Source organism: Mycobacterium tilburgii, from assembly GCF_902168065.1.
GTDB classification, from domain to species: domain Bacteria; phylum Actinomycetota; class Actinomycetes; order Mycobacteriales; family Mycobacteriaceae; genus Mycobacterium; species Mycobacterium tilburgii.
Genome location: NZ_LR655716.1, coordinates 1 through 46,362, shown reverse-complemented (window position 1 = coordinate 46,362; position 46,362 = coordinate 1). Strand labels below are relative to the sequence as shown.

The window sequence follows — 46,362 nt, the reverse complement described above, 5'->3', positions numbered from 1 at the left end:
GGTAGCCGCAGCTCGGCGGCGTAGCCCAGCGCCTGGTTGACGGTCAGCTGGCGGTGCACCACGTCATCCTGCGGGACCATCCCGATCCTGCTACGCAGCGACGCGTACTCGGTGTGGATATTGTGGCCCTCGAAGGTAACCGAGCCGGAGCTCGGCGTGGTGTAGCCGGCGATCAGCCGCGACAGCGTGGTCTTGCCGGCGCCCGACCCGCCGATGATGGCCGTCAGCGTGCCGGGACGGGCCGTCAGCGAAATGTGGTCGAGCAGCTGCTTGCCGTGGTCGACGACGTAGCAGACCGAGTTCACTTCCAGGCCGCCGGTGCGCGTCGCGGCTTCGGTGCGCCGGACCAGGGTGTCCCGGCTGAAGACCAGGTCGACGTTGCCGATGGTGACCACGTCGCCCTCGGTCAGCACCGCCGAGCCGACCCGGACGCCGTTGACGAAGGTTCCGTTGACGCTGTGTGCGTCGCGGATCTCGATGCCGGCGGGTGTGGACTCCAGGAACGCGTGCCGGCGCGACGCCAACACGTCCTGGATGACGACGTCGTTGTCGGTGGCGCGGCCGATCGTTTGCGCCCCGGCCGGCTTCTGAACCGTCCCGGAGCGCGACGGCAGCAGCGACTGGAACATCTTGGTCGCGAGGTTGCTCACCTCGGGTGCTTTGGCTTCCGCGACGGCTGGTGACATTTGGGTCTGCGGGACGGCCGGCTGGGGCCGGGGCGGCGGGGCGGCCGGTCGCGCCACCGACGTCGGATACGCGGGTTGACCGGGCGCCGGGCGCGCGCTGGGCGGGGCCACGCGCGGCGCGGGTCCACCCCAGGCGGGTTGCCAACCGGGCGGCGGCGCGGCGATCGGCGGGACCGGCTGCCCGGACGCCTGTGACGACGGCCAGGCCGCGTGCTGGGCGGCAACCGGGATGCCCATCGATTCGGTCCGTGGCGGCCGTCCGGCCATGCCCTGGTGCCGGCCGACCTCGAAGGTCAGCAGCGGCCCGTCCGGGTTTCCGATGTTGATGCTCTGCCCGTCATGGATGCCCACCACTGGCACCCGCCTGCCATTGGCGAAGGTGCCGTTGAGCGAACCGTTGTCGATAGCCAGCCACCGCCCCTGGTCGAACCGCAGCAGCAGGTGTGCGCGCGAGATCAGAGGATGCGTGATGCGCATGTCGGCGCGCAGATCGCGGCCCACCACCACGTCGTGACCTGCTGCGAAAGTACGTTCCGACCCGTCATACCGAACCGTCAACGTCGGCGGGGTTGGTGCATTCATTGCCACAATTGTAGCCCGTGGACCTGTTTCGCCCTTTGCGCGATCGCAGCACGTCGAGCGGGTCAGGCCCGCACACCCATCACTTTGTCGGGGGCCCCGGTGACCACGCAGTGCGTCCGGCTGTAGATCGTTGGCATGCACCGATTGCAGTGCGTACACGCCGAATGCACGGTGTGTTGCGCGCCGTCGGCCGCGAGGCGATTGATCAGATCCGGCTTGGCGAGCTGCGCCCGGGCCATCGCGACGAATTTCGAATCCCTCGGTCATCGCGAGGTCCATCGTCTCGTGGTTGGTGATGCCGCCGAGTAAAATCAACGGCATCGTGAGTTTGGCCCGGAACAGCTTGGCCTCGCGGAGCAGATACGCCTCGCGGTAAGGTATTGGCGCAGGAACTTGGTGCCCGTCATGCGCATACCCCAGTTCAGCGGCGGCTTAAGGCGCCGGCGAATTCCTTGAGCGGGGCGTCGCCGTGGAACAGATACATTGGGTTGACCAGCGAGCTGCCCGCGGTCAGTTCGATCGCGTCGAGGCCGCCGTCTTCCTCCAGCCATTTCGCGGTGATCAGCGACTCGTCGGTGGTGATGGCGCCGCGCACGCCGTCGGCCATGTTGAGTTTGGCGGTGACCGCGATCGGTGTTCCTTCTTTGTCCACCGTGCGGCGCACGAACCATCACAATGCCGCGCGCGACCTTGGCCCGGTTCTCCAGCGAGCCGCCGAACTCGTCGTCACGACGGTTGATCAGTGGGGACAGGAATGAACTCGCCAAATAGTTGTGGCCTAAATGGATTTCGACGGCGTCGAAGCCGGCTTCCATGGCGAAGCGGGCCGCGTCGGCGTGAGCGGCGATGACCTCGTTGATGTCGTCGCGAGTCGCCTTGCGCGCGAAGCGCATTCCGATCGTGTTGAAAAACCGCACCGGCGCCAGGGCCTTGGCCTTGTTGGACTTGGCGTTGGCCACCGGGTCGGCGTGGCCGATCTGTGCGCTCACCGCCGCACCTTCGTGCGTGCACGACGTCGGCGTGCCGACGCAACCCGGGCACCGCCTCGGGCCGCATCCACAGTCCGCTGCCCTCGGTGCGGCTGCCGGGAGAGACCGCGCAGACGACGATTGTCATGCCGACCCCGCCGGCGGCGGGCAGCCGGTGGTATTCGATCAGGTCATCGCTCACCAGGGCGCCGGGGGCACGTACCTCGAATGTCGCCGACTTGATGACGCGGTTGCGCAGCGTGATCGGGCCGAGCTGGGCCGGACTGAACACGTCGGGCGGAGTGGGCTGGTCAGAGGGGATGTCAGCAGACTAAACCCCGGACAGGGGACACTGTCACACGTGGGCGCAATCACTCTGGACGGCAAGGCCACCCGCGACGAGATCTTCGTCGATCTGAAGGAACGAGTGGCGGCGCTAACCGCGGCGGGTCGTACTCCCGGGCTGGGCACGATCCTGGTCGGCGACGATCCCGGCTCGCAGGCCTACGTTCGCGGGAAGCACGCCGACTGCGCGAAGGTGGGCATCACCTCGATACGCCGAGACCTGCCCGCCGACATCTCGACGGCCAAGCTCAACGAGACGATCGACGAGCTCAACGTCAACCCGGAGTGCACGGGTTACATCGTGCAGTTGCCGCTGCCGAAGCATCTCGATGAGAACGCCGCGCTGGAACGGATCGACCCCGGCAAGGACGCCGACGGGCTGCATCCCACCAACCTGGGCCGGCTGGTGCTCAACAACCCGGCGCCGCTGCCGTGCACCCCGCGCGGCGTCGTGCACCTGCTGCGCCGCTACGACGTCAATATCGCCGGTGCGCACGTGGTGGTCATCGGCCGCGGCGTCACCGTCGGTCGGCCGTTGGGCCTGTTGCTGACGTGCCGCTCCGAGAACGCGACGGTGACGTTGTGCCACACCGGAACTCTTGATTTGCCGGCGTTGACCAGGCAGGCCGATATCATCGTCGCGGCCGTGGGTGTGCCGCACATGCTGACCGCGGACATGGTGCGACCGGGTGCCGCGGTGCTCGACGTTGGTGTCAGCCGGGTGGACGGCAAGCTCGCCGGCGACGTGCATCCGGACGTGTGGGAGGTCGCGGCGCATGTGTCGCCGAACCCCGGCGGGGTCGGCCCGCTGACCCGCGCCTTTCTGCTGACGAACGTGGTCGAGTTGGCCGGGCGGGAATGAGTTCGGCGAAGGGTGCCGCCAAAGCGCAGTGGCCGATCCTGTTGGTCGGGCTGATCTTCGTCATGGCGTTCGTCTTGGTCGAGGCCAACTTCTGGCGTCGTGGCTCGCTCTTGATCGGCATTGCGGTCGGTGTCGCCGCCGTCCTGCGGCTGGTGCTACCGGAGGATCGCGCCGGCCTGTTGTCGGTGCGCAGCAAGGGGATTGACTTCATCACCACCGCGACGGTGGTGGCGGCAATGGTTTACATCGCCTGGACCATCGATCCGCTGGGTACCGGTTAGATCCCCGGGCCGGTAATCTGCGGCAATCCAGCGGCGTTGCCGCCCACCATGTTCGGCATACCCGGCATTGGGGCACCTGGTATGCCGCCGAGCATGTTGCCGTTGGTCAAGTTTGCGATCATGTCCGGGCAGTAGGTCTGGATCGCGATTGTGGTGAATACCTGGGCCATCTGTGGTGATATGCCCTGCCGTCTGATGTTCGCCACCGCCCCGTCGAAGCTGCCACCCGGCTGGGTCAGCATCGGGCAGACGGACTCGCCGACGGCCATCGCGTTGCCCGGTTGGCCGAAGTCGACGCCGGCGTGGTTCAGCGCATCGATGAAGTTTTCGTCGGTGTTGGCGTCCGCGTCGGCCGGAGCCCCCAACGTCGCCGCCGCTGTCAATAGGCCCGCCACCGCGATCAACATTCGAACGGTCAACGGTTGGTGGCGAAACACCCAGACCCACCCATGCGCAGCAGCAACTGTTTTCATGACAGCTTCCCCATCTGTCGCGGAGTGCTCATCATGGCACTCGAATCGCTTAGGAAAGACTGATTGATGGCGGTCACGTTTACGACACGGACGGGTCAAGGTTCGCACACTTTGCGTTTCGTGGGCGTGAGAGATCGGTTAATGCGCGTAAACTGTTATGGATATTGGCCGATCGTATTTCGGTCAATCGAGTCCACACTGTGATCTGACACAGCCCTCGGTGCCGGACTTTTCAGTGAGGAATGGTTAAGAATCCCGCCCATGGATCAATGGCATCTCGCGTCAGACGTTTCTCCGCGGTGCCGTTTCAGCGCTGGGGCGGGCGCGGTGTTCGGCACGTCACGGGCCGGCGCCGACCCGGGGGCTGCCGTCGCGACGTGGAATGGTCTGGCATCCACCATCGGCGGCAGTGTCCTGCTGCCCAGCAGTGGTGCCCAATTCTCTTCGCGCAAACAGGTATTCAACTCCTTCTACAACAACGCCACGCTCGCGGCGATCGTCGCGGTTTCGTCGCAGGCCGATGTCCAGAAGGCGTTCGCGTCGGCCAACAAGCTCAAGTTGCCCCGCGCGGCGGAGGCCACTCCTACATCGGCGCATCGAGCGCGAACGGAGTGATGGTGCTCGACACGCGCGGTCCGACGCTGGAAGGGGGCAACGTCACGGTGACACCCGCGACCACTCTGTGGGCGATACACCAGACGTGTGCCGGCGCCGGTCGCGGGGTTCCGACCGGCAGTTGCCCAACGGTCGGTATCGGCGGGCTGACGCTCGGGTGCGGCATCGTCGGCGATTCGCTACATGCCGGGCTTGCCTGTGACGCACTGCAATCGGCTACGGTGGTGCTGCCCAGTGGTGACGTCGTCACCGCGTCGGCCAGCGATCATCCCGACCTGTTCTGGGCGTTACTCGGCGGCGGTGGTGGCATTGTGGGCGTGACGACGTCGATGACCCTGGCGACTTTCCCGACCGGTGACACGGACATCGTCCGGCTCGACTTCGCGTCGTCCTCGGCCGTACAGGCGCTGGTGGGCTGGCAGAACTGGCTCAATGGCGCCGACCGAAATGCTTGGGCCATGGTCGATCTCGCGGTCGGCGGCACCCAGCCCGATTGCCGTATTCTGGCGACCTGTCCGGCCGGGATGGACGACGCGATCAAGACCAACAAGACGATGAACCGGATAGACCTGGTGACATATCTGTCCGGCGGCAGCTCGACGTCCCCGCCCCGCGACTTCGCGGCTGGGTCCGATGTGATCACGACGGTGAATTCCAATGTGGAGAACGCGATTTCTTTCGCGATCGGGCAGTGGCCAGCCTCCGCCCGGCAGGCCTCGCTGCTGGTGGATCCGCTGGGCGGTGCAATCGCCGACGTGGGCCCCGGCGACTCCGCCTTTCCCTGGCGCAAGCAGTCCGTGGTACTACAGTGGTACGTCGAACCCGCCGCAAATCAGGTGTCCGAGGCCACGCAGTGGCTGAGTTACGCGCATCAAGCGGTACAACAGTTTTCAGTCGGCGGATATGTCAACTACCTGGAGTCCAACACCGCGGCGTCCCGCTACTTCGGACCGAATCTGTCCCAATTGAACAGCGTGCGGCAGAATTACGACCCCAACCAGATCATGTACTCCGGGCTGAAGTTCTGAGGTCGCGGGCAATCCTGGGCCCAACAATCGCCGTGGTTGCACACTGGTGAGATTTCCTGTGTCACTTGTGTTTCTGTAGTCACATCGGTGGGGTGGGTGTGGTTAGCGTCGGGGGATGGGTTCAGCGTTGGTCGACGGACGAGGAGGTGGCGGCGTTCGAGGCGCTTAATGCCGCGGTGGACACGGAGTTGGGGCTGGACGCCACCACACTCGGTACGCGTGGGCGGCTGGAGCGGTTACGTGGTGCGGCGGCGTCTGGACGCCGGGGAGCACCCGCTGATCAATCAACTGGCCCGCGAGGCCACCTCGGCCGAGCGGGGCGCGACGTTGTCGCATGTGATCGCCGACTGGACCCAGATCTCCCGCGCCGAAGCCGACCGCCGCATCCGGGAAGCCGCAGACTTGGGTGAGCGGTGCGCGTTGACCGGTGAGCCGTTGGCGCCGGTGCTGGCGGCGACGGCCGCGGCGCAGCACGCCGGGGTGCTGGGGCGGGAGCAGGTGGCGGTGATCCGCGGCTTCTAACACCGCTGCCCGGCTGGATCGACCCCGACACCCGTGTACAGGCCGAAGCCCATTTAGCGCAGCTGGCTACCCAGTACCGGCCCGACCAACTGTCCCGGTTGGCCGACAAACTGGCCGACTGCCTCAACCCCGACAGCACCTTCAGCGACGACGACCGCGCGCATCGCTGCGGCCTCACTCTCAGGAAACAGCAACCCGACGGCATGTCGGCGTTAAGTGGCTGGCTGACACCGGAGTTACGCGCCACCCTCGAGGCGGTGTTGGCGAAGTTGGCCGCGCCCGGCATGTGCAACCCCGTCGACAAGCAGCCCACCACCGATGGGGCGCCGTCCCAGGACGCCATCGACCGAGACGTGAGCTCACCCGCCCAGCGCCAGCACGACGTGCTGACCGCCGCGCTGCGCGTAGTCCTGGCGAGTGGCAGCCTCGGCCAGCACAATGGGCTGCCCGCCACCATCATCGTCTCCACCACGCTGGCGGAGTTGGACGCGGTCGCCGGGAGCGGGATCACCGGCGGCGGCACCCGGCTACCAGTCAGCGCCGTCATCCGGCTGGCCCGCCACGCCCACCACTACCTCGCCGTCTTCGACAACGCGAAACCGCTCGCGCTGTACCACACCAAACGCATCGACAACCTCACCCTGGCCTGCGGACCGCACCACCGCATGCTCAGGCGGGGCTGGGCGGCGACTGGCTGCGCGCCAATCAGCCGACCATCGACTTGGTGTTGTGCTCCCCGGTGACCCGCGCCCGGCAGACGCTGGCCATGCGGGCGTCGACGCACCCGTGCAGTACCGCGACCTTCTCTACGACACCACTCCGGGAACGGTGATCGAGGAAATCAACGCGGTCACCGACGCGGTCAATACTCTGCTCGTCGTCGGGCATGAACAGACCATGTCCGCTCTGGCGCTGAGACTTGCTGCCGACGAAGCAGTGGATAGCGCTGCGATGCAGCACATTTCGGAGAAGTACCCGACGTCGGGCATCGCGATACTGAGACTCACCGGCCAATGGCGCGACCTGCAACTAGGCCGGTCCGCTCTCACCGGCTTCCACGTTCCGCGCTGAACCCGCTACGAGTTCGTCGACAGCGTCAGCTCCATCAACTTGATGGCCTGACCGCACGCATTGATGCCGGGCGCCTGAGGGTTGACCCACCAGCCGACCACCCCGGCCGCGTCGCTGGCCACGCCGCACGCGCCGTTCGGATCGTCCGGACGCATCACGATCGAATTGACACCCGCGATCGTGCGGCTTTCCACCTTGTACTTGAGGAACTCGGCCACCTTGCGCTCTTCGCTCAGGCTGCCTTGCTCGAACCAGAACCGGGTGATGTCGATCAGGCCGGCGGGGTTGGCCGCCTGCCAACGGCAGATCGCGCCGACGAACGTGCTCTGGATGTCGAGCGGGTCCGCGCCCACGGTCTTGGCCAGGATGTCACTGGTCAGGACCTCGCACTCCTTCAGTAGGTTCGGGTACTGCTGTTGCGAATTGTTGTTGCGCGGGACACCGCCCGAACCCGCCTTGACGGCATTGCCCGCGATCGACCTCGAGCAACCGGTCAGCACGATCAGCGCGGCAAGGCAAACGACCACCGCCCGTCGGATGCGTCTTGTCATCATTTCGAGTTCGCAATCGATTGCCGAGTCAGTTCGCGGGCGATGTCACACGGCGGCGGGAACGGCTTTTGACTGAAGCTGATTGACCACTCGATGAAGTCATCCTGGAACTGGATCCCGACCTCGCACAGCGAATCGCCCAGGTTCGGCTCATTTCCGATCGCGATGAAACCGCTGTGGCCGTTGATGGTGATGTCGTCGACGGTGGCGCGGGACAGCTCCTCGGTCTTGCGTTCACGCCCGATTGGGCTGCCGCGATACCAGGAGAACGAGAAGTGCGGGCCGAGGATGCCGCCACCGGCCAGCCACTGGCAGCCCACGGAATTGCGGGCGGTGTTGATCAGCCCGCCCACCTTGGTCAGCTCCGCCACCGTCTGATCGCTGACGCCACCGCACTGCGGAAACATCGGCCCGTGCCGGCCGTCGGCGTCACTCGGCGCCGACGATGTCGTGCTTCCCGGCTTGTTGTCGCCAGAACCGGAGCAGCCCGCCACCGACGGGATCAGGACCGTTACGGCCGCCAGGGCCAGCGCCGCGAGGTTACGTCGCACCGCTACCCCGCTTCCGCTCAGCTTGCTGCTGGTCCACACGATGCACTGTAGCGGCCACCCCGAGGGTCAACCACCGGCGCGCCATCTGATCAAGCATTTCGGCGCGTGTGCCGTCGGCCGCGTCCGCACGCAACCGCCCGGCGGTGCACCCGGCCACCCCGGACGCCGTATGCGACAGTTACCAAATGCTTCTGGCATTGCTGCGCCAGTACATCCGGCCGTACCGCCGGCTGGTGGCAGCGCTGCTGGTGCTCCAAACGATCAGCACCCTGGCAACGCTGTACCTGCCGACGATCAATGCCGCGATCATCGATGACGGTGTCGCCAAGAGTGACACCGCGACGATCGTTCGGCTCGGCCTCGTCATGCTGGCAGTCACCGGGGGGCTGCAAGTGTTGTGTTCGGTCGGCGCCACTTATTTCGGGTCACGGACCGGCATGGGGTTCGGCCGCGATCTGCGCCGGGCAATATTCGAACACGTCACCACATTCTCCGAACCCGAGACCGCCCGATTCGGCGCGCCGACCCTGCTCACCCGCAGCACCAACGACGTCCGGCAGATCCAGTACCTGGTGCAGATGGCGGGCACGGTGCTGGTGACCGCGCCGATCATGTGCGTTGGCGGCATCGTCATGGCCATCTACCAGGAGGCCGCGCTGACCTGGCTGCTGCTGGTCAGCGTCCCGATCCTGGCCGTCGGCAACTACTGGATCATGTCGCACATGCTGCCGCTGTTCCGAAGTATGCAGGCCCTGATCGACGGCATCAACAGGGTGATGCGCGACCAGCTGTCCGGGGTGCGGGTGGTGCGGGCGTTCACCCGCGAAGACTTTGAGCGTGACCGGTATTCTCGCGCCAACGCCGCCCTGTCCAACGCCGCCCTGACGGCCGGTAACTGGCAAGCGCTGATGCTGCCGGTGACGACGCTGACCATCAACGTGTCCAGCGTCGCGCTGATCTGGTTCGGCGGGCTGCGCATCGATCGCGGTCAGATCCAGATCGGTTCGCTGACGGCGTTCCTGGCGTACTTCACCCAGATTTTGATGGCCGTGCTGGTGGCGACGATGACGCTGGTGGCTTTGCCGCGCGCATCCGTATGCGCCGAGCGAATCACCGAAGTGATGTCGACCCGGGCCGCCGTCGTCAGCCCGCAGCAGCCGAAGCTGCCGGCACACGGAATCACCGGCGTGGTGCGCTTGGACGCCACTACATTCACCTATCCGGGAGCCGAACGCCCAGTGCTGCAGGATGTTTCGCTGACCGCTCGGCCCGGCACCAGTACCGCGATCGTCGGCAGCACCGGCTCGGGCAAATCGACGCTGGTGTCGCTGATCTGCCGACTCTACGACGTAACCGACGGCGCGGTGCTGCTCGACGACCTCAACGTCCGCGACTACGACACCGAACGGCTTTGGTCGGCAATCGGATTGGTGCCGCAGCGCGGTTATCTCTTTTCCGGGACACTGGCAGAGAATCTGCGAATGGGCGCGGCCCCCGGCCAGGTGGTGACCGACGACGACATGTGGGACGCGTTGCGAGTGGGCGCGGCCGACAATTTCGTCCGCGCCCACCCCGACGGACTGCGTCTGCGCGTCGCCCAGGCCGGCATGAACTTCTCGGGCGGGCAACGGCAGCGGCTGGCGATCGCCCGAGCGGTGATCCGCCGCCCGGCGATCTATCTGTTCGACGACGCGTTCTCCGCACTAGACGTGCATACCGAGGCGCGGGTCCGTGCCGCCTTACGTGAAGTATCCGGCGAAGCCACCACCATAGTTGTGACACAGCGTATTTTGACAGCCGCGCAGGCGGACCAGATCGTCGTCATCGACGCCGGAAAACTGGTGGGGTCGGGCACGCACGAATCGCTGCTCGGCTCCTGCCCCACCTACGCGGAATTCGCCGACTCGCAGTCGGTGGACGCGGTGCGATCTGACCACGTCGGGGGTGCGCCGTGAGCACCAGGACCACCCGATCCACCCCGGCCACCCGGTCGCACGACTTCTGGGGTACCGCAGCACGACTGGTGCATCGGCTTGCGACACAACAAAACCTGTGCATCGCGGTGATCGCGCTGGGTCTCACCAGCACGGCGATCGGGGTCGTCGTACCACGAATCCTCGGTCACGCCACCGATTTGCTCTTCAACGGCGTGATCGGACGCGGCCTCCCGGTGGGAATCACCAAGGCGCAGGCCGTCGCCCAGGCCCGGTCCCGCGGTGAGAACACCTTCGCCGACCTGCTGTCCGGGATGAACGTGGTGCCCGGACGAGAAGTGGACTTAGGCGCCGTGGCGCAGACGCTGGCGATCGCCCTGACCCTGTACCTAGTTGCCGCACTGCTGATTTGGGTCCAATCGCGACTGCTCAACGTGACGTTGCAGCGCACCATGATGGCGCTGCGCAACGATGTCGAAAACAAGGTGCATCGGCTGCCGTTGTCCTACTTCGACGGGCGGCCGCGCGGCGAGCTGCTGAGCCGGATGACCAACGACATCGACAACGTCCAATCGTCGCTATCGATCACGGTCAGCCAGCTGCTGACCGCGATACTTACCGTGCTGGCGGTGCTGGCGATGATGCTGTCGATCTCGTCGCTGCTGACCCTGACCACGCTGCTGACCGTGCCGCTCTCGCTGCTGGCGACCCGGGCGATCACGCGCCGGTCGCATCGGCTGTTCATCGCACAGTGGACCAACATCGGACGCCTCAACGCCCACATCGAAGAGACCTACAGCGGATTCACCGTCGTCAAGACCCTCGGCCACCAGGCCGCCGCGCGCGAAAGATTCCACGCCCTCAACGACGACGTCTACGATGCCAGCTTCGGCTCCCAGTTCTTCTCCGGCCTGGTCGCCCCGGCTACGGCGTTCATCGGCAATCTGGGATACGTCGCGGTCGCGGTGCTCGGCGGGCTGCAGGTGGCGACCGGACAGCTCACCCTCGGCAGCATCCAGGCATTCATTCAGTACGTCCGCCAGTTCAACACGCCGTTGAGCCAGGTGGCCGGAATGTACAACACCCTGCAGTCCGGCGTGGCCAGCGCGGAGCGGGTGTTCGCCGTGCTCGACGAGCCCGAGGAAACACCGGACCCACCGAACGCCGGCCGGCCGGAGTGGCCCAACTGTCAGGCGTCCCGCGGGCGGGTCGAGTTTCAGCACGTCAGCTTCGCCTACCGACCGGGCACCCCGGTCATCGAAGACGTGTCGATGACGGCCGAGCCGGGCAGTACCGTGGCGATCGTCGGGCCGACCGGCGCCGGGAAAACCACCCTGGTGAACCTGCTGATGCGCTTCTACGATCCCGATTCCGGACGTATCCTCGTCGACGGCGTCGACATCACCACGGTGCGCAGGCAGGCCCTGCGCTCCCGCATCGGCATGGTGCTACAGGACACCTGGTTGTTCGACGGCACCATCGCCGAGAACATCGCCTACGGACGGCCCGATGCCAGCCCTGACGAGGTGATCGAGGCGGCCACCGCGGCGAACGTGGACCGCTTTGTGCACACGCTGCCGAACGGCTACCAGACCCGGGTCAGCGGCGGCGGAGACAACATCAGCGCCGGCGAGAAGCAGCTGATCACGATCGCGCGCGCGTTCCTGGCCCGCCCGCAATTGTTGATCCTGGACGAAGCCACCAGCTCGGTGGACACCCGCACCGAGGCGCTGATTCAACGAGCCATGCTCGAACTTCGCCGGGACCGCACCAGTTTCGTTATCGCACATCGCCTTTCGACGATTCGCGATGCCGACCTCATCGTGGTGCTCGAGGCGGGACGTATCGTCGAGCAAGGCAATCACGCCGAACTGATGGCGCGGCGGGGCGCCTACTATGCGATGAGCCAAGCCTAGTTCGGCCAGGCTGAGACGTTACTGAAACGACGCCAAGAAGTTATTGAGGATCCCCTTAGGCGCGGCGCTGACCCTAGTCGCATCAGCACCCCAACCGCACCTGAAAACGATCACTGCAATGTTCACTCACCGCATCAAGACTGTTGCCGGGACCATGATCGGGGCCGCCGCCATCGGGATGGTCGCACTGGGCACCGCCGGCACCGCCGCGGCCACCACTGCCGACGACGCGTTCCTCTCCCAGATGGACAAACTCGGCATCTCCTTCACCTCGCTCGCCAAAGCGGTCCGGAAAGGCCACCAGGTGTGCCGAGAGCTGGCCGCCGGCAAGACCGGGACCGACACATCGCCACCGAGATCCTCAAGCAAACGGATGACCAGTCACCAGGCGGCCTACTTCGTCGTCGACGCGACCAAGGCCTACTGCCCACAGTACGCGTCACAACTCACCTAAGTACTCACCAACCCGAATGAGGGATCTCGGTAACCGGGATCCCCTCCCCATTCATCATGTTTCGGAACTTTCATCCGCATGAGTGAAAATCCGCCTCAATCAGAGGAATGCGTTTGTCAGCTGTTGCTTTGCCGCGCCGGGGTTTGCTATTCAAGAAGCAGCTCTGGCCGATTACCCCAAGGAGATGTCGATGAAGCTCTCGCCTCGCACCGTCACCGCCGCCGCACTCGCTCGTTTTCATTGTCGGTGGCTGTTCCAGCAATTCCAACAGCGGCAGACCGCCCGGGACCACGGTCACCACATCGAGCAATGAGGCCGCCACGTTGCTCAAGCAGGCCACCGATGCAATGGCCAAAGTCGCCAGGATACACGTCACCGTGACCGTACAAGGCGACGTGCCGAACCTGCGGGTGACCAAGCTCGAGGGCGACATCTCCAACACCCCGCAGACCATGGCCACCGGCAATGCATCGCGGATCGTCGGCAAAACGCCCCAGGACGCGAAGTTCGTCTACGTCGACGGTCAACTGTACTCCGATTTGGGATAACCCGGCACCTTCACCGACTTCGGCAACGGCGCCTCGATCTACAACGTCTCGGTGCTGTTCGATCCGAACAAAGGGCTGGCCAACCTGCTGGCCAAACTCCAAGGCGGCGCGGTGGCGGGCACCGAACAGGTCAACGGCGTGGCAACCACCAAGATCACCGGCAACTCCTCCGCCGGACGATATCGCCACGCTTGCCGGGTCCATGCTGACCGCTCAGAGCGTCACGACGGTGCCCACCATGGTCTGGATCGCCTCCGACGGGTCCGCCCATATCGTGCAGCTTCAGATTCGCCCGACGAATGACACCTCGGTGACGCTGACCATGTCCGACTGGGAAAGACCGTCACCGCGACCAAGCCCGGCTGACGCCCGGCCGCCGTGCACCACCGTGAATCTTGCCGACATCCCCACCCTGCTTGAAGCTATACAAGATCCACGCCGAGATCTCCAACAAGGAGCATGCCGCGCAGGACGGCTTCCTCGCGGGCATCTAGGGGATCGAGCAGCAGCTGAGTGAGGGCCACAAGGTGATCGTTCAGCGTCAACGCCGAGTTGATCTGGCGCCAGCCCGTCGAAACCAAAGACGAAAACGGTAATCCGCGTGGTGGTCACGCCGTAGTGGTGACCGGCGTGGACACCGCCGACGACATCGTGCACCTCAACTACAGCGGTACACCCCAGGGCCGCGACGAGCAGATCCCAATGGCGCTGTTACTGCAGGCGTAGGACTCCAGCAAGCAGCTGCTGGTGTTCACCACCTAGCGTTGGGTTCCCCTGCCGGGAAAGACATTTTGGTGCCTGTGTGCCGCAGCGGGGTCGCCGCGCCGCGGCACACAGGCCGTTCGCGTTTTCACCGAATCGGCCGGGTTGGTATCACAATGAGTAGCACACTGACAGGCAATGACACGGTATTGGCAGGTAACGCCGCGCAGCGAACCCGGAAGGGCTGGTAGGTGACGCTATAACCCTAACTCACTGCCGCACAACCAGTTTCACTCTGATCGCCGCCTCGGCCGCCCAGTACCCCTGGGCGCCAACGGCATTACCAGGCCGCCCAACGCATTTCGATCCTCGAATTGCCCTGCCGGCCGGTCGGCCACGGCTTACCGTGATGGTTGCTGATCACGGTGGTTACGGGACGGGGATCTGCCGAAAATTGTTGATATGGTCGGCGGGTCCGCCGTTGGTCTGGAGGGTCAACGATGAGCGAGGAGCAGGACTCGCGGGTCGGGTCGACGTTCGGGCCCTACCACCTGAAGCGGCTGCTCGGACGCGGTGGAATGGGCGAGGTCTACGAGGCCGAACACAACCCAACTCGGACCGCGGTGGGCACCTGTAAATACATGGTGTAAATACATGGCGCCCGAGCGGTTCCCCAACGGCGAGGTGACCTACCGCGCCGATGTGTACGCGTTGGCGTACGTCTTGTACGAATGCCTGACAGGCACGCCACCGTATCGTGCGAGCACCGCCGGCGAGTTGGTCCGGGCGTACACCAGCGACCCCATCCCGCGGGCCAGCAACGTGCGGTCCGGCATTTCCAAGGCCTTTGACGCGGTGATCGCGCGCGGCATGGACAAAACCCGAGGAGCGCTACGCCAGCGCCGGCGATCTTGCGCTAGCCGCCCACGAGGCCCTCAGCGCCCCCGACCAAGACCACGCCGACAACATCCTGCGCCGCAGCCAGGAAGCCACCTTGCCCGGCGGCCCGAATCTCGTGCAACCGCCGACGATCGCGGCCACCGAGGCGGCTCCGCCGGCACCGCCGAGCACACCGGTGCCGCCCGCTCCGACCCCGAGCCAGCCCGTCCCCAGCCCGGCGTATTTCCAAGGCAGCGGCGGCAACTGGGGTGGCCCGCCACCGGGCAACCTGCCGCCCGTTCAGCCGGTCGGCCACGCGCCATGAGCCCCGGGACAGCCGCAGAAACCGAAACGCAATTCGTGGCCGACCATCGCGGCGGCTGTGGTGGTGGTCAGCGCCGTGGCCATCTGGCTGATCATCCCCGACCCGAAGCCGCCGCCCGACCCGATCGCGGCCACCCGGCTGAACTCCTTACTGCTGAGCCCCTCGGAGATCAAAACGATCATGGGTGCGACGAACATTCAGCCCAGCAAGCCGATCACGTCGATGGGCACCTCCTTCCTCGATGACGGTGTCGATACCCGACTGTCAGGGAGCGCTGTACACCACCCAGGACCGTATACGCCGGGAGCCGCTACACGGGCATCAACGGCATGGTGTCGTCCGAACCAGGCGACAACAACGACCACTGGGTCAACCAGGCGGTGGTGGCCTATCCGACCGCCGACAAGGCCAACGCGTTTCTGCAAAGCGAAGCCGGCAAATGGAAGAGCTGCGCCGGACAGACGGCGACGATGACGAACTCGAGCAACAAGACCTATCGGTGGACATTCGCCAAATCCAGGGCAGTCCACCGAAAATCTCGGTGCTGCAGCCTCAGGAAGACACGGCTCGAAATGTGAGCACGCGATGAGCGTGGCGAACAACATCGTCGTCGACATCAACGCGTGTGGATACCACATCAGCAATCAAGCCGGCCAGATCGTCGACGAAGTCAACAGCATCTAGCGACCGTCAGCGAAGCGGAAACGCTGGCGAACCATTCCGCCGCACCGCTGGCGTCGGGTTGCTGCGTCTGCTGCCAGCCCCCGGGGCGACCGTACCGCCGCCCATGCGAATGGTATGATGATATTATTATAATTATTGCATCACGGTGTACCAGCCGTTCGCCCAGGGCGAACGATGAACGGCCTCCGACAGGTTCCCCGGATCGGAAGGCCGTTGATATGGCCCACTCAACGGCGTATTTTTGACAGCGAAGCAGGCCCGGAAGCGGCCGTTCAATGTGTCGGCAGCGGGGAAGGAGCCGACCGCGTCGGACCGTGTCAGACGCCCCAGCGCCGCCTGGGCCTGCCCACGTGACCAGGGCAAATCAGCCTCCGTCGCCGTCGGTGCCGCGGCGAATCCGGAACGGCTTGACCTCGTTCTTCACTCCCTTAAGCCGGCACGCCCCGGCGAACGACACGGCGTAGTTCCCCGCGTCGCTGATCGCCTCCCACACCGATTCCGACACCAGAACGGTGCCGGGGCGCGCCGCCCCGGTGACCCGGCTGGCCATTGACCGGGCTACCGAACCAGTCGCCGGCCCGGCTCACCGCCATCCCAGCGGCCACCCCCGCCCGCAACCGCGGGAAGTCGTTGTCGGTGTCGACGGCCTCGACAAGCTTGAGCACGACATCGAGCAGCGGCTCGGGCTCGGGGCAGACTAACATCACCGCGTCCCCGATCGTCTTGATGAACCGCACCGGCGGCACCGTCACGTCGCGAGCCAGGCTGGCCAACCGGCCGGCGAGCTGACCCAGCGTTCGGGATCGAGGCCCAGCTTCACGAAACGTTGCGCGAACGCGGCCGCCTCGCCGTCGGCGCGCATGTGGATCGCCGCGTCGGGGTCGTCCACCCGGGCCAGGCCGATCGCCCGCTGCACGCGCTGCAACAGCACCAGGTCGACGTCGTGCTGCTCGCTGATCTCGCGCGCCGACACGTAGGTGCCGTCGTCGCCGATCAGTTGCCGGGTAGCCAGCAGCGGCGGCGGGTTGGTGGCCCGGATCTCCTCGGCGGTGATACCCTGGTCCAGCAGCCAGCCCACCAGCTCGGCGTTCGCTGCGGATCGAGCCCTCGAGCCCGTCGAGCGGGTCGTCGATGTTCCGGTAGACCACCTCGTCCACGTGGCCAACGTGTATCGCCGACGCGCGATGATGGGAGGTGATGACCTCCCGCTACTGCACGGGCTGCCGCCCGCGGTCGACGACCGAGCCAGGGTGTTAATCCTGGGCTCGTTCCCGAGCGCCCAGTCGCTGGCGGCCGGCCAGTACTACGCCAATCCAGCGAAATGCGTTCTGGTACATCACTGGTGAGCTGCTCGACTTCGACCCGGCCGCGCCGTACCAGCAGGCCCGCCTGACCGCACTGCGTGCAGACGGCGTTGCGCTGTGGGGCGTGCTACGCAGCTGCTGCCGCGTCGGTAGCGCCGATTCTGCATCGATCCTAAAAGCTTGGTGGTCAACGACTTTGCCGACTTCTACGCCAGCTACCCGGCCATAACCCGGGTCTACTTCAACGGCGCCAAGGCGGCCGAGGTGTATCACCGAAGGGTGCCTGCGCACCCGCGGCGCGGTTACAGGCGGCTGCCGTCGACTAGTCCCGCGCACGACACCAAACCCGAACGTCAAGCTGGCGGCGTGGCGCGCATCCAGACCGGAAAGTAAAGTACGGAACCTGTTGTGCCACAGACAGCAGCGTCGACACCCAGCCCCGGCGGCGATACGCGCCGATGCGCGACGGACCGGTCGCGGTGCCCGGCGTGAGAACGACGTCGACGTCATCAAAGATCGACTGGATCCTGGCGGCGACCCGCTCCTCGGCGCCGCGCAGGGCCGCGATGCGCCGGTCGGAGAAAAACGAGCCCGCGCGCCATGTTGCGGGTTCGGGGCTCGAGCCGCTCCGGGTGGGCCTGCGCGTCTGCGTCATCGCTGATGCCCCGCAGATAACGGGGCACGAAGTTCCCGAAGATCTGAGCCACAGGATAGTCCGGGTCGCCGGTAATGACCTCGTGGCCCAGCTCGCGCAGCAACGCACCGGCCTGCTCGACCGCGGCCAACTGCTGGAACCCGACGCGCACCGGAAGCGTAGGAACCTTGGTGCTCAACGCAATTCGCAACTTGCCCGGCGCTCGGGTGGCCGCTGCGATGAGTTCGCCGTCCGGGCCGGGCACCTTCGAGGTGGGGTCCAGAAATATCGCCGCGTCCAGCACCGACCGGGTGATCGGTCCGTTGGCGCTCAGCCCGTGCCAGGCGTTGTCGTGCGGCTCCAGGGAAACCCGATCACGTTGCGGCTTCACGCCGAACAGGCCGCACCACGACGACGGGATGCGAATCGAACCGCCACCGTCGGAACCCAGCGCCAGCGGGGCCAGGCCGGCGGCGAACGCCGCCGCGCTACTGCCGCTACTACCGCCCAGCGTGCGGCCGAGATTCTCGCCGGCGACGTCAACATCGTCCTTGATCGCAATCGGAACACCGAGCAGCGGAAACCGCTCGCCCGCGTCGAGGAGCTCCTGGGCGGCCTCGGCATCCTCGCGGGCGCTGTCGGCCAGCACCACGCGATAGCAGCGCAGCTCGCTGTCCAACCGGGCGATCCAGTCCAGGTACACCTTGAGCAGGTCCGGGGCGCTGACCTCCCCGTAGGCGAGCATTCGTGCCAGTGCACCCGCGCCGGTGAAGGCAAGTTCGCGAGCATCCACTGCGGCAGCGTAACTCCCGGCTCACGGCAACCAGTACCGTGGCGACATGTCCTGCGTGTTCTGTGCGGTCATCGCCGGCGAAGCCCCGGCCATCCAGATTTGCGAAGATGATGACTACCTGGCGATCCTCGACATTCGGCCGTTCACGCGCGGACACACGCCGGTGATCCCGAAGCGGCACAGCGTCGACCTGACCGACACCCGCCGGAGACGCTGGCCGGTATGATCGCCACGGGCCAACGGATCGCGCGGGCCGCCCGGGCCACCGAGCTGGCCGACGCCACCAATATCGCGATCAACGACGGCGGCGCGGCCTTCCAGACGGTCTTCCACATCCCACCTGCACGTGTTGCCGCGCCGCCACGGCGACAAGCTGTCGGTGGCCAAAGGAATGTTGCTCCGACGCGACCCCGACCAGGAGACCACCGGGCAGATCCGGCGCGACGCGCTGGCACGCATCGATGCCAGTCAGTAGAACGGACGACATGAGCGACCTCACTGCGCTGGAGCGACTATTCCTGGCCCCGCTACTGCGCATCCACGACACGTTGTACCGCAAGACCGACGGCCGGATCGGTCACCACGTACCCGGAATCCCGGACAGTTTGCTGTTGCGCACCATCGGCGCCAAGACCGGTCAGCAGCGCTCCTCCACCCTGACCTACGCCAAGGACGGCGACTCATACCTGATCGTCGCGTCCTACGGCGGCAGCGACACCGCCCCCGGCTGGTACTACAACCTGCGTAAACGCCCGGAATGCGAGATCAACGTGGGCCCGCGGCGATTCCCGGTCACCGCACGCGTGATCACCGCGGATGACCCCGATTACGCGCGGGTGTGGGGCATCGTGAACAAGAACAACGCGAACCGGTACAACGGCTATCAGAGCCGGACGTCGCGACCGATCCCGGTCGTCGCGCTGACGCCCACGTAATGGCACCAACCTGCACAAAAGCACGAGATAACCCGGCGGGGCCGTTTTACTGCTAGCAGTGGTGGGGCTTCCATGCGTTCACCTCGGGGGCAGATCGGCTGGAGCAGCAATGAAGCGCTGGGCGGGGAATGCGTGGCAGCGCTTCGTGCTGTCCGCTCACGTGGGCTGGCTCGTGGTCGCCGGCTACCTTATTGGCCGGGCTGCTGATCATCATCTCCTCGGTGCGGGACTGGGAGAGCGCCTACGCGACCCGGCCGGTCGACGAGTCGCGCTGGCCGGCAGCCTGCTGATCGGTGCGGTGTGCGGGCTCCGCGCCGCCCGCTACGCGCAAGGCCGTCGCCGATACGGCTGGCTGGCGATGGTCACGGCCCAACTGGGGTGGGCCGTCGGCGAGATCATCTAGGCGTTCTACGACGTGCGTTCCCAGCTCGATCACGCCATCCACACGGCCGCCGCCGAAATCGTGCTGCTGTTGTGGCCCTTCGGGGCCATGACGTCATTGGTGCTGTTGTCCAACCTGTCTCGGGCACAGTTCACGGCGGTTGGTGCTGGAAGGACTCATCCTGATCAGCTCGCTGCTGGTGATTTCGTGGGTGTTCGTGCTGGACAAGCAGGTGCATCACGACAACGGCTCGCGGGTCGCGACGGTCGCGCAGGTTGACAACGACGGCATCCTGATGACGACAGCGATCCTGATGCTGTCGCGGGCCCGGCCCGGCGAGCGGCCGAGCCGGGCCCTGGTGGCCGCCGGCATCGCGACGATCAGCATCGCCGACATCACCATGGTGTTCGACACCGGCATCGGCAGCTACCACGTCAACGACCTGGGCGACCTGGGCCGGGTGGCCGGACTCGGGATGATCGCGCTGGCCGCCTTGGCCAGCGTCAGGGGACCTCCCGCCACCGACACGGTTTCGTGAAATGAGGTGCTGTCGCGTGCGCTGCTGTGGTTGCCCTACATTCCGCTCTTGCTGGCCGCGATCGTCGGTTGGAGCGCGGTCGCCCGGGCCGAGCACGGAGTGCTGACGGCGCTGCTGGGCATACTCGTCGCCGCGGTGCTGGTCCGGCAGTTCATCGCGCTCGCCGAGAACCAGGACCTGCTGGCCGTCGTGGCGCGGGAAGCACTCCGGGACAGCCTGACCCCGGGCTGGCGAACCGTGCGCATTTCCTGCATCGACTGGAAGAGGCCGTTGCCGCTCGGCAGGACGACAGCTATCCGATCGCGGTGTTGTGCCTCGATCTCGACAACTGCAAAGCGGTCAACGGCGACCTGGGACATCCGGCGGGCGACGAACTTCTCATCCCGGTCGCCGGACGGCTCCACCGGACACTACACGACCGTTGCCTCATCGCGCGCCTCGGCGGCGACGAATTCGCGGTACTGCTCGAAGGTTCCGTCGAGGACTCCCAAGTGGCCGCGCACGACGTGCTCGAGGCTTTCCGCGCCGATCGTGATCGATGGAGTCCCCGTCGCCGTCCGTCCGAGCATCGGCTTCACCGTCGCGCCGGCATCAACGCCCAACACGACACCCCCTTCCCCAAGGGGCTTTATGCCACTCTGAACCTGGTCGCCGCCGGGTTGATTCTGGTGCGTGCGCACCGCATCATGACCGACCGGTAGGCCTGGGCCCTGATCGCGGCCGACATGACATGTTCCGGAATCGGTGACGTCGTCTACGCCCTGCAGGTACCTACCGGGCACTCACCGTCCGTCACCGACGCGGAATACCTTGCGTTCTACCCGTTTATCTACGCCGGTGTGCTGCTACTGCTGCGCCCGCGCCTGGCCGCGGTGCCGATCCCGATCCGGCTCGATCCGTTGATCTGCGGCCTGGCCATCGCGGCGGTGGCTGTCCACTCGATGCGGGCGCGTCGCCCGGGCCGGACACCGTCTTGGTCGGCCTGCTGTATCTATGGGGCGACCTCGCGCTGCTGCGCTGTCCGGCGGCATCTTGCCATTAGTGGTTTTGCGCAACAAATTTCGCTGACTGATGGTTGTCGCGTGACTGGCCGGATTCGCCATCGCCGACGTCGTCCGTCTCGGCGGAGCGCAGCCGGCGCCGATCGGGTCGGCACCACGCTCGATGCCGCGTGGCCCGCTGCGGCGCTGCTGCTCGCGCTGGCAAGCTGGGTGCCCACGCCCGTGCCGGCACCCAAGCTGCAGCGCGGATTTGGCTCCTACGCGATCCCAGTGGCGTGCACCGTGGTGGCGCTCTGCGTTGCGCTGATTGACGAAAATTCGTATTTGGCGACGGCATTCGCGACCCTTAACTTGATCGCCGCGGCGGTGCGCTTCTCGCTGACGCTGCGCGACGCCAGTATGATCGGAAAAACTACAGGCACGCCATGACTGACGAGCTGACGACGCTGCCCAACCACCGTTCGTTGGCGACGGCGTTGACCTCCCTGTCCGACGGCACGTCGCCGAACGATCCCGATTCGGCACTGCGGACGTCGTCACGCAAAGCATTGCTGTTGGTCAAGCTCTACGAGATTCAAGAGATCAGCGACTTACTCGGCCGTCGTTTCGGCGATGAGTTGTTGCGTAACATCGCGGAACGCCTTGCCGCCAGCGTGCGTCAAGACGACCTGCTCGCACGGGTGGGCGACGACGAGTTCGCCATCCTGCTGACCGAGGGTTCCGACCTCATCGGCGCCCACGCTCAGGCGAGGCGCCTGCTCGAAGCACTGGACGAACCGTTCGCGATGGATCCGTTGACCTTGCGCGTCGATACGCGAATCGCGATTGCGCTGTGCCCCGACCATTGCGAGCACCCGCAAGAGCTACTCAGCCGCGACGAGGCAGCAATGTCGCACGCCAAATCCGCGATGAGCAAGATCGCGGTGTATGACTCGATGTTCGAGGCGTACCGCGAAACCGATCCCAACCTCATCGAGGAGCTGCGCGCTGCGCTCTTCGAAGGTGACCAGCCAACGCTGTAACTAACAGCCCAAGATCAAAGCCAACGCAGAGACACACGACTGCCACAACGCTTCCGGGCCGGGGAAACGTTCCCGCTCAGTAAGTGCCGAGCGTGAACGAGTTCACGATGGTCTCAAACTGTATCCTGCGAAATCGCGCGCCACCGGGGAATGTTGTCGGTGGCCAGGAATTGTGGTGCGCTCGGCGTAGTCGTGGAAGTGCTTGAAATAGCTTGCGAACACCACGCCGTGGTCGACCCAGTCGCCCACCCGCGCGCGTTTGAGTTCGCCGGCCAGAATGTAGGCACCCAACAGCGCGACACCGGTGCCCTGGCCGGACAGCGGCGAACAGCAGTACGCGGCGTCACCGACCAGCGCCACCTGGCCGATCGACCAGTGGTCCATCACGATCTGCGCCATCTCGTCGAAGTAGAAATCCGGCGCGCAGCGCATGAAGTTCAGCAGCTGCGGCAGCACTCAGCCCTCGTCGGTCATCCGCCGCTCGATCTCGTCGTACTGACACTTCGATGTCGCCGGTAGTCGATTCGCAGTTCGGTGTCCATGAAGCCCAACATGGCGCGCGCCTTGGCGTTGTGCCTGGCGCTGTACACCCCGGCCATCGTGGTGTCGCCGTAGTGCCACATCTGCCAGAAGTTGAGGTCCAGAAAATTGGGGACCGTAAAGATCGCGGCGTAGGCGCCGAGCCTCTTGATGAACCGCTCTTCCGGACCGAAAATCAGTTGGCGCACGTTGGAGTGCAAACCGTCGGCGCCGATCACCAGATCGAAGCTGCGCGCCGGCGAACGTTTGTAGGGTCACGTCGACGGCCGGCCCACGGTTGTCCAGCGCGTCGATAGTGTTGTCGAAGAGGTACTCCGTGTCGGGCTGCGTTGCGCCGTAAAGCAACTAGGCCAGGTCGTCGCAGAGCAACTCGATGTCGGGACTGTCGATGGGACCGCCGGTGGGTGTCGACTCGGTGTCGCGGGACAGCTCGTTGCCGTCGCGGTCGACGACGGACGACCCAACAAATGCCCGTCTTTCGGTCTGCGACGGCACTAAGCAATCCCTCCGGTCCAGCACCGTCAGTGCCGGGCCGCGCACGTCGATCGCCTTCCCGCCGGGGCACAGCCCGGGATGCCGTTCCACCACGGTGACCGAAAAGCCGTGCTGTCCAAGCCAATATGCCACTGTTGTACCGGCGATGCTGGCCCCGGAAATCAATATTTCGGTCACTTGATTCCTGCTAGCTTCTTCGCCTCAATGAAGATGTCGTCGAGCATTACGGGCGTAAGCCTACCGGTGAACATGTTCTGCTGGCTCGGGTGGTAGCAACCCAGCAACCGCACACCGGACGGCAGCGTAGCAACAACGCCGTGGCCGAACCGCGGCTTGGGTGTAGCGGTGGAACCGGGCAGACGCAGCGCGATCTGCCAGCCGAACCCGCCCAGGGCGACTACCACGCGGACATGCTCACGGAGCAGCCGCCATTCGGATTCCAGCCACGGCCAGCAGGTGTCGCGCTCGACCGGGGTCGGTACGTTGGCCGGCGGCACGCACCGGACCGGCGCGGTGGTGCGGATCTGCTTGGTTGCCAAACCGTCTGCGGCGTCCACGCTAGTCGGTTGGTTCACCAGTCCGGCCCGGTACAGCGCGGCGTACAGCTGGTCGCCGGACCGGTCACCGGTGAACATCCGCCCAGTTCGATTGGCGCCGTGGGCCGCCGGCGCCAGTCCCACGATCAAAATGCGCGGGCGCTGCGATCCCCAACCCGGGACCGGTCGGCCCCAATACGGTTGATCGGCAAACGCGCGCCGCTTCGTGACGGCAACATCCTTACGCCAGGTGACTAAGCGCGGGCAAGCTTGGCATACGCTGACCAGGGCGTCCAGTTCCGGCACCGAACCGGCGGCCCAGGCCAGCGCCCGAACCTGTGCGGCATCGACGGCTGCGGGGGTGAGCCGGGTGGCCGGATCACCGGGCCACCCGCTACCCGGTGGCACCGGCGAATCGAACGCCACCCCGGTGTTCGGATGAGCAAGCACGTAGATATCCTGCATTCGCGTGGCGGGACCACGAAATTCGGCGTTCGCCGCGTCCGGTTTCGGGGTTAGATTGCCCCGGCGATAGTCATGACACGTTTTAGCCGCGGACCGGCCCTTCTGATTCTGTTCGCCACGCTGGTGGCGACCGCGGGTACCGGCATTTCGTTGGTCGCCTTCCCCTGGCTGGCATTGCAGCAGCACGACAGCGCACGCGACGCCTCGATCGTGGCCGCCGCAATGACGCTGCCACTAGTGGGATCCACCCTGGTCGCGGGCACCGCCGTCGACTTTTTCGGGCGACGCCGCGTCTCGCTGGTCTCCGATTTGCTGTCCGGCAGCGCGGTGGCCGCCGTCCCCGTGCTCACCGGGTCCGTCGGCGCGGACGCGATCAACAGCGTCGCCGCGCTCGCCGCGCTGGCCTTCTGCTCGGCGGCCTTCGACCCGGCCGGAACCACCGCGCGCCAATCGATGCTGCCCGAGGCGGCCGCCCGCGCCGGCTGGTCGCTGGATCGCACCAACAGCGTCTACGAAGCCATCCTGGACCTGGCCCACATCGTGGGCCCGGGGATCGGTGGTCTGATGATCTCCGTCGTCGGCGGCGCCAACACGATGTGGCTCACCGCCGGCTGCTTCGGCTTGGCGTTCCTGGCGATCGGCGCGCTGCGACTGGAGGGCACCGGCAGGCCACACGCCACCACCCGGCCCGAAGGGCTGGTGTCCGGCGTCGCCGAAGGCCTGCGTTTCGTGTGGAACCTGCGGGTGCTGCGCACGCTCGGGCTGATCGACCTGGTCGTGACGGCCCTGTATCTGCCGATGGAGAGCGTGCTGTTTCCCAAGTACTTCAGCGACCATCGCCAGCCCACGCAATTGGGCTGGGCGCTGATGGCGCTGGGGACCGGCGGTGTGGTTGGCGCGCTGGGCTACGCCGGGTTGTCGAAGTACACCCGGCGGCGCATGGCCGTGCTGACCGCGACCCTGACCTTCGGTGCCGTGTCCGTCGCGATCGCGTTCCTTCCGCCGCTGCCGGTGATTCTGGGGCTGTGCGCGGTGACCGGGCTGGTCTACGGGCCGATCCAGCCCATCTACAACTACGTGATGCAGACCCGGGCACCGCAGCATCTGCGCGGGCGGGTCGTCGGGGTGATGACCGGACTCACGTTCGCCGCCGGCCCGCTGGGGTTGCTGGTGGCCGGCCCGCTCGCCGGCACCGCCGGGCTGCGGACGACGTTTCTGGCACTGGCGGTGCCGATCCTGCTGGTCGGGCTGGTCGCGTGCGGGCTGCCGTCACTGCGCGAGCTCGACCGCGACGCCGCGTTGCTGAGGGCTCCGCCACGTAAAATCGGCCCGTGAGTATCACAGTCAATGCAGACATCATGGCCAACCTGATCGCCAGCCTGCCCGAGGGGACGGTGGTCACCGATCCGGCCATCACCGAAGGCTACCGGCAGGATCGCGCCTTCAACCCCTCCGCAGGCACACCACTGGCCGTGGTGCGGCCGCGCCGCACCGAAGAAGTGAAGGCGGTGATGCGCTGGGCCACCGCCCACAAGGTTGCCGGTCGTGCCCCGCGGTGCCGGCACCGGCCTGTCCGGCGGCGCGACGGCACTGGCGAACGGGATCGTGTTGTCGACGGAGAAAATGCGCGACATCACCGTCGACCCCGTTACGCGTACCGCGGTGTGCCAGCCCGGGCTGCTCAACGCGGAAGTTAAAAAGGCGGTCGCCCAATACGGCCTGTGGTATACGCCCGATCCGTCGTCGTACGAGATCTGCAGCATCGGCGGCAACATCGCGACCAACGCGGGCGGCATCTGCTGCGTGAAGTACGGCGTCACCACCGATTACGTGCTGGGCATGCAGGTGGTGCTTGCCGACGGCACCGCGGTTCGGCTGGGCGGCGCACGCCTGAAGGATGTTGCCGAACTGAGCCTGACCAAGCTCTTCGTCGGCAGCGAGGGCACGCTGGGCATCGTAACCGAGGTGACGCTGCGGCTGCTGCCCGCCCAGAGCACCTCGAGCGTCGTGGTGGCCAGCTTCGCGACACTGGAATCGGCGACCGACGCGGTGCTCGCGGTCACCGGGAAGCTGCGGCCCTCGATGCTCGAGTTCATGGACCAGGCGTCGATCAATGCCGTCGAAGACACCCTGCGGATGGACCTCGACCGCAACGCGGCCGCCATGCTGGTGGCCGGCTCCGACGAGCGGGGCCGAACCGGCAACAAGGACGCCGAGCTGATCTCGGCGGTGTTCGCTGAGCACAAGGCGACGGACGTTTTCAGCACCAGCGATCCGGATGGGGGCAAGGCATTCGTCGCCGCCCGGCGGTTCTGCATTCCCGCGGTCGAGGCCAAGGGTTCGCTGTTGCTCGAAGACGTCGGGGTGCCGCTGCCGGCCCTGGGCAGCCTGGTCACCGGAATTGCCGACATCGCCAAGGAGCACGACCTGACGATCACCGGTGAGCATGGGGTCGGTCGGCTGAAGCGGCCGTGGCTGGACGGCTACCTGGGACCCGACGTGATGTCACTGAACCAGCGCATCAAGCAGGCCCTCGACCCGCTCGGCATCCTCAACCCCGGGTCGGCGATCTAGCTTCATCGACGGTCGGCGGCTGGCCCGGTGGCGATCGGCAGTTGACATCGTACGACTAGTGTCGTACCAATGAGACATGACGCCGGTTATGTCTCACAATGTGCCGGTCATGGTCTAGGCTGGTCACCGCTGACACCTGGCCCAAACCCTGGCCGACGTACAGGGCACTGCGCGACTACGACCCGATGCATCACGTGCTGCCCCCAAAGCATCCCGAGCACGACTACTGCGTGCTGTCCCGGCATGTCGACGTATGGTCCGCGGCCCGGGACCACGACACGTTTTCTCCTCCACGCAGGGGCTGACGGTCAATTACGTCGACGTGGATATGATTGGGCTGCAAGACAATCCTCCATTCGTCATGCAGGACCCGCCGTCCCACACCGAGTTTCGCAAGTTGGTCTCGCGAGGGTTCACTCCTCGCCAGGTCGAGGCGGTCGAGCCCAAGGTTTCTGAATTCGTCGTGCAGCGCATCGAGAAGCCGCGCGCCGACGGCGGCGGCGATATAGTCACCGAGCTGTTCAAGCCACTGCGCTCGCTGGTCGTCGCACATTATCTCGGTGTACCCGAAGAGGATTGGGCCCAGAAATATCAAGGGCCGCAGGATGTTCCCGCGCTACGCTGTACCGCTACTTCGACAATCGCAAGGCGCTGCGCATCGCGTACATCCACCGGGAAACTAGGCCGGGAGATCGCGGCGCGCACCGCCGCCGTCGAGGACCCGCGGGAAAGACTGATCGAAAGCATCCTGGTCACGTTGGCGATGGTACGGGAAAGCCCCGCGCTGTCGTCCTGGTTCGCCACCACTCGCCCACCCGTCGCCGGTGAGCTGGCCGGAGAATCCGACGTGATCGCGGCCCTGGCAACCGCGTTTCTGCATTCGCTAGGCCGCGACGATCCCGCCGCCGTACAGCGCCGGGCCCGCTGGACGGTTCGGGTGATCATCTCGCTGCTGATGTATCCGGACGCGACGCCGACCAGGAAAACGAGCGATGATCGAAGAATTCGTCGTCCCGATCATGGTACCCGGCCGAGGTCTGCGGTTAGCCGGCAGGGATTTCCTGGCCATGGCTCAGGCCACCCAATAGGCTTGCGCCTTGATAGATTTGTGTGGAATGCCGAAATCTTACCGAAATGCTTTGGCCACCGAGCAGGTGGTGCGACTGTCGCAAGCCACCCAGCCGAAGTGGTCACCCGCGTCGAACGCCGCCGACCGTACCGCGTCCAGCAGCCCTCCTCCGCCGTTCGTGCGCGGCACCCAGGTGATGTCGGCGCCCGGCGTCACCGGCAGGTCCCGGTTCTCGTCGCGACCGGCCTATAAGAACACTTGCGCCGAAACGTCGCCCGATCGAAGCGAGCAGCGAATTGATCGCCGGCAGCGAGGCACAGTCCCCGACGATGACTTAGCCGGCCGGAGCCGGATCCGGTATCGCGAACTTGCTGCCCAGCACCGTCGCCTCGATGGTGTCCCCGGGTTCGGCCACGGCGGCCCACCGCGAGGCGATGCCCTCATGCAGGGCGAACTCGACGCTGAGGGTGTCGACGACCGGGGCGGTCAACCAGCGTGTAGCCCCGCTGATGCAGCTTGTCGCCGTCGGCGAACCACATCCGGATCCACATCATCGGGTGCACCTCGTGGTGCGCGAACAATCCGCCGGCCGCGAAATCGAGCCGCTGGTAATGCGAGCCGATCTCGCGGCAGCCGGTGACGGTGAGGCGGTAGTCCCCCGGCGCCCATCAGCTTCAGGACCGTCCCCGCCCAACCCCGTGACGTCCGCTGTTCGCCCATCGCGGTAACGCCTCAATCCCGTGCAACGAAGTTAAATTAGATTAGATTATCTACCTGTCGCTGATTAGCCGGGTACGCGGGTGAAGCGGTGCAGCACCCACGCCGGCGGGATCGTCACCAGCAGCGTCGCGACGAACAGGTACAGCATCGGCCCCGTATAGACGTGCGACCGCACGATGTAGACCATCGCGAACTCCATCTTCAACAGATGGATCAGGAAGATCTCGTAGGAGATCTCGCCCAGCCACACCATCGGACGGCTGGCCAGCAGCTGCGCATACCAACCGCGGTTCCCCAGTGCCAATGGCGCCACCACCAGGGTGGCGATCACGGCGTAGAAGACGGTCTTGACGACCGCCTCCATCATCGATGCCGGCGACGTCGTGGGTGCGCCGCCGATCGGGGTGGCGACGATGAAATAGCAGATGATCGCCAGCGGTATGGCCGCAAACGCGTAGCAGCGCACCCCCATCGCCTCCAGCACCGCCAACAACATGCCGCCCAGAAACCAGGCCAAATAGGTCGGCAGCCACAGCCGCGCGCCGTCGGGAAACCAGTGATCGGCGTACACCAAAACCAGCCAGGCCGGACTGATCACGGCTAGCGCCAGCAGAGTGGTCAGCACCCGATGCGGCTTCCATCTCCGCCGGCAGATGACCACCAGCATCAGGTAGGCCAGGAACGGCAGGATGAGGTAGAACGACACCTCCACCGCCAGGCTCCACATCTGGGTCAAGCCCTGGTGCAGGTACTTGCCCAGGTAGCCGTCGGTGTATATCTGCGTCAGCGTGAGATTGCGTATCAGACCGAGCCAGGAGTGTCCGGGATTCGGGCCGGCCTCCCGGAAGTGGTAGAGGACATAGGCGAACAACACCGTGATGACGTAGGCGGGCATGATGCGCCGAACCCGGTGCCGCGCATAGCGACTCACCGACGGTCCGGGCCCGCCGCGGACGGCCGCCTTCACCCAAGGACGGAACAGCAGGAAACCGGACAGCACGAAGAAGATCGGCACACCGACCTCCATCCGAGCGCCGACCAGACCCCAATAGCCGTGCGTGTACTTGCCGGTGGTGTAGGCCGCGTGCGTGCCGACCACGAGGATCGCGGCCACCGCGCGGACGCCGGTCAGGGAGGCCACCCTGTCGACGTGCGAGATTTGCTCGAGTCCGCCCTGGGCGTCCCGCTCGTCGGAGAGGGTCATTCGGCGTCTCTTCGGCGTGGTTTGGCACCGCCGCACCAGGGCTTGTCCGACGACTTGCCGGACCCGCAGTCAGGCCGAAGGTCGGTCAATACACTCGATATGCGGGTCAGTTCAAGCTTTTTCAGCGTCGCTCGGGGTAACTTCGCGGGCAGTTCTACCAGCGAGAAATCCGGACCGATGGCGATGTGGCCGAAATCGCTGCGATGCAGTCCGCCTTCGTTGGCGATGGCGCCGACGATCGCTCCCGGCCCGATCTTGTGACGCTTGCCCACCGCGATCCGGTAGGTCTGGAATGAGCGTATGTCCCTTGACTTTTGCGGCAGACCCTGACGTTCGCCATCGCGGTCGGCCCGCTCGCGGCGCCAGGGCGGCGGTTCGGGTGCCATCAAGAACTCGTCGCCGTCGCGCGACTGAACCGCAAGCGCGGCGGCGATGTCGGCCATCGGCACGTCGTGTTCGCGTTCGTAGTCCTGCACCAGTTTGCGTAACAGGTCCAACCCCGGGCTGCCCAGCGCGCTGGTGATGGAGTCGGCGAATTTCGCCATCCGTTGCGCGTTGACATCTTCGACGGTGGGCAATTCGGCCTCGGTGAACGTTTGCCGCGTTGCCTTCTCGATCGCTTTGAGTAGATGGCGTTCCCGTGGCAACACGAGCAGCACCGCGGCGCCCGAACGGTCAGCCCGGCCGATGCGTCCGATGCGGTGGACATGGGACTCGGTGTCGTGCGGAATGTCGTAGTTGGGGACGTGCGAAATGCGTTCGACATCCAGCCCCCGCGCCGCGACATCGGTGGCGACCAAGATATCAATACTGCCGTCCTTTAGGGCGGTTATGGTGCGTTCCCGCTGTTGTTGTGCGAGGTATCCGTTGGTGGCCGCCACGGAAAACCCTCGTGCCCTGAGCTTTTCGGAAACATCCTCGGTCGCCTGCTGGGTGCGTATGAAGATGATCATCGCCTCGAACGGCTCGACTTCCAGAATGCGGGTCAGCGCGTCCATCTTGCGTGGCCCGGCCACCTGAATGTAACGCTGCGAAATGTTCTTGGCGGTAGCGGTTTTCTCCTTGGAGGTGACCTCGAAAGGATCGTGCAGGTACTTGGCGCTCAGCTTGCGGATGGCTGCGGGCATGGTCGCGTAGAACAGCGCTACCTGCTTGTATTCCGGCGTCTCGGACAGAATGCGCTCGACGTCCTCGGCGAAACCCATGGCGAGCATCTCGTCGGCCTCGTCGAGCACCAGGTAACCCACCCGCGACAAGTCGAGGGTGCCGCGTTCGAGGTGGTCGATGACGCGGCCGGGTGTGCCGACCACGACTTGCGCGCCGCGCTTGAGGTCGGCCAGCTGCACGGTGTAGGACGAACCGCTGTAGATCGGTAGCACGTTGATCTGCGGCAGGTGGGCGCCATAGCGCCCGAACGCCTCGGCGACCTGCAGGGCCAGCTCGCGCGTGGGCGCCAGCACCAGGGCCTGGGTCGCCTTACTGGTCACGTCTCGATCTTGGACAGGATCGGGATTGCGAAGGGCGCGGTCTTGCCGGTTCCGGTCTGCGCCAGCCCCACGACGTCGGAACCGGCCATCAGCGCCGGAATCGTCGCCCCCTGAATACCGGTCGGCGATTCGTATCCGACGTCGGCGATGGCCCACAAGACGGAGGGGTGGATCTGCAGGTCGGCAAACGACGTAGCGGCCGCGTCAGGCGAGCCGTCGGGGACTGTCATCGTGCAAGCAGTTTAGTGGTGATCGCGAGCGCAGCGCAGCTGGGCGTAGCGACGCGTATGGATCGCGTGAATTGCGCTACAGCACGCGGAGTGCCTGCCCCACCGCTGCACGCGATGCCGGTACGGTGGCGCGATGTGTGGTGCCTACCCTGCCGTCCCGAGCCGCTGACCGCCGGCCTCCTGGCCGCCTTCACGTTATCGGGTTGCGGTTCGGGAGACTCGACGGTCGCGAAGACACCGCAAGCCAGCATAAAGGCAACCGCATCGATCACCGCTCCGGCCACCCCCATCCCGGCCGCGTCGCCCGCCACCAGCACACTGTCCGACCCTTGCGCGATCAACCTGGCTTCGCCCATCATCGCCAAGGTGGTCTCCGACTTGCCCCGCGATCCGCGCAGTCAGCAGACCTGGAACCCGGAGCCGCTGGCCGGCAATTACAACCAGTGCGCCCAACTGTCGGCCGTGATCATCAAGGCCAACACCAATGAGCCCAACGCGACCACCCGGGCGGTGCTGTTCCACCTCGGGCAGTTCATCCCGCAGGGAGTGCCGGATACCTATGGGTTCAACGGGATCGACGCGTCGCAAACCACCGGTGACACGGTGGCGCTAACCTACCCCAGCAGGATCAACGGGTTGAACACCAATGTACGCTTCCATTGGAATGGCAGCTCGGTCGAGCTGATCGGCAACACCGCGCGCTGAACCGGCACGCCGCCGCATCCGGCCGCACTGTGGCCCTCTCCCCCTACAGTGGCTACTGTGTTCGTCACCGACGACAGCATCGTTTACAGCGCGTCGGACCTGGCCGCCGCGGCCCGATGCGAATACGCCCTGCTCCGGGACTTCGATGCGAAGCTCGGCTGGGGGCCCGCCGTCACCGTCGAGGACGAACTGTTGGCGCGCACCGCCACCCTCGGTGATGAGCACGAACATCGCGAACTCGACCGGCTGCGCGAGGAGTTCGCCGAGGGCGTCGCGGTCATCGGACGCCCTGCCTACACCCTCGCCGGGCTGCGCGCCGCCGCCGAGGCGACCGGGCGTGCCCTCGCCAACGGCGCGCCGGTGGTGTATCAGGCCGCGATGTTCGACGGCCGGTTCGTCGGGTTTGCCGACTTCCTGGTCCGCGACGGTGGGCAGTACCGGCTGGTCGACACCAAGCTGGCCCGCTCTCCCAAAGTCACCGCGTTGTTGCAGCTGGCTGCCTACGCCGACGCGCTTACTGGCATGGGGGTGTCCTTCGCCGACGAGGCCGAACTACGGCTCGGCGACGGCTCGGTGGTGCGCTATCGCGTCCGCGATCTGATCCCGGTCTTCCGATCCCAGCGCGCCCTGCTGCAGCGGCTGCTCGACGCTCACTACGCCGGCGGCGCGGCGGTGCGTTGGGACGACACCGCGGTGCGGGCGTGTTTTCGCTGCCCGTTGTGCACCGAGCAGGTACAAGCCGCCGACGATCTGCTGCTGGTCGCGGGCATGCGAACCAGCCAGCGCAAAAAGATCATCGACGCCGGGATCGCCACGGTGGCCGAGCTGGCCGAACACCGCGGGCCGGTTCCCGGTCTGGCGCCAAGCGTGCTGGACAAGCTGACCGCTCAGGCGAAACTACAAGTCCTACAACGTAATACAGGAATCCCCCATTTCGAGATCGTCGACCCTCAGCCGCTGACCCTGCTGCCGGAGCCCGATCCGGGTGATCTGTTCTTCGACCTTGAGGGCGATCCGCTGTGGACCGCCGACGGCCGCGACTGGGGCCTGGAATACCTGTTCGGCGTGCTGGATGCCGCCGGCAAATTCCAGCCGCTGTGGGCACACAACCGGGTCGACGAACGCAAGGCGCTGATCGACTTCCTGGAGCTGGTAGCCAAGCGCCGCCGGCGCCACCCCAACATGCATATCTACCACTACGCACCGTATGAGAAGACCGCCCTGCTGCGGCTGGCCGGCCGCTACGGTGTCGGCGAGGACCAGGTCGACGAGTTGTTGCGCTGCGGGGTGCTGGTGGACTTGTACCCGTTGGTGCGCAAGAGCATTCGAGTGGGCGTGGAGTCGTTCAGCCTCAAGGCGCTCGAACCGCTGTACATGGGACAACAGCTGCGCGCGGGCGACATTACCACCGCCACCGACTCGATCACCTCCTATGCCGAATATTGCGAGCTGCGGGACGCGGGCCGCATCGACGAAGCCGAGACCGTGCTCAAGGACATCGAAGACTACAACCAATACGACTGTCGGTCGACGCAGGAGCTGCGCAACTGGCTATTGGTGCGCACCTGGGAATCCGGCGTCACACCGGTTGGCGCCCAACAGGTTCCCGACGACGACACCATCGACGACCACGACGAGCTGGCGGCGCGGCTGGCGGCGTTCGCCGGTGATGCCGTCGCGGGACATCGCACCCCGGAGCAGGTCGCCGTCGCGCTAGTGAGCGCGGCGCGCGGCTACCATCGGCGCGAGGACAAACCCTTCTGGTGGGCGCACTTCGACCGGCTGAACTTCCCGGTCGACGAATGGTCGGACAAAACCGACGTCTTCGTCGCCGAGTGGGCGTCGGTCAGCGTCGACTGGCACACACCACCGCGGGCCCGCAAACCGCAGCGGCGCGTCACGTTGCGGGGCGAGCTGGCCCGCGGCGATCTGGCGACCGAGGTGTTCGCGCTCTACGATCCGCCGATCCCACCGAGCATGAGCGACAACCCCGATCGGCGGGCGGCCGGCCGGGCCACCGTGGTGGAAGTCGATGATCCGGCCGTGCCCACCGAAGTTGTAATCCTGGAGCGAGTGGGCAACGACGGCAATACGTTTCATCAACTGCCGTTCGCGCTGACACCCGGGCCACCCATTGCCACCACGTCGTTGCGCGACTCGATCGAAACGACCGCGGTCACCGTGGCGTCCGGGCTGCCGCGACTGCCGCGCACCGCGATCGTCGACGTGCTGTTGCGCCGCGCGCCCCGTACCCGTCGTGGCATCGCGCTGCCGCGCAGCGCCGACACCGTCGCCGACATCACCGCGGTGGTGCTGGATCTCGACTCGTCCTACCTGGCGGTGCATGGGCCGCCCGGCACCGGAAAGACCTACACGGCCGCCCAGGTGATCACTCGCTTAGTCACCGAACACCACTGGCGCGTCGGTGTGGTGGCGCAGTCGCACGCGACGGTGGAAAACCTGCTGACCGCTGTGGTCGATGCGGGCCTGCAACCGGACCGGGTCGCGAAGAAGAAATACGACACCCGTGCGGCACGCTGGCAGCAGATCGACAGCAACGAGTACGGCGCCTTCATCTCCGCCGCTGATGGATGCGTAATTGGCGGCACTGCTTGGGATTTCGCCAACGCCAATCGGGTGACGCCGGGCAGTCTGGATCTGCTCGTGATCGACGAGGCGGGGCAGTTCTGCCTAGCCAACACCATCGCCGTCGCGCCGGCGGCCGCGAACCTTTTGCTGCTCGGCGACCCGCAGCAGCTTCCGCAGATCAGTCAGGGCACTCATCCCGAACCGGTCGACACCTCCGCGCTCGATTGGCTGGTCGACGGCCAGCGCACGCTGCCCGAAGCGCACGGCTACTTCCTGGACCGCTCCTACCGGATGCACCCGGCGGTGTGCGCAACAGTGTCCGAGCTTGCCTATGAGGGCCGGCTGCACTCCCACGACGAGCGCACCGCCGCACGTCGGATCGACGGTTGCCAGCCCGGTGTGCAGGTGCTTTCCGTTCGCCACCAAAGCAATTCGGTCGAAAGCCTAGAGGAGGCCGATGCGATCGTCGGTGAGATCGGGCGGCTGCTCGGAGCGTCGTGGACCGAAGAGCACGGCACCAGGCCGCTGGAAGCGTCCGATGTGCTGGTGCTGGCGCCGTACAACGCCCAGGTGTCGCTAATCCGCCGGCGATTGACGGCCGCAGGCCTGGACACGGTCCGGGTCGGAACGGTGGACAAATTCCAGGGTGGGCAGGCGCCGGTGGTCTTCATCTCGATGACGGCATCGTCAATCGACGATGTGCCGCGCGGAATCTCGTTCCTACTCAACAGGAATCGCCTTAACGTAGCGGTCAGCCGGGCCCAGTACGCCGCGATCATCGTGCGCTCGGAGCTGCTGACCGAGTACCTGCCCAGCACACCGGCAGGCCTGCTGGAGCTGGGCGCCTTCCTGACACTGACCACCCCGACCTGAACGCGGTGCCCGGTCTGGCCACCTACTGGCGTGCTGGCCGTAGGGGTCGGGTCGTCGCCGGGAGCTGACGGGTGATGTCCCGTCGAGTCGTTGACCCATCGCCCGGGGACGCCGCGATCGGTGCGGGTGGCGGGACCGGACAGGTGCGGCGGAAGCTCGACGACCGGACAAGTGATTGCGCACTAAGCTCGAGACCCATTGTAGGCAAACGTCATCGGAGCGCGTGACGACCAGCCGCCGCCGGCGCGACGGGCACCGATCGGCGCATCGGGCACGGCGGGCCGGATGTCCGGCTCGCGGCGCAGGATGACTTCGACGTAGTCGTCATCATCGTCATAGCCACGCGCGCCGTGATGGCCGTAGTCGCTGTCCGCCGGCGCCCGGCCCGATCGCGCACGGGGCGCCGGCGTGGGGACTAACCCGAGCAGGAACAGTGCGGCCGCGATCCCGAACAACGCGATGAACGCGGGCAACAGGATCGATTGCGACATCGCAGCCGCAAACGGCTCACGGACGAACGCGGGCAGTTGCAGCGGCATCTCCGCGCCGATCCGCCAGGTCATGAACGCCGCCATGGCGGCGCTTCCCAACACCGCCCCGAGCTGGCGGACCGCGTTGTAGACCGCGGAGCCGGTGCCGGCCAGATCCGGTGGCAGGTCGCGGGTGGCGGTCGCCGTCAGAGGCGACCACACAAACGCCATCCCGACACCCACCGCGCCGAACAGCAACACCAGCCACCAGATCGGCGTGTCTGGCGACATTTCGAAGGAAAGCCATGTCAGCGCGATCGCGAGCACCGAGAAGCCGAACCCGATCACGGGCCGCGGGTTATACCGGTCGATGATGCGGCCCGCGAACGGCGCGAGCACGCTGTTCGCGACCGCCATCGGGGCGATCAGCAGCGCCGAACGTGTCGGCGACAGCCCGCACACCGACTGCGCGTAAAACGTCAGCGGCAGTATCGCCGCCGTCGCGACGAACGAGGTGATGGCGACACCGATGCTGCACAGATCGAAATCACGGTCGGCGAACACGTCGAGCGGGATCAGCGGCTCCCGGGTGTTCATCGACTGCCAGTAGACGAACATCGAGAGGAACCCGGTACCGGCCACGATCGTCGCCCAGATCCAGGGTTGCCAATGGGCGGCCTGCCCCTGCTGCAGGCCGAACACGATCAAGAACATGCCCACCCCGGACAGACCGACGCCGACCAGATCGAACCGATGCCCCTGGGTGGGTAGCACCGGGACCAGCCGCACCGCCAATGCCAGCCCGATGACACCGAGCGGGATGTTGACGAAAAAGATCCATTCCCAACCCAGTCCGTCTATCAGCACACCGCCCGCGAGCGGACCCACCAGGCTGGCAACGCCGGCGGTGGCACCCCACAGGCTGACCGCCACCCCGCGCCGTTGCGGCGGGAAGATCCGGGTGATCGTCGACAACGTTTGCGGGGTAAGCACCCCGGCGCCGATCCCCTGGACCACCCGGGCGGCAATCAGCGTGCCGCCGCTGCCGGCCAACCCGCACCACAGCGAGGCGGCGGTGAACACCACCAGACCGATCAGGTAGAGGTTCTTCGTGCCGAACCGGTCCCCGAGCCGGCCGGCCACCAGCAACACCACCGCGTAGCCCAGCAGGTATGCGCTCGTCACCCAGACCACCGCGTCGTAGCCGATGTGCAGGTCGGCCATGATCGTCGGATTCGCGATCGCGACAATGGTCGAGTCGACCATGATCATGAAAAAGCCGACCATCATCGCCCACAGCACGTGCCACGGATTCCCCTCGTTCGACCGGCGCGACGGGATAAGTCTGCCGACCTGGGCCGCCCCGGCGCGGCCAGGCCCCGCGCGCCGGGCATGCCCGAACGACCCGGGCCTAGCCGTGGTCATGCACTCACCTCGCTTCAGCGCCCGATGGCCGTCCCCTGCCCTGCACAGGTGAGCCACCGCACGCGCACAATGTGTTCCCCGTGGCAACGGACAATTGGCCCGCATCGCCACCGACCCGTGTTCAGCCCGACATTATTCCTGTGGGGTAACTCGCTGCGCACCCCCGGGCCACCTGGGCGCCGGAAAAGGTCGGAGAAGGCACGCGCTGCCGCTGCCCCGGGTTCAGCAAACCGGTGTTAGCCTGACATGAATGCCAGCTGTAAGAGAGGCACTATGCGCGCACGACGCAGTCGGTCAGCGATGAAGGCCCTACGACGATCCCAACCGATGTCGGACACCATCCCGGTCAGCGACACGGGTCGCCCCAAGGCGTCCACGAGGGCGTTGGCGCAGGTCATCGAACGTAGCACGCGCATGCAGGGCCCGGTTGCCGAGGCGTACGTGGCCCGGCTGCAGCGCGCCTACCCGGGTGCGAGTCCGGCCGAGATCGCCACCAAGCTGGAAAAGCGGTACCTGACCGCGTTGACGGCCAGCGGCGCGGCGGTGGGATCCGCCGCGACATTCCCCGGGATCGGGACGCTGACGGCGATGTCGGCCAGCGCCGGCGAGACCATGTTCCTCATCGAGGCGACCGCGGTGTTCGTCCTGACCAACGCTGTGATTTACGGCATTCCCGCCGATCACCGCGAACGGCGCCGCGCGCTGATGCTGGCCGTCCTGGTCGGTGACGACAGCAAGCGCGCCATCGGCGAGCTGATCGGCCCCGGCCGCACCAACGGCGGTTGGCTGGCCGAGGGGATGGCCTCGTTGCCGCTGTCGACGCTGGGGCGGATCAACACGCAAATGTTGAATTACTTCGTCAAGCGCTACGCCGTGCGGCGGGGCGCGTTGATGTTCGGCAAGATGCTGCCGGTCGGCATCGGTGCCGCGATCGGCGGCGCTGGCAATCGCATCATCGGCAAGAAGATCGTCCGCAACGCCCGCCACGCGTTCGGCACCCCGCCGTCCCGGTGGCCGAGTACTTTGCACGTGTTGCCGTCGGTTCACGGGGCGGGCCGGTAGCCGTCCGGCCCATTGCACCTTCTCGCTGGCGAAATAGTGGCGAGGGGTTAGCCTTTATGGGGCGGTGAGGTTGACGCCGCTACCAGTGTGAGGTACCTCGCTACCGAGGTGCGGCAGAGGCGCAGGCGCTGAGCGATCATGTTTACGGGCCTGCAGGACACGAGAATTGAGGCGAGCAGCGGCCGTGAGCAACATAAGTTCACCGTTCGGACAGAACGAGTGGCTGGTCGAGGAGATGTACCGCAAATTCCGCGACAACCCGTCGTCGGTGGATCCGAGCTGGCACGAATTCCTCGTTGACTACAACCCCGAGTCGACGGCCACCTCGGCGGCGGAGACGCCGAGCCCCGGTGACGGACGGGGCGCCGCGCCCGCGGCGGCCACGCCCGGCGCGGTCGCCGCACCCCTGACCGCGCAGGCCGCACCCGCGAGCACCGCTTCGACTGCCAACGGTGCCGCGCCGGTCGCCAAAGCGCCCACCGCGGCACCCGCGGAGGGTGACGAGCTGCAGGTGCTGCGCGGCGCTGCCGCCGCCGTCGTCAAGAACATGTCGGCGTCGCTGGACGTGCCGACGGCGACCAGCGTCCGGGCCGTTCCGGCCAAGCTGATGATCGACAACCGCATCGTCATCAACAACCAGCTCAAGCGCACCCGCGGCGGGAAGATCTCGTTCACACACCTGCTGGGTTATGCACTGGTGCAGGCGGTCAAGCAGTTCCCGAACATGAACCGCCACTACGCCGAGATCGACGGCAAGCCGACCGCGGTCACCCCGGCACACACCAACCTCGGGCTTGCCATCGACTTGCAGGGCAAGGACAGCAAGCGCTCCCTGGTGGTGGCCGGCATCAAGAAGTGCGAGACCATGCGGTTCGCCGAGTTCGTCTCCGCCTACGAGGACATCGTGCGCCGCGCCCGTGACGGCAAGTTGACCGCGGAAGACTTTGCCGGAGTGACGATTTCGTTGACGAACCCCGGTACCATCGGCACCGTGCACTCGGTGCCGCGGCTGATGTCCGGCCAAGGCGCGATCATCGGGGTCGGCGCGATGGAGTACCCGGCCGAATTCCAGGGCGCCAGCGAAGAACGCATCGCCGAGCTCGGCATCGGCAAGCTGATCACCCTGACCTCGACCTACGACCACCGCATCATTCAGGGCGCGGAGTCCGGCGACTTCCTACGCGCCATCCACGAAATGCTGCTCTCGGACGACTTCTGGGACGAGATCTTCCGCGAGCTGGGAAATCCCTACCTCCCGGTCCGGTGGAGCACCGACAACCCCGATTCGATCGTCGACAAGAACGCTCGGGTCATGGAATTGATTGCGGCATACCGCAACCGCGGTCACCTGATGGCCGACATCGACCCGCTGCGCTTGGACGGCAACCGATTCCGCAGCCACCCGGATCTGGAAATCCTCAATCACGGTCTGACCCTGTGGGACCTCGACCGCGAATTCAAGGTCAACGGCTTAGCGGGCTGCGAGCACAAGAAGCTGCGCGACGTGCTGGGCCTGCTGCGCGATGCCTATTGCCGCCACATCGGCGTCGAGTACACCCACATCCTCGAGCCCGAGCAGCAAAAGTGGCTCGAGGAACGGATCGAGACCAAACACGTCAAACCGACTGTGGCAGAACAGAAGTACATCCTCAGTCGACTCAACGCGGCCGAAGCCTTCGAGACCTTCCTGCAGACCAAATACGTTGGGCAGAAACGCTTCTCGCTGGAAGGCGCCGAAAGCGTCATTCCGATGATGGATGCGGCGATCGACCAGTGCGCCGAGCACGGCCTGGACGAGGTCGTCATCGGCATGCCGCACCGCGGCCGGCTCAACGTGCTGGCCAACATCGTCGGCAAGCCCTACTCGCAGATCTTCTCCGAATTCGAAGGCAACCTGAACCCCTCGCAGGCGCACGGCTCCGGTGACGTCAAGTACCATCTCGGCGCCACCGGTGTGTATCTACAAATGTTTGGCGACAACGACATTAGGGTATCGCTGACGGCTAACCCGTCGCACCTCGAAGCCGTCGACCCGGTACTGGAGGGATTGGTCCGGGCCAAGGAAGACCTGTTGGACAAGGGTGACGGCGAGGAAGGCTTCTCCGTCGTGCCGATGATGCTGCACGGCGATGCTGCTTTCGCTGGGCAGGGCGTGGTCGCCGAGACGCTGAACATGGCGCTGCTGCCCGGGTATCGCGTCGGCGGCACGATTCACGTGATCGTCAACAACCAGATCGGCTTCACCACCGCGCCGGAGTACTCCCGGTCCAGCGAGTACTGCACCGACGTCGCGAAGATGATCGGCGCCCCGATCTTCCACGTCAACGGCGACGACCCCGAAGCCTGCACGTGGGTGGCCCGGCTGGCCGTGGACTTTCGTCAGAAGTTCAAGAAGGACGTCGTCATCGACATGCTGTGCTACCGACGCCGCGGGCACAACGAGGGTGACGATCCCTCGATGACCAATCCCTACATGTACGACGTGGTCGACACCAAGCGCGGGGCCCGCAAGAGCTACACCGAGGCCCTGATCGGCCGAGGCGACATCTCCATGAAGGAAGCCGAGGACGCGCTGCGCGACTACCAAGGTCAGCTGGAGCGGGTGTTCAACGAGGTCCGCGATCTGGAGAAGCACGGCGTGCGGCCCAGCGCGTCCGTGGAGTCCGACCAGCTGGTCCCCGCGGGGCTGTGCACCGCCGTCGACAAGGCGCTGCTGGCGCGCATCGGCGACGCATTCCTGGCGGTGCCGGAGGGATTCGAGGTGCACCCACGGGTGCTGCCCGTGCTTAAGCAGCGCCAGGAGATGGCCTACGAGGGCAAGATCGATTGGGCGTTTGGCGAACTGCTGGCGCTGGGATCCCTGGTCGCCGAGGGCAAGCTGGTGCGGCTGTCGGGGCAGGACACCCGGCGCGGCACGTTCTCACAGCGGCATGCGGTGATCATCGACCGGCACACCGGCAAGGAGTTCACGCCGCTGCAGCTGCTGGCAACCAACCTCGACGGTACCCCGACCGGTGGCAAGTTCCTGATCTACGACTCCCCGCTGTCGGAGTACGCTGCGGTCGGCTTCGAGTACGGCTACACCGTGGGGAACCCGAACGCACTTGTGTTGTGGGAAGCGCAGTTCGGCGACTTCGTCAACGGCGCACAGTCGATCATCGACGAGTTCATTAGCTCCGGCGAGGCCAAGTGGGGCCAGCTGTCCAACGTGGTGCTGCTGCTGCCGCACGGCCACGAGGGTCAGGGCCCCGACCACACATCGGGCCGGATCGAGCGGTTCCTGCAGCTGTGGGCCGAGGGATCGATGACGATTGCGGTGCCGTCGACACCGTCAAACTACTTCCACCTGCTGCGCCGGCACGCGCTCGATGGCATTCAGCGCCCGCTGATCGTCTTCACCCCGAAGTCGATGCTGCGCAACAAGGCGGCGGTCAGCGACATCCGGGACTTCACCGAGCTCAAGTTCCGCTCGGTGCTGGAGGAACCCACCTACGACGACGGCGTCGGCGACCGCAGCAAGGTCCGCCGTATCCTGCTGATCAGCGGGAAGCTCCACTACGAGCTGGCGGCACGTAAGGCCAAGGACAACCGCGAGGACGTCGCTATCGTGCGGATCGAGCAGTTGGCGCCGTTGCCGAGGCGCCGGCTAAGCGAGACCCTGGACCGGTACCCGAACGCCTGCGAGTTCTTATGGGTGCAGGAGGAGCCCGCCAACCAGGGCGCCTGGCCGCGGTTCGGCCTGGAGCTGCCCGAGCTGCTGCCGGACAAGTTGACCGGGCTCAAGCGCATCTCGCGACGGGCCATGTCTGCTCCCTCTTCAGGCTCGTCCAAGGTGCACGCCGTCGAGCAGCAGGAGATACTCGACACCGCGTTCGGCTAGCCCGGCGACGGCGAGCGCCGCAACCGCGCGCCAGGGCTTTGCCAGTCCACCCGCAGGGCCGCCGGCGACACCAGTTAACCTCGACCCCACGGGGCGGTCCTGAGAAAGGGGTGTACATGCAGGGATTCGCCGGTAAGGTCGCCGTGGTCACTGGGGCCGGGTCGGGCATCGGCCAGGCGCTGGCCGTCGAACTGGCCCGCTCGGGTGCCAGCCTGGCGATCAGCGACGTCAACACCGAGGGCCTGACACAGACCGAGGACCTACTCAAGGCCATCGGCGCACCGGTGAAGGCCGACCGGCTCGACGTGACCGAGCGCGAGGCCTTCCTGGCCTACTCCGACGCGGTCAACGACCACTTCGGCAAGGTCAACCAGATCTACAACAACGCCGGGCTCACCCACATCGGCACCATCGAGTTCAGCCGCTTCAAGGACATCGAGCGGGTGATGGACGTCGACTTCTGGGGCGTCGTCAACGGCACCAAGGCCTTTCTCCCCCACCTGATCGCCTCCGGCGACGGCCATGTGATCAACATCTCCAGCGTGCTCGGCCTGATGTCGCTGCCTGGTCAGCCGGGCTACGTCGCGGCGAAGTTCGCCGTCCGCGGCTTCACCGAGGCGCTGCGCCAGGAAATGCAGGTCGCCGAGCACCCGGTCATGGTCACCACGGTGCACCCGGGCGGCATCAAGACCGCGATCGCGCGCAACGCCACCGCCGAGATTGCCGAGGGCATGGGTCTCGCCCAGGAAGAGATCCTGGCGAACTTCGACCAACAGGTCGCCAAGACCACACCGGAGCGCGCTGCCCAGATCATCCTGGAAGGAGTCCGCAAGAACAAGGCCCGAGTGCTGATCGGGCCGGATGCCAGGTCCGCCGACCTGATGGTGCGGGTGGGCCCGGGCTATCAGCGGCTGTTCAGCCCCGTCACCCACCGGGTCGCCGCGCCGAAAAAGAAAAAGCGGTAGCCGCTCACCGCCCCAGCGGATGTTCGGCAAGCCAGCCACCGGCGACCGCCTGCGGGTCGGCACCGCCGGCCACCTGCCGGCGCATCTCGGCCAGGGCCGCGGTGTCCAGCACACCCGCCACCTCGTTGATCGCCAGCACCTGCCGGTCGGTCAGCACGTTGCGGCGGTAAAGCGGCACCACGTTCTCCGCCCGGATCAGCGCGGGCTTGCCGTCGGCGAGCGGCACCAGGTCGCCCGGCAGCGCCGGGTCTGCGGCCGTGGTCCAGCCCGCGGTCAGCTCCCCGGCCCGCAACGCGGCGAACATCGTTGCGCCATCCGGGAATTTGCGCGGGGCGGGCATCCGGCAGGTTCCGACGACCGATGGTGTGAGGTGGCCGGCGATCGCGCCGACGGTCAACCCGGCGCAGTGCTTGCCCAGCGTGCTCAGGTCTGCGCTGCGATCCTGGCCGCCCCAGGCCTTCGCGGTCGGTTGCGTAACCAACAGCACGGGTTTGTCCTCGGCGGCGGTGGTGTAGTCGCCGGCGGCGATGCCCTCGGGGAGCGCCGCCACCATTGCGCGGTAGACCTGGGCGTCGGAGAGCGCGGTGGCGCCGGGCTGCAGAGCCTGCAGCGTTCGGCCGGTGAACGCGGGAGCGACGCCGAACGCGCCTGAGTCCAAGCGCGCCATCGGATCGTCGGCGGTCTCGGTTCGCGCCGCGAAGCCGTAGGACCGCAGCGCCGCGGCGTAGACGCCGGCCAGCAGCACCGACAGGGTGTCCGTTTTGGAGCCGACGACGACGTCGGGCTTACCGCGCTGACCGCACGAGGTGCAGGCGGCGGCGAGCAGGGCCGCGACCAGCAGCGCCGCCAGCAGGCCGATCTTCACGCCGTGTTGTCTGTGGCCCGCGCCACAGCCTGAGCCACCGCCTTGCCGACGCGCGTGTCCAGCGGACTCGGCACGATCCGGTCCGGGGCGAGCTCGTCGCTGACCACGGAGAAGATCGCCTCGGCCGCGGCCACCATCATCTGCTCGGTGATCCGGCGCGCCCCGGCGTCCAGCGCACCGCGGAACACCCCGGGGAACGCCAGCACGTTGTCGATCTGATTTGGTAAGTCGCCGCGACCGGTGGCCACCACGGCGGCATGGCGTGCCGCGACGTCCGGATGAATCTCCGGGTCGGGGTTCGACAGCGCGAACACGATGCCCTTGGGCGCCATCGTGGCGATCAGTTCCTCCTGCACGACACCCGCCGACACCCCGAGAAACCCGTCGGCTCCCTTGAGCGCCTCCACCATGCCGCCGGTGAGGCGGTGCGGATTGCTGCTGCGCGCCAGGTCGGTCTTGACGATGTTCATGACGTCCCGGCCGTCGTGCAGAATGCCCTACGAGTCGCAGCACCGTGATATCCGAAACACCCATATCCAGAAAGAGTTTCGAGCACGCCACGCCCGCGGCCCCGGCGCCGGACACGACCACCCGCATCGATCGCATGTCACGGCCCAGCAATTTGCTGGCGCCCATCAGCGCGGCCAGCACGACGATCGCGGTGCCGTGCTGGTCGTCGCGCATGACCGGGCAGTCCAGCGCGTCGATGAGGCGTCGCTCGATCTCGAAGCAGCGCGGCGCGGAGATGTCCTCGAGGTTCACCACGCCGAACGTGGGCCGCAGCCGCACCGCGTTTCGACGATCTCGTCGGGATCCTTGGTGTCCAACACGATCGGGATCGCATTGAGGTCGGCGAACTGCTTGAACAGCGCGCTCTTGCCCTCCATCTCCGGCAGCGCGGCCGCCGGCCCGATGTCACCGAGCCCCAGGACCGCGCTGCCGTCGCTGACCAAGGCCACCAGCCAGTTCGCCCAGGTGTGCGGTCGGCCAGGGTGTGGTCGGCGGCGATCGCCCGACTGACCTGCGCGACTCCCGGCGTGTAGGCGATCGACAGCGCACGCTGAGTGTCCAGCGACGCCTTCATGTCGACCGAAAGCTTCCCACCCACGTGGGCCTCGAAGATCTCGTCGTCTCCGATGACTAGCGGTGGTGACACGATTTCGGGCACCCGGCCAGGGTGCTGACTACATAATTGGTCGCCTAACGTCAGATCAACTTCAGCTCGGTGACCGCATTGCGCTCGTCGACCAGCTCAGCGGTGGTTTTGTCGATGCGGCCGCGGGAAAACTCGTCGATGTCCAGTCCCTGCACGATCGACCAGTTTTCGTCCTTGGTGGTCACCGGGAACGACGACACTATGCCCTCGGGCACGCCGTAGGAGCCGTCGGAGAAGACCGCCATCGAGACCCAGTCACCGTCCGCGCTGCCTAGCAGCCAGTCGCGGGCGGGGGATATAGGGGGCGGCGCCGCCGCGGCGGGCGAGGGCGGCCCCCGCGCGGCGGGGGGGGGGGGGCGGCGCCTGGGGGGCGGCGGGGGGGGAGGGGGTTTGAGTGGGGGGCGGGCGGGCGCGGCCGGGGGGGGGGTGGGTGGGGCGGGGGGGGGGGGGGGGGGGGTGGGGTGGG

28 protein-coding genes and 17 pseudogenes are annotated in these 46,362 nt (G+C 66.3%); 29 read left to right on the top strand and 16 right to left on the bottom strand.

The features are described from left to right. The coding region (locus tag FQ389_RS11760; protein ID WP_144207831.1) for an FHA domain-containing protein at positions 1–1,268 on the bottom strand (1,268 nt) is incomplete at its 3' end. Positions 1,269–1,330: 62 nt separating this feature from the next. Then, a pseudogene (locus tag FQ389_RS11755) lies at positions 1,331–2,558 on the bottom strand (NADH:flavin oxidoreductase). Positions 2,559–2,597: 39 nt separating this feature from the next. On the opposite strand from FQ389_RS11755, the gene FQ389_RS11750 reads away from it, so the two are divergent. Further along, positions 2,598–3,443, top strand: coding sequence for a bifunctional methylenetetrahydrofolate dehydrogenase/methenyltetrahydrofolate cyclohydrolase (locus tag FQ389_RS11750; RefSeq protein ID WP_144207828.1), 846 nt, complete (start codon positions 2,598–2,600; stop codon positions 3,441–3,443). Further along, positions 3,440–3,724, top strand: a complete 285-nt coding sequence (locus tag FQ389_RS11745; RefSeq protein WP_144207826.1) for a DUF3017 domain-containing protein — start codon at positions 3,440–3,442, stop codon at positions 3,722–3,724. The genes FQ389_RS11750 and FQ389_RS11745 overlap by 4 nt, the downstream gene beginning before the upstream one ends. On the opposite strand, the gene FQ389_RS11740 is transcribed toward FQ389_RS11745, so the two are convergent. Beyond that, the gene (locus FQ389_RS11740; RefSeq protein WP_144207823.1) at positions 3,721–4,197 is read right to left on the bottom strand and encodes a DUF732 domain-containing protein; all 477 of its coding nucleotides are present in this window, start codon (positions 4,195–4,197) and stop codon (positions 3,721–3,723) included. The two genes, FQ389_RS11745 and FQ389_RS11740, sit on opposite strands and share 4 nt — an antisense overlap. A 265-nt stretch (positions 4,198–4,462) precedes the next feature. On the opposite strand from FQ389_RS11740, the pseudogene FQ389_RS11735 reads away from it, so the two are divergent. The 3 genes and pseudogenes from FQ389_RS11735 to FQ389_RS11725 all read left to right on the top strand — a co-directional run bounded on the left by FQ389_RS11735 (position 4,463) and on the right by FQ389_RS11725 (position 7,433). Continuing rightward, a pseudogene (locus FQ389_RS11735) lies at positions 4,463–5,840 on the top strand (FAD-binding oxidoreductase). A gap of 98 nt (positions 5,841–5,938) precedes the next feature. Beyond that, positions 5,939–7,042: pseudogene (locus FQ389_RS11730) on the top strand (13E12 repeat family protein); the annotation flags it as partial. 106 nt (positions 7,043–7,148) lie between these two features. Beyond that, complete coding sequence (locus FQ389_RS11725) at positions 7,149–7,433, top strand: hypothetical protein (protein ID WP_144207820.1); 285 nt, start codon at positions 7,149–7,151, stop codon at positions 7,431–7,433. A gap of 5 nt (positions 7,434–7,438) precedes the next feature. Here the strand turns inward: FQ389_RS11725 and FQ389_RS11720 are convergent, their stop codons facing one another. Both FQ389_RS11720 and FQ389_RS11715 read right to left on the bottom strand, forming a co-directional pair. After that, positions 7,439–7,984 carry a DUF3558 domain-containing protein gene (locus tag FQ389_RS11720; RefSeq protein ID WP_186296384.1) on the bottom strand — a complete coding sequence of 182 codons (546 nt, stop codon included), beginning with the start codon at positions 7,982–7,984 and terminating at the stop codon, positions 7,439–7,441. Then, complete coding sequence (locus FQ389_RS11715) at positions 7,984–8,535, bottom strand: DUF3558 domain-containing protein (RefSeq protein WP_144207814.1); 552 nt, start codon at positions 8,533–8,535, stop codon at positions 7,984–7,986. The genes FQ389_RS11720 and FQ389_RS11715 overlap by 1 nt, the downstream gene beginning before the upstream one ends. A 185-nt stretch (positions 8,536–8,720) precedes the next feature. Between FQ389_RS11715 and FQ389_RS11710 the strand changes: the two genes are divergently transcribed. The 7 genes and pseudogenes from FQ389_RS11710 to FQ389_RS23120 form a co-directional block, all read left to right on the top strand. Beyond that, entirely contained in the window at positions 8,721–10,490 is a 1,770-nt protein-coding gene (locus FQ389_RS11710) for an ABC transporter ATP-binding protein (protein ID WP_144207811.1), read from the top strand. After that, the gene (locus FQ389_RS11705) at positions 10,487–12,385 is read left to right on the top strand and encodes an ABC transporter ATP-binding protein (protein ID WP_144207808.1); all 1,899 of its coding nucleotides are present in this window, start codon (positions 10,487–10,489) and stop codon (positions 12,383–12,385) included. Before FQ389_RS11710 ends, FQ389_RS11705 begins: the two co-directional genes overlap by 4 nt. 118 nt (positions 12,386–12,503) lie before the next feature. Beyond that, complete coding sequence (locus FQ389_RS11700) at positions 12,504–12,839, top strand: DUF732 domain-containing protein (protein WP_144207805.1); 336 nt, start codon at positions 12,504–12,506, stop codon at positions 12,837–12,839. Positions 12,840–13,029: 190 nt separating this feature from the next. Next, positions 13,030–13,753, top strand: a pseudogene (locus FQ389_RS11695) (LppX_LprAFG lipoprotein). Positions 13,754–13,939: 186 nt separating this feature from the next. Further along, a complete protein-coding gene (locus tag FQ389_RS18035; protein ID WP_186296382.1) occupies positions 13,940–14,113 on the top strand; it encodes a hypothetical protein in 174 nt (57 codons plus the stop codon). 476 nt (positions 14,114–14,589) lie between these two features. After that, positions 14,590–14,739, top strand: coding sequence for a hypothetical protein (locus FQ389_RS22480; RefSeq protein ID WP_407662861.1), 150 nt, complete (start codon positions 14,590–14,592; stop codon positions 14,737–14,739). Next, positions 14,678–15,977 (top strand): annotated as a pseudogene (locus FQ389_RS23120) (sensor domain-containing protein); the annotation flags it as partial. The gene FQ389_RS22480 and the pseudogene FQ389_RS23120, both read left to right, overlap by 62 nt. Before the next feature lie 364 nt (positions 15,978–16,341). Here FQ389_RS23120 and FQ389_RS11680 read toward each other — a convergent pair. Further along, a pseudogene (locus FQ389_RS11680) lies at positions 16,342–17,176 on the bottom strand (adenylate cyclase regulatory domain-containing protein). Here FQ389_RS11680 and FQ389_RS11675 point away from each other — a divergent pair. Then, positions 17,165–17,663, top strand: a pseudogene (locus FQ389_RS11675) (DNA-deoxyinosine glycosylase); the annotation flags it as partial. The pseudogenes FQ389_RS11680 and FQ389_RS11675 overlap by 12 nt on opposite strands. Before the next feature lie 9 nt (positions 17,664–17,672). Here the strand turns inward: FQ389_RS11675 and FQ389_RS11670 are convergent. Next, a pseudogene (locus tag FQ389_RS11670) lies at positions 17,673–18,708 on the bottom strand (amidase family protein); the annotation flags it as partial. Positions 18,709–18,754: 46 nt separating this feature from the next. Here FQ389_RS11670 and FQ389_RS11665 point away from each other — a divergent pair. The 7 genes and pseudogenes from FQ389_RS11665 (at position 18,755) to FQ389_RS11635 (ending at position 22,586) form a co-directional block, all read left to right on the top strand. Beyond that, positions 18,755–19,183, top strand: a pseudogene (locus FQ389_RS11665) (HIT family protein). Positions 19,184–19,193: 10 nt separating this feature from the next. After that, the gene (locus FQ389_RS11660; protein ID WP_144207802.1) at positions 19,194–19,643 is read left to right on the top strand and encodes a nitroreductase family deazaflavin-dependent oxidoreductase; all 450 of its coding nucleotides are present in this window, start codon (positions 19,194–19,196) and stop codon (positions 19,641–19,643) included. Between the two features lie 109 nt (positions 19,644–19,752). Then, complete coding sequence (locus FQ389_RS11655) at positions 19,753–20,046, top strand: hypothetical protein (protein ID WP_144207799.1); 294 nt, start codon at positions 19,753–19,755, stop codon at positions 20,044–20,046. Positions 20,047–20,188: 142 nt separating this feature from the next. Continuing rightward, positions 20,189–20,563, top strand: coding sequence for a hypothetical protein (locus tag FQ389_RS11650; protein ID WP_144207796.1), 375 nt, complete (start codon positions 20,189–20,191; stop codon positions 20,561–20,563). 26 nt (positions 20,564–20,589) lie between these two features. Further along, entirely contained in the window at positions 20,590–21,264 is a 675-nt protein-coding gene (locus FQ389_RS11645; protein ID WP_144207793.1) for a diguanylate cyclase domain-containing protein, read from the top strand. A gap of 24 nt (positions 21,265–21,288) precedes the next feature. Continuing rightward, entirely contained in the window at positions 21,289–21,993 is a 705-nt protein-coding gene (locus FQ389_RS11640) for a hypothetical protein (RefSeq protein WP_144207789.1), read from the top strand. Then, a complete protein-coding gene (locus tag FQ389_RS11635) occupies positions 21,990–22,586 on the top strand; it encodes a GGDEF domain-containing protein (protein ID WP_144207786.1) in 597 nt (198 codons plus the stop codon). Before FQ389_RS11640 ends, FQ389_RS11635 begins: the two co-directional genes overlap by 4 nt. Positions 22,587–22,662: 76 nt before the next feature. Here FQ389_RS11635 and FQ389_RS11630 read toward each other — a convergent pair. Both FQ389_RS11630 and FQ389_RS11625 read right to left on the bottom strand, forming a co-directional pair. Continuing rightward, a pseudogene (locus FQ389_RS11630) lies at positions 22,663–23,798 on the bottom strand (FAD-binding protein). After that, complete coding sequence (locus tag FQ389_RS11625; RefSeq protein ID WP_144207783.1) at positions 23,795–24,622, bottom strand: uracil-DNA glycosylase; 828 nt, start codon at positions 24,620–24,622, stop codon at positions 23,795–23,797. The pseudogene FQ389_RS11630 and the gene FQ389_RS11625 overlap by 4 nt, the downstream one beginning before the upstream one ends. Before the next feature lie 72 nt (positions 24,623–24,694). On the opposite strand from FQ389_RS11625, the gene FQ389_RS11620 reads away from it, so the two are divergent. The 4 genes and pseudogenes from FQ389_RS11620 to FQ389_RS11605 all read left to right on the top strand — a co-directional run. Further along, a complete protein-coding gene (locus FQ389_RS11620) occupies positions 24,695–25,957 on the top strand; it encodes an MFS transporter (RefSeq protein ID WP_144207780.1) in 1,263 nt (420 codons plus the stop codon). Positions 25,958–25,980: 23 nt separating this feature from the next. Next, positions 25,981–27,196 (top strand): annotated as a pseudogene (locus FQ389_RS11615) (FAD-binding oxidoreductase). Positions 27,197–27,294: 98 nt separating this feature from the next. Further along, positions 27,295–27,782, top strand: a pseudogene (locus FQ389_RS11610) (cytochrome P450); the annotation flags it as partial. Then, positions 27,782–28,284 (top strand): annotated as a pseudogene (locus FQ389_RS11605) (TetR/AcrR family transcriptional regulator); the annotation flags it as partial. The pseudogenes FQ389_RS11610 and FQ389_RS11605, both read left to right, overlap by 1 nt. Positions 28,285–28,322: 38 nt before the next feature. Here FQ389_RS11605 and FQ389_RS11600 read toward each other — a convergent pair. The 3 genes and pseudogenes from FQ389_RS11600 to FQ389_RS11590 form a co-directional block, all read right to left on the bottom strand. Beyond that, a pseudogene (locus FQ389_RS11600) lies at positions 28,323–28,985 on the bottom strand (siderophore-interacting protein). Between the two features lie 64 nt (positions 28,986–29,049). Beyond that, a complete protein-coding gene (locus FQ389_RS11595) occupies positions 29,050–30,189 on the bottom strand; it encodes an acyltransferase family protein (protein WP_144207777.1) in 1,140 nt (379 codons plus the stop codon). Next, positions 30,186–31,906 (bottom strand): annotated as a pseudogene (locus FQ389_RS11590) (DEAD/DEAH box helicase). The gene FQ389_RS11595 and the pseudogene FQ389_RS11590 overlap by 4 nt, the downstream one beginning before the upstream one ends. Before the next feature lie 114 nt (positions 31,907–32,020). On the opposite strand from FQ389_RS11590, the gene FQ389_RS11585 reads away from it, so the two are divergent. Together FQ389_RS11585 and FQ389_RS11580 are read left to right on the top strand one after the other, a co-directional pair. Further along, positions 32,021–32,611 carry an LppP/LprE family lipoprotein gene (locus FQ389_RS11585; RefSeq protein ID WP_260860695.1) on the top strand — a complete coding sequence of 197 codons (591 nt, stop codon included), beginning with the start codon at positions 32,021–32,023 and terminating at the stop codon, positions 32,609–32,611. Positions 32,612–32,668: 57 nt separating this feature from the next. After that, complete coding sequence (locus FQ389_RS11580) at positions 32,669–36,073, top strand: TM0106 family RecB-like putative nuclease (protein WP_144207774.1); 3,405 nt, start codon at positions 32,669–32,671, stop codon at positions 36,071–36,073. Positions 36,074–36,255: 182 nt separating this feature from the next. Here the strand turns inward: FQ389_RS11580 and FQ389_RS11575 are convergent, their stop codons facing one another. Continuing rightward, positions 36,256–37,833 (bottom strand): MDR family MFS transporter, encoded by a 1,578-nt coding sequence (locus tag FQ389_RS11575; protein WP_407662862.1) that lies wholly within the window; start codon positions 37,831–37,833, stop codon positions 36,256–36,258. 408 nt (positions 37,834–38,241) lie between these two features. On the opposite strand from FQ389_RS11575, the gene FQ389_RS11570 reads away from it, so the two are divergent. The 3 genes from FQ389_RS11570 to FQ389_RS11560 all read left to right on the top strand — a co-directional run bounded on the left by FQ389_RS11570 (position 38,242) and on the right by FQ389_RS11560 (position 43,875). Continuing rightward, positions 38,242–39,030, top strand: a complete 789-nt coding sequence (locus tag FQ389_RS11570; protein ID WP_407662856.1) for a hypothetical protein — start codon at positions 38,242–38,244, stop codon at positions 39,028–39,030. 184 nt (positions 39,031–39,214) lie between these two features. Beyond that, positions 39,215–42,910 carry a multifunctional oxoglutarate decarboxylase/oxoglutarate dehydrogenase thiamine pyrophosphate-binding subunit/dihydrolipoyllysine-residue succinyltransferase subunit gene (locus FQ389_RS11565; protein WP_144207766.1) on the top strand — a complete coding sequence of 1,232 codons (3,696 nt, stop codon included), beginning with the start codon at positions 39,215–39,217 and terminating at the stop codon, positions 42,908–42,910. Positions 42,911–43,026: 116 nt separating this feature from the next. Further along, complete coding sequence (locus FQ389_RS11560; RefSeq protein WP_144207834.1) at positions 43,027–43,875, top strand: SDR family NAD(P)-dependent oxidoreductase; 849 nt, start codon at positions 43,027–43,029, stop codon at positions 43,873–43,875. A 4-nt stretch (positions 43,876–43,879) separates the two neighbouring features. On the opposite strand, the gene FQ389_RS11555 is transcribed toward FQ389_RS11560, so the two are convergent. The 3 genes and pseudogenes from FQ389_RS11555 to FQ389_RS11545 form a co-directional block, all read right to left on the bottom strand. After that, entirely contained in the window at positions 43,880–44,740 is an 861-nt protein-coding gene (locus FQ389_RS11555) for a glycine betaine ABC transporter substrate-binding protein (RefSeq protein ID WP_144207763.1), read from the bottom strand. Then, positions 44,737–45,908 (bottom strand): annotated as a pseudogene (locus FQ389_RS11550) (NAD(P)-dependent malic enzyme). The gene FQ389_RS11555 and the pseudogene FQ389_RS11550 overlap by 4 nt, the downstream one beginning before the upstream one ends. 38 nt (positions 45,909–45,946) lie before the next feature. Further along, a pseudogene (locus FQ389_RS11545) lies at positions 45,947–46,237 on the bottom strand (malate dehydrogenase); the annotation flags it as partial. Positions 46,238–46,362: the final 125 nt, after the last annotated feature.

Coding starts and splice junctions, on each gene's coding strand:
- FQ389_RS11745 (WP_144207826.1), top strand. CDS start 3,440: ATGAGTTCGGCGAAGGGTGCCGCCAAAGCGCAGTGGCCGATCCTGTTG.
- FQ389_RS11740 (WP_144207823.1), bottom strand. CDS start 4,197: ATGAAAACAGTTGCTGCTGCGCATGGGTGGGTCTGGGTGTTTCGCCAC.
- FQ389_RS11720 (WP_186296384.1), bottom strand. CDS start 7,984: ATGACAAGACGCATCCGACGGGCGGTGGTCGTTTGCCTTGCCGCGCTG.
- FQ389_RS11710 (WP_144207811.1), top strand. CDS start 8,721: ATGCTTCTGGCATTGCTGCGCCAGTACATCCGGCCGTACCGCCGGCTG.
- FQ389_RS11700 (WP_144207805.1), top strand. CDS start 12,504: ATGTTCACTCACCGCATCAAGACTGTTGCCGGGACCATGATCGGGGCC.
- FQ389_RS22480 (WP_407662861.1), top strand. CDS start 14,590: ATGAGCGAGGAGCAGGACTCGCGGGTCGGGTCGACGTTCGGGCCCTAC.
- FQ389_RS11660 (WP_144207802.1), top strand. CDS start 19,194: ATGAGCGACCTCACTGCGCTGGAGCGACTATTCCTGGCCCCGCTACTG.
- FQ389_RS11655 (WP_144207799.1), top strand. CDS start 19,753: ATGAAGCGCTGGGCGGGGAATGCGTGGCAGCGCTTCGTGCTGTCCGCT.
- FQ389_RS11640 (WP_144207789.1), top strand. CDS start 21,289: ATGACATGTTCCGGAATCGGTGACGTCGTCTACGCCCTGCAGGTACCT.
- FQ389_RS11635 (WP_144207786.1), top strand. CDS start 21,990: ATGACTGACGAGCTGACGACGCTGCCCAACCACCGTTCGTTGGCGACG.
- FQ389_RS11625 (WP_144207783.1), bottom strand. CDS start 24,622: ATGCAGGATATCTACGTGCTTGCTCATCCGAACACCGGGGTGGCGTTC.
- FQ389_RS11620 (WP_144207780.1), top strand. CDS start 24,695: ATGACACGTTTTAGCCGCGGACCGGCCCTTCTGATTCTGTTCGCCACG.
- FQ389_RS11595 (WP_144207777.1), bottom strand. CDS start 30,189: ATGACCCTCTCCGACGAGCGGGACGCCCAGGGCGGACTCGAGCAAATC.
- FQ389_RS11585 (WP_260860695.1), top strand. CDS start 32,021: ATGCCGGTACGGTGGCGCGATGTGTGGTGCCTACCCTGCCGTCCCGAG.
- FQ389_RS11575 (WP_407662862.1), bottom strand. CDS start 37,833: ATGATGGTCGGCTTTTTCATGATCATGGTCGACTCGACCATTGTCGCG.
- FQ389_RS11570 (WP_407662856.1), top strand. CDS start 38,242: ATGCGCGCACGACGCAGTCGGTCAGCGATGAAGGCCCTACGACGATCC.
- FQ389_RS11560 (WP_144207834.1), top strand. CDS start 43,027: ATGCAGGGATTCGCCGGTAAGGTCGCCGTGGTCACTGGGGCCGGGTCG.